General features: G+C 63.9%; 56 protein-coding genes and 1 pseudogene (2 of these 57 cut by a window edge). 21 read left to right on the forward strand and 36 right to left on the reverse strand.

The genetic code is table 11. The annotated features are described in order from the left end of the window. On the reverse strand, positions 1-692 hold the 5' end (the start) of the coding sequence (locus tag C484_RS14470; protein ID WP_006826647.1) for an ABC transporter permease subunit. Its footprint begins 958 nt before the window's first position; only the first 692 of its 1,650 coding nucleotides appear in the window; the start codon lies at positions 690-692; the stop codon falls past the left edge of the window. Next, positions 693-1,568, reverse strand: a complete 876-nt coding sequence (locus tag C484_RS14475) for an ABC transporter ATP-binding protein (RefSeq protein WP_006826648.1) — start codon at positions 1,566-1,568, stop codon at positions 693-695. A 137-nt stretch (positions 1,569-1,705) separates the two neighbouring features. Here C484_RS14475 and C484_RS14480 point away from each other — a divergent pair, with 137 nt between their 5' ends. Further along, complete coding sequence (locus C484_RS14480) at positions 1,706-1,996, forward strand: hypothetical protein (protein WP_006826650.1); 291 nt, start codon at positions 1,706-1,708, stop codon at positions 1,994-1,996. Between the two features lie 6 nt (positions 1,997-2,002). After that, positions 2,003-2,386: a hypothetical protein gene (locus tag C484_RS14485; protein ID WP_006826651.1), complete on the forward strand. Its 384-nt coding sequence runs from the start codon at positions 2,003-2,005 to the stop codon at positions 2,384-2,386. Between the two features lie 134 nt (positions 2,387-2,520). Here the strand turns inward: C484_RS14485 and C484_RS14490 are convergent, their stop codons facing one another. Then, positions 2,521-4,443 (reverse strand): aldehyde ferredoxin oxidoreductase family protein, encoded by a 1,923-nt coding sequence (locus tag C484_RS14490; protein WP_006826652.1) that lies wholly within the window; start codon positions 4,441-4,443, stop codon positions 2,521-2,523. A gap of 164 nt (positions 4,444-4,607) precedes the next feature. Further along, positions 4,608-4,796, reverse strand: a complete 189-nt coding sequence (locus tag C484_RS14495) for a DUF1328 family protein (RefSeq protein ID WP_006110128.1) — start codon at positions 4,794-4,796, stop codon at positions 4,608-4,610. Positions 4,797-5,062: 266 nt separating this feature from the next. On the opposite strand from C484_RS14495, the gene C484_RS14500 reads away from it, so the two are divergent. Both C484_RS14500 and C484_RS14505 read left to right on the forward strand, forming a co-directional pair. Next, positions 5,063-5,254 (forward strand): HVO_0649 family zinc finger protein, encoded by a 192-nt coding sequence (locus C484_RS14500; RefSeq protein WP_006826653.1) that lies wholly within the window; start codon positions 5,063-5,065, stop codon positions 5,252-5,254. Positions 5,255-5,352: 98 nt separating this feature from the next. Then, entirely contained in the window at positions 5,353-6,453 is a 1,101-nt protein-coding gene (locus C484_RS14505) for an archaeosine biosynthesis radical SAM protein RaSEA (protein WP_006826654.1), read from the forward strand. Between the two features lie 9 nt (positions 6,454-6,462). On the opposite strand, the gene purQ is transcribed toward C484_RS14505, so the two are convergent. Then, positions 6,463-7,143 carry a phosphoribosylformylglycinamidine synthase I gene (gene purQ, locus C484_RS14510; protein WP_006826655.1) on the reverse strand — a complete coding sequence of 227 codons (681 nt, stop codon included), beginning with the start codon at positions 7,141-7,143 and terminating at the stop codon, positions 6,463-6,465. Positions 7,144-7,202: 59 nt separating this feature from the next. Then, positions 7,203-7,454 (reverse strand): phosphoribosylformylglycinamidine synthase subunit PurS, encoded by a 252-nt coding sequence (purS, locus tag C484_RS14515; RefSeq protein WP_006826656.1) that lies wholly within the window; start codon positions 7,452-7,454, stop codon positions 7,203-7,205. 184 nt (positions 7,455-7,638) lie between these two features. Here purS and C484_RS14520 point away from each other — a divergent pair, with 184 nt between their 5' ends. The 3 genes from C484_RS14520 to C484_RS23710 all read left to right on the forward strand — a co-directional run bounded on the left by C484_RS14520 (position 7,639) and on the right by C484_RS23710 (position 9,532). Then, complete coding sequence (locus tag C484_RS14520; RefSeq protein ID WP_006826657.1) at positions 7,639-8,127, forward strand: SHOCT domain-containing protein; 489 nt, start codon at positions 7,639-7,641, stop codon at positions 8,125-8,127. Between the two features lie 152 nt (positions 8,128-8,279). Further along, positions 8,280-9,248: a formyltetrahydrofolate deformylase gene (locus C484_RS14525; RefSeq protein ID WP_006826658.1), complete on the forward strand. Its 969-nt coding sequence runs from the start codon at positions 8,280-8,282 to the stop codon at positions 9,246-9,248. Between the two features lie 110 nt (positions 9,249-9,358). Beyond that, entirely contained in the window at positions 9,359-9,532 is a 174-nt protein-coding gene (locus C484_RS23710) for a DUF7556 family protein (protein ID WP_006664586.1), read from the forward strand. A 183-nt stretch (positions 9,533-9,715) separates the two neighbouring features. Here the strand turns inward: C484_RS23710 and C484_RS14530 are convergent, their stop codons facing one another. Together C484_RS14530 and C484_RS14535 are read right to left on the reverse strand one after the other, a co-directional pair. Then, positions 9,716-9,922 carry a hypothetical protein gene (locus tag C484_RS14530; protein ID WP_006664585.1) on the reverse strand — a complete coding sequence of 69 codons (207 nt, stop codon included), beginning with the start codon at positions 9,920-9,922 and terminating at the stop codon, positions 9,716-9,718. A gap of 74 nt (positions 9,923-9,996) precedes the next feature. Beyond that, entirely contained in the window at positions 9,997-11,016 is a 1,020-nt protein-coding gene (locus tag C484_RS14535) for a phosphoribosylaminoimidazolesuccinocarboxamide synthase (protein ID WP_006826660.1), read from the reverse strand. A gap of 210 nt (positions 11,017-11,226) precedes the next feature. Here C484_RS14535 and cofH point away from each other — a divergent pair, with 210 nt between their 5' ends. The 3 genes from cofH to C484_RS14550 all read left to right on the forward strand — a co-directional run bounded on the left by cofH (position 11,227) and on the right by C484_RS14550 (position 14,937). Further along, positions 11,227-12,600 (forward strand): 7,8-didemethyl-8-hydroxy-5-deazariboflavin synthase subunit CofH, encoded by a 1,374-nt coding sequence (gene cofH / locus C484_RS14540; RefSeq protein ID WP_006826661.1) that lies wholly within the window; start codon positions 11,227-11,229, stop codon positions 12,598-12,600. A 304-nt stretch (positions 12,601-12,904) separates the two neighbouring features. Beyond that, positions 12,905-13,906, forward strand: a complete 1,002-nt coding sequence (locus C484_RS14545) for a S49 family peptidase (protein ID WP_006826662.1) — start codon at positions 12,905-12,907, stop codon at positions 13,904-13,906. Beyond that, the gene (locus C484_RS14550; RefSeq protein ID WP_006826663.1) at positions 13,903-14,937 is read left to right on the forward strand and encodes a hypothetical protein; all 1,035 of its coding nucleotides are present in this window, start codon (positions 13,903-13,905) and stop codon (positions 14,935-14,937) included. The genes C484_RS14545 and C484_RS14550 overlap by 4 nt, the downstream gene beginning before the upstream one ends. A gap of 158 nt (positions 14,938-15,095) precedes the next feature. Here the strand turns inward: C484_RS14550 and cofG are convergent, their stop codons facing one another. The 4 genes from cofG to C484_RS14570 all read right to left on the reverse strand — a co-directional run bounded on the left by cofG (position 15,096) and on the right by C484_RS14570 (position 19,594). Continuing rightward, entirely contained in the window at positions 15,096-16,292 is a 1,197-nt protein-coding gene (cofG, locus tag C484_RS14555; RefSeq protein ID WP_006826664.1) for a 7,8-didemethyl-8-hydroxy-5-deazariboflavin synthase subunit CofG, read from the reverse strand. Between the two features lie 102 nt (positions 16,293-16,394). Next, positions 16,395-17,078, reverse strand: coding sequence for a 2-phospho-L-lactate guanylyltransferase (cofC, locus tag C484_RS14560; RefSeq protein ID WP_006826665.1), 684 nt, complete (start codon positions 17,076-17,078; stop codon positions 16,395-16,397). Positions 17,079-17,302: 224 nt separating this feature from the next. Further along, a complete protein-coding gene (locus C484_RS14565; protein WP_006664577.1) occupies positions 17,303-18,481 on the reverse strand; it encodes a tubulin/FtsZ family protein in 1,179 nt (392 codons plus the stop codon). A gap of 183 nt (positions 18,482-18,664) precedes the next feature. Continuing rightward, positions 18,665-19,594, reverse strand: coding sequence for a complex I NDUFA9 subunit family protein (locus C484_RS14570; protein ID WP_006826666.1), 930 nt, complete (start codon positions 19,592-19,594; stop codon positions 18,665-18,667). Positions 19,595-19,796: 202 nt separating this feature from the next. Between C484_RS14570 and tmk the strand changes: the two genes are divergently transcribed. Continuing rightward, positions 19,797-20,390 (forward strand): dTMP kinase, encoded by a 594-nt coding sequence (tmk, locus tag C484_RS14575; RefSeq protein ID WP_006826668.1) that lies wholly within the window; start codon positions 19,797-19,799, stop codon positions 20,388-20,390. 130 nt (positions 20,391-20,520) lie between these two features. Here tmk and C484_RS14580 read toward each other — a convergent pair whose 3' ends face one another. From C484_RS14580 to C484_RS14610, 7 genes are all read right to left on the reverse strand, one after another. Then, entirely contained in the window at positions 20,521-20,763 is a 243-nt protein-coding gene (locus C484_RS14580; protein ID WP_006664574.1) for an Lrp/AsnC family transcriptional regulator, read from the reverse strand. Between the two features lie 66 nt (positions 20,764-20,829). After that, complete coding sequence (locus tag C484_RS14585; RefSeq protein WP_006826670.1) at positions 20,830-22,011, reverse strand: NAD(P)/FAD-dependent oxidoreductase; 1,182 nt, start codon at positions 22,009-22,011, stop codon at positions 20,830-20,832. Continuing rightward, positions 22,008-22,772, reverse strand: coding sequence for a creatininase family protein (locus C484_RS14590; protein ID WP_006826671.1), 765 nt, complete (start codon positions 22,770-22,772; stop codon positions 22,008-22,010). The genes C484_RS14585 and C484_RS14590 overlap by 4 nt, the downstream gene beginning before the upstream one ends. A 63-nt stretch (positions 22,773-22,835) precedes the next feature. After that, the gene (locus C484_RS14595; protein WP_006826672.1) at positions 22,836-23,636 is read right to left on the reverse strand and encodes a DUF7388 family protein; all 801 of its coding nucleotides are present in this window, start codon (positions 23,634-23,636) and stop codon (positions 22,836-22,838) included. A gap of 247 nt (positions 23,637-23,883) precedes the next feature. Further along, positions 23,884-24,459 carry an NUDIX hydrolase gene (locus C484_RS14600; protein ID WP_006826673.1) on the reverse strand — a complete coding sequence of 192 codons (576 nt, stop codon included), beginning with the start codon at positions 24,457-24,459 and terminating at the stop codon, positions 23,884-23,886. Between the two features lies 1 nt (position 24,460). Then, the gene (locus C484_RS14605; protein WP_006826674.1) at positions 24,461-24,952 is read right to left on the reverse strand and encodes a DUF7109 family protein; all 492 of its coding nucleotides are present in this window, start codon (positions 24,950-24,952) and stop codon (positions 24,461-24,463) included. A gap of 98 nt (positions 24,953-25,050) precedes the next feature. Continuing rightward, entirely contained in the window at positions 25,051-26,304 is a 1,254-nt protein-coding gene (locus tag C484_RS14610) for a hypothetical protein (RefSeq protein ID WP_006826675.1), read from the reverse strand. A gap of 173 nt (positions 26,305-26,477) precedes the next feature. Between C484_RS14610 and C484_RS23715 the strand changes: the two genes are divergently transcribed. Together C484_RS23715 and C484_RS14615 are read left to right on the forward strand one after the other, a co-directional pair. Further along, a complete protein-coding gene (locus C484_RS23715; protein WP_006826676.1) occupies positions 26,478-26,648 on the forward strand; it encodes an HVO_0758 family zinc finger protein in 171 nt (56 codons plus the stop codon). A gap of 235 nt (positions 26,649-26,883) precedes the next feature. Beyond that, positions 26,884-27,948 carry a PfkB family carbohydrate kinase gene (locus tag C484_RS14615; RefSeq protein WP_006826677.1) on the forward strand — a complete coding sequence of 355 codons (1,065 nt, stop codon included), beginning with the start codon at positions 26,884-26,886 and terminating at the stop codon, positions 27,946-27,948. A gap of 27 nt (positions 27,949-27,975) precedes the next feature. Here the strand turns inward: C484_RS14615 and C484_RS14620 are convergent, their stop codons facing one another. From C484_RS14620 to C484_RS14630, 3 genes are all read right to left on the reverse strand, one after another. Next, entirely contained in the window at positions 27,976-29,163 is a 1,188-nt protein-coding gene (locus tag C484_RS14620) for a DHH family phosphoesterase (RefSeq protein ID WP_006826678.1), read from the reverse strand. Between the two features lie 183 nt (positions 29,164-29,346). Then, the gene (locus C484_RS14625; protein ID WP_006826679.1) at positions 29,347-30,231 is read right to left on the reverse strand and encodes an SDR family oxidoreductase; all 885 of its coding nucleotides are present in this window, start codon (positions 30,229-30,231) and stop codon (positions 29,347-29,349) included. A 249-nt stretch (positions 30,232-30,480) separates the two neighbouring features. Further along, complete coding sequence (locus tag C484_RS14630; protein WP_006826680.1) at positions 30,481-30,906, reverse strand: DUF5791 family protein; 426 nt, start codon at positions 30,904-30,906, stop codon at positions 30,481-30,483. Positions 30,907-31,054: 148 nt separating this feature from the next. Between C484_RS14630 and C484_RS14635 the strand changes: the two genes are divergently transcribed. From C484_RS14635 to C484_RS14655, 5 genes are all read left to right on the forward strand, one after another. Beyond that, a complete protein-coding gene (locus C484_RS14635; RefSeq protein ID WP_006826681.1) occupies positions 31,055-32,137 on the forward strand; it encodes a tubulin/FtsZ family protein in 1,083 nt (360 codons plus the stop codon). Between the two features lie 336 nt (positions 32,138-32,473). After that, positions 32,474-33,355, forward strand: coding sequence for a coiled-coil protein (locus tag C484_RS14640; protein WP_006110091.1), 882 nt, complete (start codon positions 32,474-32,476; stop codon positions 33,353-33,355). Between the two features lie 241 nt (positions 33,356-33,596). Then, positions 33,597-34,598 carry a signal peptide peptidase SppA gene (gene sppA / locus C484_RS14645; protein WP_006826682.1) on the forward strand — a complete coding sequence of 334 codons (1,002 nt, stop codon included), beginning with the start codon at positions 33,597-33,599 and terminating at the stop codon, positions 34,596-34,598. A 152-nt stretch (positions 34,599-34,750) separates the two neighbouring features. Then, positions 34,751-36,205, forward strand: a complete 1,455-nt coding sequence (locus C484_RS14650) for a DUF373 family protein (RefSeq protein ID WP_006826683.1) — start codon at positions 34,751-34,753, stop codon at positions 36,203-36,205. A 48-nt stretch (positions 36,206-36,253) separates the two neighbouring features. Next, entirely contained in the window at positions 36,254-36,985 is a 732-nt protein-coding gene (locus C484_RS14655; RefSeq protein ID WP_006826684.1) for a diphthine--ammonia ligase, read from the forward strand. A 25-nt stretch (positions 36,986-37,010) separates the two neighbouring features. Here C484_RS14655 and C484_RS14660 read toward each other — a convergent pair whose 3' ends face one another. After that, a complete protein-coding gene (locus C484_RS14660; protein WP_006826685.1) occupies positions 37,011-37,694 on the reverse strand; it encodes a cyclase family protein in 684 nt (227 codons plus the stop codon). After that, a complete protein-coding gene (locus tag C484_RS14665; protein ID WP_006826686.1) occupies positions 37,691-38,539 on the reverse strand; it encodes a hypothetical protein in 849 nt (282 codons plus the stop codon). The genes C484_RS14660 and C484_RS14665 overlap by 4 nt, the downstream gene beginning before the upstream one ends. A gap of 145 nt (positions 38,540-38,684) precedes the next feature. On the opposite strand from C484_RS14665, the gene C484_RS14670 reads away from it, so the two are divergent. Continuing rightward, positions 38,685-39,152 (forward strand): DUF892 family protein, encoded by a 468-nt coding sequence (locus C484_RS14670; protein WP_006826687.1) that lies wholly within the window; start codon positions 38,685-38,687, stop codon positions 39,150-39,152. Positions 39,153-39,178: 26 nt separating this feature from the next. On the opposite strand, the gene C484_RS14675 is transcribed toward C484_RS14670, so the two are convergent. Together C484_RS14675 and pyk are read right to left on the reverse strand one after the other, a co-directional pair. Continuing rightward, complete coding sequence (locus C484_RS14675) at positions 39,179-39,604, reverse strand: DUF7312 domain-containing protein (protein ID WP_006826688.1); 426 nt, start codon at positions 39,602-39,604, stop codon at positions 39,179-39,181. A 138-nt stretch (positions 39,605-39,742) separates the two neighbouring features. Further along, the gene (gene pyk / locus C484_RS14680; RefSeq protein WP_006826689.1) at positions 39,743-41,497 is read right to left on the reverse strand and encodes a pyruvate kinase; all 1,755 of its coding nucleotides are present in this window, start codon (positions 41,495-41,497) and stop codon (positions 39,743-39,745) included. 117 nt (positions 41,498-41,614) lie between these two features. Here pyk and C484_RS14685 point away from each other — a divergent pair. Next, positions 41,615-41,901, forward strand: a pseudogene (locus tag C484_RS14685) (GYD domain-containing protein). Between the two features lie 567 nt (positions 41,902-42,468). On the opposite strand, the gene metG reads toward C484_RS14685, so the two are convergent. The 6 genes from metG to C484_RS14715 all read right to left on the reverse strand — a co-directional run bounded on the left by metG (position 42,469) and on the right by C484_RS14715 (position 52,651). Continuing rightward, on the reverse strand, positions 42,469-44,592 hold the full coding sequence (metG, locus tag C484_RS14690) for a methionine--tRNA ligase (protein ID WP_006826691.1): 2,124 nt from the start codon (positions 44,590-44,592) through the stop codon (positions 42,469-42,471). 347 nt (positions 44,593-44,939) lie between these two features. Next, positions 44,940-46,160: a tyrosine decarboxylase MfnA gene (gene mfnA, locus C484_RS14695; protein WP_006826692.1), complete on the reverse strand. Its 1,221-nt coding sequence runs from the start codon at positions 46,158-46,160 to the stop codon at positions 44,940-44,942. Positions 46,161-46,232: 72 nt separating this feature from the next. Then, positions 46,233-48,584 (reverse strand): phosphoenolpyruvate synthase, encoded by a 2,352-nt coding sequence (gene ppsA / locus C484_RS14700; RefSeq protein WP_006826693.1) that lies wholly within the window; start codon positions 48,582-48,584, stop codon positions 46,233-46,235. 132 nt (positions 48,585-48,716) lie between these two features. After that, entirely contained in the window at positions 48,717-49,646 is a 930-nt protein-coding gene (locus tag C484_RS14705) for a PhzF family phenazine biosynthesis protein (RefSeq protein ID WP_006826694.1), read from the reverse strand. A gap of 69 nt (positions 49,647-49,715) precedes the next feature. Next, positions 49,716-51,161 carry a phosphomethylpyrimidine synthase ThiC gene (gene thiC, locus C484_RS14710; RefSeq protein ID WP_049915479.1) on the reverse strand — a complete coding sequence of 482 codons (1,446 nt, stop codon included), beginning with the start codon at positions 51,159-51,161 and terminating at the stop codon, positions 49,716-49,718. Positions 51,162-51,283: 122 nt separating this feature from the next. Continuing rightward, positions 51,284-52,651: a hypothetical protein gene (locus C484_RS14715; protein WP_006826696.1), complete on the reverse strand. Its 1,368-nt coding sequence runs from the start codon at positions 52,649-52,651 to the stop codon at positions 51,284-51,286. A gap of 135 nt (positions 52,652-52,786) precedes the next feature. On the opposite strand from C484_RS14715, the gene C484_RS14720 reads away from it, so the two are divergent. Further along, entirely contained in the window at positions 52,787-53,488 is a 702-nt protein-coding gene (locus C484_RS14720) for a phosphoribosyltransferase (RefSeq protein WP_006826697.1), read from the forward strand. 101 nt (positions 53,489-53,589) lie between these two features. On the opposite strand, the gene C484_RS14725 is transcribed toward C484_RS14720, so the two are convergent. The 4 genes from C484_RS14725 to C484_RS14740 all read right to left on the reverse strand — a co-directional run. Beyond that, positions 53,590-53,868 (reverse strand): hypothetical protein, encoded by a 279-nt coding sequence (locus tag C484_RS14725; protein ID WP_006826698.1) that lies wholly within the window; start codon positions 53,866-53,868, stop codon positions 53,590-53,592. Positions 53,869-53,893: 25 nt separating this feature from the next. After that, the gene (locus tag C484_RS14730) at positions 53,894-54,868 is read right to left on the reverse strand and encodes a hypothetical protein (RefSeq protein WP_006826699.1); all 975 of its coding nucleotides are present in this window, start codon (positions 54,866-54,868) and stop codon (positions 53,894-53,896) included. Between the two features lie 85 nt (positions 54,869-54,953). Further along, positions 54,954-55,595: an ArsR/SmtB family transcription factor gene (locus tag C484_RS14735; RefSeq protein WP_006826700.1), complete on the reverse strand. Its 642-nt coding sequence runs from the start codon at positions 55,593-55,595 to the stop codon at positions 54,954-54,956. Positions 55,596-55,749: 154 nt separating this feature from the next. Continuing rightward, positions 55,750-55,927, reverse strand: the 3' end of a protein-coding gene (locus C484_RS14740; RefSeq protein ID WP_239640996.1) for an MATE family efflux transporter. Its footprint extends 1,382 nt past the window's final position; 178 of the gene's 1,560 nt are visible here — the last part of the coding sequence; the start codon falls outside the window, past its right edge — the gene reads right to left on this strand; it ends in the stop codon at positions 55,750-55,752.

Below are 55,927 nucleotides of genomic sequence, written 5' to 3' on the forward strand. Positions count from 1 at the left end.
GCGACCAGACCGATCGAGTCGACGGCCCGAATCCAGAGCGAAATCGATCCCGCTCCCCCATCGTCCCCCGCGAAGGCGGCTGCCACGAGGGACAATAGCGTGACCGCGCCGAAGAAGTACGTCACGTTCCCGAGCGTGCCGCGAAGCCAATCGATCGACTGGAAGACGAGCGTCACGCCGGCCACGAAACACCCCATCGGAACGCCGATCAGAAAGACTGCACCGACGATCCAGATCGGGTTGGTTGGACCGACACCGTGGACAGCATGATTGACGAGTGCAGCAGCGGCCAGCGTGGTCAGCATCGCCACGACGACGCCGACGTGGCTGAACCACTTTCCCAGGAGGTACGCGCGGTCGCTCACGGGCGTACTCGCGAGGAGTTCATCGAATCCCGTTGTGCGATCGCGTCTGAGCGAACTCGCGAGCACGTAGTAACCGAAAAACAGCAGGAACAACCCCCCAGTGAGCCCGGTTGTCAGCCCGATGTACGGCGCGGTCGGCTCCCCTCGATAATCGACGGTGGTCCCGCCCACGGTATCCTGATACAACAACTCGAACGTTCCGACGTTCAACTGGTAGCCGATATACGCGATGATCGCTAACACGACCAGAAACCGGCGCGAACGGGTCCGTTGGAGGAAATCGGCGCGCGCAACTCGAACCGCGGTCGAAACCGTTCCGCCGACCATCTACGCCACCTCTCGCGGCCCGATGTGGTCGAGATACGCATCCTCGAGCGTCGGCGTCACCGATTCGGCGTCGGACGCCGGACGCTCGTCGGCGATGAGCCGCACCCGGACGCCGTCGGCCTGTTGGACGGTGCTCGAAACCCGGTATCGCTCGCGCAGTTTTGCGAGGTCCTCGCGCGGGGCGACGAACTCGTAGACCTTGCCGTTGGTGGCCGCGACGAACGACTCGGGGTCGGCGTGAGCCAGTAGTTCGCCGTCGTTCAGGAGGGCGACCCGTTTTGCCGTCGCCTCGACGTCGGGGACGATGTGCGTCGAGAGGAGGACGACCCGATCGCTCGCGACCGACGAGAGCAGGTTGCGAACCTGGACCCGCTTTTCGGGATCGAGGCCGACGGTAGGTTCGTCGACGACCAGCAGGTCGGGATCGTTAAGCAGTGCCTGTGCGATGCCGACGCTCTGGCGCATCCCGCCGGAAAAGGTGCGGAGTTTCCGATCCCGCACCCGCTCGATACCGGTCAGCGCGAGTAGTTCGTCGATACGAGCGTCGGCCGTCTCTCGGTCGATCCCGCGCAACGCGGCCATGTACTCGAGAAACTCCGCGGCAGTCAGATTGGGATAGACGCCGAAATCCTGGGGAAGATAACCCAACACGTCCCGGATCTCGCCGGGCGAGTCGGTGATGTCGGTGCCGTTCCAGGAGACGGTTCCCGTCGTCGGCTCCGCAACCGTCGTGATGATGCGCATCAGCGTCGACTTCCCCGCCCCGTTCGGACCCAGCAGGCCGTGGATCCCCGTCTCTAATTCGAGGGTGATATCACGAACGCCCCAGAGTCCCTCTCCGTAGCGCTTGCCGACGGACTCAAGAGATAGTTCCATTGATACAATCAGCACACTATAACGACAAAAATATATTCATGTAATGACACACCCGCTGTCGGCCACACGCGGGCCAGTGCGGCCCGACAGATGCTCCCGGCACGCGAATTTATCCGTTCGGCTGACGAACACTCGTCATGGAACGGCGCATCGAGCGGTCCTTTCGCGGAATTTCCGAGCGGCTCGCAGTTCGGTATCTCTCGAATCTCGGCGGTGAGCGCGTCCAGGACGGCGACGAAACGACGGTCGAAGCCGACGACTGGACGGCGACGATCACCTCGGAATCGGTCGACATCGGACCGACGCTGACACTTACCGAGGTAACGATAGTTTTCGAACGTGATGAGAACGACGACGCCGACGGGAGCACACAGCTCGACGAACTCGTCGACACCTTCGCTCAAAAGGCCATGCGTGCCGGAGGATGAACGAGCGTGAGCGCCGATCCCATCGACGGCCAGGTTCTCCTGCTCACCGCCGCCAAAGCGAGCGTGTCACCGTCGCGCCTGCCTGAACTCGTCGACGACGCACAGGCACTCCTTTCCCAACGCCTTGCGCACTACCGACACGAGTTCGAACGCATCCACACCGACGAGTTCACCGAGGCGTTTCTCGTCGAGTGGGGTCACTGGGAGGACCTCGGCGCTGAACTCGGGATGAGCGAGCGAGAGATCGCGGCGGTTCGCCGGGCACACGAAGAGCAGGTACTCCGTGCTGGCCGACGGACGGATCGTGAGGATGAGTTCGAGACGGCGTTCGAGATTCGGGAGGCGGTGTGTATCGGAGTGGAGTCCGAGTGCGAGTCAGATCCAGCGTGAGTGGGATGAGGGTGGATTTCGGCTCGTTTTCCCGGGATACAGCGGCGGTCACGATGGTTTTCTAGCCGCGAACTACTGAAGACGAGGCAAAACGGATCGGATTGGAAGCGGACAGCGAGGGTTGGAACCGCGGTTCAGTCGTCGGCCGGAGCCGCCGAATCGTCGGCCGAGATGCCCGTTCCCGGTCCGACATCGATGTCGAGGTCGTCGAGTTTCTCATCGGGGACGACGCCGTCAACCCAGCCGCGGTAGTCGTAGTACTCGTCTTTCATTTCGTCGAGTTCGCAGAACTCGCCTTCGCTTGCGCCCTGACCGCGGATGCCGTCTTCGAGGAAGCGCTCGGGGAGCGAGTCGTCGTCGCCGTCGAAGCCGAGGAGGTTGTTGTAGTAGCGCTCCAGGTTGTAGACCCGTTCGCCGGCCTCCAGCAGTTCGTCCTCGGTGACGTCGCGGCCGGTCATGCCGTTGTACTGGAGGACGTACTCCTCGATGCCCTCCGCGAAGGCGTTGAACTTGCAGATGTCGAAGGAGTCGCTGATGGCGTGGAGATCCTGGAACTGGGCGGTGAGTTCGCCCTTGCCTTCGTATTCGTAGGGGTCGACCTTCTCCGGGATGCCCAGGATTTCGGCGGCCGGCGTGTAGCCGCGCAGGTGGCACGCCCCGCGGTTTGAGGTGGCGTAGCCGATCCCCATGCCTTTCAGGCAGCGCGGGTCGTAGGCGGCGATCGTCTGGCCCTTCACCGCAAGCGAGTTGTCGTGGGCCTCCTTGCGGTCAGCGACGCGGCGTGGACCCTCGGCCAGCAGGTCCGCGAGGTCGTCCTCGCGGCGGGCGATGCGCTCGATCATGTCGACCATGGTCTCGTGGTCACCCCAGTCGAGTCCGCCCTCGTCCTTGAGCTTGCCCTCCTCGGTCATCTCCATGGCCATCGCCATCATGTTCCCCGTGTCGATGGTGTCGACGCCCATGTCGTTACAGCGGTCGATCATGAGCGCGATGGCGTCGCGGTCGGTGTGCCCGGAGTTCGGTCCGAGCGAGTAGGCGGATTCGTACTCGTAGGACTCCATCCGGACGTTCATCTCCTCGCCCTTGTGCATCGCCTGGACTTCGACCTCCTTCTTGCAGGCAACCGGGCAGGAGTGACAGGTCGGTTCGTCGACGAGGATGTTATCGCGGACGTTCTCGCCGGAGACGCGCTCGGCGTCGATGTCGACGCCCTCGGTCTCGCGCATGCTTTCGGTCGACGTATAGCGACCGTTCTTGGTGGGGAGGCCGTCCATCTCCTCGCCGATGTTCATCAGGACGTTCGTCCCATACTGCGAGAGGCCGCCCTCGTTCGGCGCGGTAACTTCGGATTCTGTGATCGCCTGCATGGCCTGCTGGTGGCCCTCGCGGAACGTCTCCTGGTCCGCCGGCTGGGGCATCTTTGTGTTCGACTTGATGACGATCGCTTTGAGGTTTTTCGACCCCATCACACAGCCCGTCCCGCCGCGGCCCGAGGCCCGGTCGTCCTCGTTCATGATGCTCGCGTACTTGACCTCGTTTTCGCCGCCGGGACCGATCGCCATCAGCGAGAGGTTCTTCCCGTAGGAGCCGTCGACTTCCTCCTCAAGTCGGTCGCGGGTCTCGTGAACGCCGTTTCCCCAGAGATGGGAGGCGTCGCGGAGTTCGACCTCGCCGTCGTCGACGTAGGCGTAGACCGGGTCGTCGGCTTGTCCCTCGACGAGCAGGCCGTCGAAGCCGGCCCACTTTAGGCGAGCGCCGGACCAGCCGCCGTGGTGGCTGTCGGTGACCGTGCCGGTCAGCGGCGATTTCGTACAGACGGCGATCCGTCCGCTCATCGTCACCTGCGTGCCCGACAGCGGCCCGTTCATGAACGCAAGCAGGTTGTCCGGTCCGAGCGGATCGACATCCGGTCCTTGGTCGAAGACGTGCTTTACGCCGAGCCCGCGTGCGCCGATATATTTCCGTGCGTCCTCCTCGTCGATCGACTCGTAGTCGATCGTTCCCTCCGACAGATCGATACGAGCGAGCCGGTCCTGGAAACCACCGAGTTCAGTCATGGTAATCCCTCATCGTTTATTAAGGCCGCCAGAGTGTTAGTTGTTCACACCCTCAGGTAACGGGTTTCGGTTACGGCCAGTGATACCAGTGTCTCGAACTGCCCGCCTGCACGATCGAGTTCAGAGTGAGCGCGATTCAATGGGTCCTCGAACGTCGCAGCCAGTCACAACAGGAGTGCAACGATCGCCAGCACGATGAAGACCAGCACGAAAATCCGTGCGATCTCCATCGAGATGCCGGCGACACCCCGAGCACCGACTGCAGCCGCGACGATCGCGAGGACGAAAAAGACGATCGCCCAGTACAGAAAGCCATCACCGGCGAGCTGGAGCGGCGGTGTGAACTCGAACATAGTCCGCCTCCGCTTGCATCTCACATAAACGCCACCGACCGTCTCTCACTGTTTGCCCCGCTAACGACAGGCTACAGCACAGTAAGGACTCCTTCCCGTTTCGTGGTCACACCCTACGCCGCTATCGATCATCGCACACTGTCGTCGATACCCGTTCACCGGCCGGTCACGGCGACCTATCCAGGGCACCGGTGAACTCGTCCGATATATTGACCCTTGGTGTCGCTCCCCAAACGGTTAAGAGTAGCCAAGATGTATGATAACACATGTCTACCTATCGCTCCCCGTTCGACCGGCTGCGGGCGAAGTTCGACGAAACTGAACTCACGTGTCGGCAGTGTGGGTACCACGACGAAAGTGGTGGGTGGCGGGTCAGTTCATCTGGTGATCGCGTGCAGTATCAATTCGTCTGTCCGGCCTGTGGCGCTGTCGAAACGCGTGAAATGCGGCTCAGCTGAGGTGGTGCGGTACCGGTCGTTTTGTGATCGAGTGGAATCGGGGATGCCGGTCAGCCCAGACGAAGGCGCTTTAGGCGCTGGCCCGCTTTGTCCGTCCAATGAGTCAACCCACGCCCGAGGTCTACGAGCAGGGCAAGGGCATGGACGCCCACAACCAGGTAATGCGGGAGATCCGCTCGCGCAAGGAGGCGAGCTACGACCCCCACGAACCGACCCGCGTCTGGCTCGACGAGGACAACACGCCCGACGGCGTCAAACAGAGCCTGACCATCATTCTCAACACCGGCGGCTGCCGCTGGGCGCGTGCCGGCGGCTGTACCATGTGCGGCTACGTCGCCGAGAGCGTCGACGGCGGCAGCGTCAGCCACGAGGCGCTGATGAACCAGATCGATGTCTGTCTCGAGCACGAGCAAGAAAACGGGGACGAACCGGCCCAACTCATCAAGATTTACACCTCCGGATCCTTCCTCGACGAGCGCGAGGTCGGTGCAAAGACGCGCCGCGCCATCGCCGACACCTTCGCCGACCGCGAACGGATCGTCGTCGAATCGCTCCCGGATTTCGTCGACCGGGAGAAGATCGGCGAGTTCACCCAGCACGGCATCGACACCGACGTTGCGATCGGACTCGAGACGGCGACCGACCGCGTGCGCCACGACTGCGTGAACAAGTACTTCGACTTCGCGGACTTCGAGGACGCCTGCGCGGAAGCCGCCCTCGCCGACGAGGACGCAGACGGCAAGGCAGACGCCGGCATCAAAGCCTACCTCCTGATGAAGCCGCCGTTTCTCACCGAATCCGAAGCCGCCGCGGATATGATTTCTTCCATCGAACGCTGCGCCGCCGTCGAGGGCTGTCACACCGTCTCGATGAACCCCTGTAACGTCCAGCGCTACACGATGGTTGACGAACTCTACTTCGACGACGGCTACCGGCCGCCGTGGCTCTGGTCGGTCGCGCACGTGCTCGAGAAAACCGCCGACGTAGACGCCATCGTCGTCTCGGACCCGGTCGGTCACGGCTCCGACCGCGGGCCACACAACTGCCAGGAGTGTGACGACCTCGTACAGAAGGCGATCAAGGACTTCGATCTGCGCCAGGACCCCGCCGTCTTCGAGCAGGTCTCCTGTGAGTGCGAGCGGACGTGGGAGGTCGTGATGGAGCGCGAGCGGAGTTTTAATCAGCCACTGACGCGGTAACGCCGGTTGTTAGGCGGTCTCGAAGCCGCGCAATACGCCCTGTCCGTCCGTCGGGCCGACATCGGGCAACGTCGCGCGCTCCGGATGTGGCATCAAGACGGCGACCGTCTCGCGCTCGCCGAGGATGCCCGCGATGTTGTGCTTCGACCCGTTCGGATTCGCGTCGGCGCTCGGTTCGCCGTTCTCGTCGCAGTACCGAAAGAGCACGCGGCCGTCGTTCTCGAGTTCAGTCAGTCGTTCCTCGCCGATCTCGTAGCGGCCCTCGCCGTGGGCGATGGGGATCTCGATGACCTCGCCTTCGTCGTAGGCGGCGGTCCAGGGGGTGTCGTCGCGTTCGACGCGGAGGTGGACGTGTTCACACTGGAAGCGGGCGCTCTCGTTGGTCGTGAACGCGCCGTCGGTGAGGCCGGTCTCGCAGCCGATCTGTGCACCGTTGCAGACGCCGAGGATGGGCGTGCCGTCGGCGGCGGCCTCGCGGACCGCGGACACGATCGGAGAGCGGGCGGCCATCGCGCCGGCGCGGAGGTAGTCGCCGTAGGAGAAGCCGCCGGGGAGGACGATACCCGACGTGTCCGCAGGGAGACCGTCCTCGTGCCAGACGATTTCGGCGTCGATACCGAGGTGCGTGAGCGCGCGCTCGGCGTCGCGATCGCAGTTCGAACCGCCGAATCGGATGATCGAGACCGTCACAGTTGCCACCCCGAAGTGGTGCGACCGACGGGTTCGAGCAGCGTGATTGGGACGGACATCTACCGGTCGTCGACCTCCACGTCGTAGTCGTGGATGGTCGGGTTCGCGAGTAGTCGTTCCGCCATGTCCTCCGCGCGCTCGCGGGCGGCCGCGGTCGAGTCGGCTTCGAGATCGACTTCGAAGCGGTCGGCCGAGCGCAGCGCTTCGAGTTCGAAACCGAGCCGTTCGAGGGCCTGTTTGGTGGTTTCGGCCTCGGGATCGAGGACGCCGTGTTTGAGTCGAACCGTCACCGTGGCGGTGTAGGCGGTCATCACCTGAAACCCCGTAACCGTGCTCAAAAACGCTTTCGGCTTCGCTACGCAATACACGTTTGTGGATAGGTATTACAGCGAGGGGGCCGAGCAGTCACGGCAAGTCCGGTTTCTGGGATAGAACGAGGGATCGCTATCGTGTTGAAACGCCTATCTTTTTTGTTTGGAAAGGGAAGACAACCGTATGACCACGGATCGGCCGGTGATCCACGTTTCCACGCTCGCGTTCACCCTCGCCTCACTGGTGCTTTCCCTGGGCCTGCTTACACTGGCCGTGATCGACGTCGGCCTCGCGATCGTCGTCATTATCTTTGCGTTCATTTTCGGCGGTAATCTTCTCGGACACATCACGACGGCACTGGCCGACGAGGTGACGAGTTCAGTCGACGAGACGAAACCGAACGACACGGCTGCCGATTCCCTCGAAACGCTGCGAGCGCGGTACGCAAGCGGCGACCTCTCGGACGCCGAATTTGAGCGGAGACTCGAGACCCTCGTCGAGACGGAGACCGAGACCGATGCCGCTCGGTACCTCGCTGATCAGTCCCGGCAAGACGATCGCGGCCGCCCTCCGTTCGATTCTGCGGCCGAACGCGATGGTGGCACTGCCCGGGAGGATGGGGTCGACGCTACTCGCGACCGTGACCCCGACCCCGAGCGGTCGATCGAGTGATGCCGCTAGCGGTCCCGTCCTCGTGAGACCGCAATGGTGGTATCGAATCTCTCGCAGAGACAGCCACGGAAAGCAGGACTTTTAGCCGCCCGTAGACTGAGATGCGTACTGATACTAATGTCCCGACATACGCTCGAGCGGAGGTGGCCACGATGACGACCGACGTGACCGAAATTACGGTGATTGGAGACGACGACACCGGGCTCGTCGCCCGGGTGACGAGCCTTCTGTTCGAGCGCGGGATCAACATCGAAGACCTCGATCAGGCGGTTCGAGACGGCGTCTTCCGGATGTCCCTCGCCGTCGATACGAGCGAGATGGTCTGTACGGAGGAAACGCTTCGCGAGGACCTGCACGAACTCGGCGACGACCTCGGCCTTGACGTGCAGGTTCGCTTCCCCGCGGACCGCGAGACCCAGGAAATCGCCGTTCTCGGGACGAAGGAGAGCCACTGTCTCGAAGCCCTGTTCGAAGCCTGGGCCAACGACGAACTCGGTGCCGACATCGGGGTCGTCATCGGCAACCACGACGATCTCCAGCCGCTCGCCGAGCACTACGGGGTCCCGTTCCACGACATCGGCGACGAGAAGGGCCAGCAAAACGAGGAGCAACTCATCGACCTCCTCGCGGAGTACGACGCCGACCTCATCGTCCTCGCACGCTACATGCGCATCCTGAGTCCGAACGTCGTCTTCCGCTACGAGGACCGGATCATCAACGTCCACCCCTCGTTGCTGCCCGCGTTCCCCGGCGCAGAGGCCTACCGCCAGGCCGTCGAAGAGGGCGTCCGCGTCGCCGGTGTGACCGCCCACTACGTCACGACGGACCTCGATCAGGGTCCGATCATCACCCAGCGCGCCTTCGACGTGCCCGACGACGCCGACATCGAGGAGATGAAACGGCGCGGCCAGCCGCTCGAAGCCGACGCCCTCCTCGAAGCGGTCAAACTCCACCTCAACGGCGATGTCTCCGTCCACCGCGGCCGAACGACGGTCCGCGAAAACGGAACCGGGTACCAGCTGGGCCTGCCATCGAAAATCGACGATGTCACCCCCGACCGCCCCGTCGACGGCATCGGCAGTGCAGTCGCAGACGACCACTCCGGCACCCACGAATCCTGACCGACACGCAGTAGCGGATCGTTCGGTAATTTTGAATTCTAGTTTCCGAATTCGAGTCCGCTCACCTACTTTCCGAAACGTTCATCTACTCGACGGACGGATTTGATACTATGTCTCCCGGAACGGAGCCGGTCGGCCGGCAACGGGCTCTCGATTGCGATGTCGTCGCCGCAATCGACGAGTTCGACGGCGAGCCACACTACATCATCGCCGATATTTCGCGGGATGAAGCCTGGCTCTCGATCGCTGAACCCGACGCCGAACCGCTCGAGGCGTGGCGATAGGGTCATTTGAACGACGACCGACACTCGCTTTGACGCTGCCGGTTCCGGCGTTTGCTGACTGAACTCGAGACCAAAGACAGCGGCTGTGAAACGATTTTACTTATAACTACGACACTATCGACGACAGCGACTGCGACACCGCTAACGAAAAACAACTACCGATACGCCCGGACTCCGAGACGCTCAATCTGCGTCCGTCGGCTCGATGGAGGGTCCGCCCTGTGCGGACGAAACAACTCGATCCGTCCACGAATTGGAGACGACCGGAGCCAACGCGAGGACGACCATGGTCGCGACGAAGACGGTCAGCATAACGCCAGCGACGATAGTGAACCCGATAACAGGGTCAAACGGGACGATACTCGAAACGATACTCGTGGGAACCGTCATGTGAGGTCGTGCTGCACTCGGGACCCGTCGAATATGAGCGTTACTTTCTGTACCGGGATGTTGATCGCAGCAAGTTACAGCCGGCGGACGGCACCGATCGCCGACGAGAGCGGCGGGGCATCGAAGAGTTCCTGTCCAGTGTAGGTGTTTGCGCCTGCACAGTACATGTCCCGGGCAGTTTCGAGAACACCGTCGTCGAGCGATTCCGGCTCACGAGTGCACAGTGCCTTCCAGTCGGCGACACCATCCTGTTTTGCCTCGGCCTTTGCAGTCTCGACGGCCTGCACCCACTCCGGCTGGGTGCGCTTGTGGTACTGGCGGAGCACTTCCTTCGAGAGCTGTGTCCCCTCGTAACTGAACCGGTTCTCGTCGAACGTGCCGACGACGTCTGCAACGCGAATCTCCCCGTCGTAGTAGAGACACTCGATCTTGCCGTCCTGGTGGTCGAGTCCGGCCGAGTCAGCCTGGTCGGTGATGATCCGGTTGACCTCGCGTGCGAGTTCAGCGAGCGCGTCGATGTCGGCGCGGCCGGCGATCGCGTCGGCTTCCGCGCGGTCGAGGTAGCGGTCGCTCTCCTCGTACTTCGTGGAGAACTCGACGATCGGGTCGTCGAGGTCGACGGGGTCGTCGGGCCAGGTGTCGAACGCGAGGCCGTGATCGGCTGGCTCGGTGCGGCTGCGAAGGCTGGAGCCGATCGGGACCTCGTTGCGGAAGACGATCTCGAGCGGAATGAGGTAATTCGTGCCGGCGGCGTCATGGTAGTGGTCGTAGTCGTATTCGCGACCGTCGTTCGGGAGGTCGGGGACCTGGGTGAGGTCGATGGCCATCTGCCAGGGTGGGCGAGAGGCATCCTCGAGCGGGACGACCTCGCCGTTCTCGACAACACCGCGGTAGTGCGTCGGGACGCCCTCGGACTCGAGCAGTTCGAAGTTGAACGCGCCCATCGTACAGAGACTCGCGCCCTTTTCGGGGATTTGATCGGGCATCTTCCCCCAGTCGAAGACGGAGTAGTCGTCGGTGAAGACGAACGACCCGCGGCCGAGTTCGGTATCGGTTGCCGCGTCGTTGATCTGGAACTCTTTAACGCTCGTCACGCTCGCCACCTCGTACGGGCATGGAGCCGGTCACCGTCGTCCATACCTCAGTTGCCGGGACGGTGGGTCAAGAAGGTTTCAATATCGCTTGCCAGCCGTCCGAGGCGAAAAGCGGCGAGAGGTGTCGAGTGACGGAAGAAGGCGGTCAGTTCGGCGGCGGGTTGACCGGTTCCATCACGTTTTTCTCGCTGTGTGCGTATCGTTACCTCGATGGAGCGCCCGGTGACCGAGGCTGATCTCACGTTCGAGCACGTTCCCGAGACCGACCAGGCGTTCGAGAACGCACTCGAGAAGGCACGGACAGGCGAGCGACTGACGGTCGACGACGCGATCGAGTTGCTCACGACAGGGACGGATACCGACGGTATCGACGACGCGCGCAAGGAACAGGTGCTCGAGGCGGCGGATCACCGTCGAGCGGATGTCGTCGGCGAGGAAGTAACCTTCGTCGCGAATCTGAACAACAACGTCACGACGGCCTGTAACGTGGGCTGTCTGTTCTGTAACTTCAAGGACGCCGCACATACGTTCGAACGCGAGACGGCGGTCCAGACGGCGGGCTTTACGAAGACGCCCGAAGAATCTCGGGAGATCGTCGCAGACGCGGTTTCGCGCGGAATCTACGAAGTCACGTCCGTCTCCGGGCTGCACCCGGCGTTCGCGCTCGACGAGGAACACCGCGAGATTCTCGAAGCCCATCCCAATCCAAAGGAGATCAACTATAAGCCCCCCGAGCGCTACGAGACCGATCCCGAAACCTACGCGGCGCAACTCGAGGCGATGAGCGTCGACGGCGTCCACGTCCACTCGATGACGCCGGAAGAGGGATACCACGCCAAGCGCGGCACGGACTGGTCCTACGAGGACGTGTACGGCCGACTCGCCGAGGCCGGCCTCGACACCGTTCCCGGGACCGCCGCCGAAATCCTCGTCGACGAAGTGCGAGACGTGATCTGCCCGGGAAAGATCACCACCGACGGCTGGCTCGAAGCGATGGAGGCCGCGGCGAACGTCGGCCTCGGCCTCACGGCGACGATCATGTACGGCCACGTCGAGAACGAGGCCCACCGGGCGATGCACCTTCAGCGAGTTCGCGAACTCCAGGAGCGCGTCGACGGCGCGATCACGGAGTTCGTCCCGCTCTCGTTTATCCACCAGAATACGCCGCTGTTCGAACACGACGTGGTCGACAGTGGTGCCTCCCAGGCCGAAGACGAACTCATGATCGCCGTCTCGCGTCTCTTCCTCGATAATATCGACCACATCCAGTCCTCGTGGGTCAAGTACGGCGACGAAGCCGGACTCAAGATGCTTCACTGCGGCGCGGACGACTTCATGGGGACCATCCTCTCCGAGGAGATCACGAAGCGGGCCGGCGGCGAGTTCGGCGAGTTCAGATCGGTTGCCGACTACGTCGAGTTGATCTCTTCGATCGGACGGGTGCCGGTCGAGCGGTCGACGGACTACGAGACGCGGCGGGTGGTCGATCCGGCCGCCTCGTCGTTCGGTCCTGAACTCGGGCCGAAGGCCGACGGAACGCCGCTGCTTGCCGCCGGAGAGCAACCGGTTTCGGCGGACGATTGAGTGGTGGATTTCTAACGGACGACTGAGCGGTGGGTTCTGGCAGACGATTGAGTGGTAGGTTTCTGGCGGACGGTCGAACGGTGGAGTTTCAGGGGCGGAAAACGCTCGGCAGGGTCTTTTATACTATCGTTCGACGGACTAGCTGCCAGCGACGACTGGGGGAGTCGGATCGGCAGTCGTGACGAACCGGTGTGGTGACCGTCCGACGGTCACTATCGCCGATAGCATTGCCTCCATCTATAAATTACTGTGTGGAAAACAAGGAATTTTTATATATTCAGTAACGAGAGTCATCCACACTGAAATGACAGGAATACTCACTGCCGTCCGAGAGCTACTCGGGACGATCGCACGGTCGTACGTGACCGTCGTCGTCGCTGCCCTCCTCATCGGTGCTGCAGTCGCGCCGATCGCCTGGGGGGCCACGAGCGGCCCGGATGGCTCCGTTGCGGTCATCGAAGTCGACCAGTCGATTACCGAGGCATCCGCCGACGAAATCGCAGCTGATCTCGAGACGGCCCGTGAGAACAGTTCGATTGATGCGGTTGTTCTCAAGATCGATAGCCCCGGTGGCGGCGTTACCGCGAGCGAACGCCTCTATCTCGCTGTCGAGCGCACCGCCGAAGAAATGCCCGTCATCGCCAGCATCCAGTCGATGGGTGCCTCCGGCGCGTACTACATGAGCGCCCCGACGGACGACATCTACGTCTCCCCGAGTTCGACCGTCGGCAGCATCGGCGTCCGCGCAACCTACACCGATAGCTCGGCCGCGAACGAGATCACAACCGGTCCCGACAAGGGAACCATGAGCGAGACGCAGGTCAAAGAACAGACCGAACTGATGAAACAGACGTTCCTCGGCTCGGTCCTCGAACACCGCGGCGACGACCTCTCGCTTTCCGAAACTGAACTCTCCTACGCGAAGGTCTACACCGGTACCGAGGCCGTCGACAACGGGCTCGCAGACGAAATCGGTGATACCGAAGTCGCAGTGGGCGAGGCCGCGGATCGCGCCGGACTCGGCGACTACGAAACCGTCGAGATGGAACGGAGTTCGTCACTCGGCACCGGAATCCTCTTCGAGGGCGACGACAGCGGCGGCGAAACCGCCGCAACCGGGCCCCACCACCACCCGCAGACGTTCGGCCAGTACGGCGACGTGTCCACACCCGCGTTCCTCGCGCTTTGGGGGAGCGTCGACGGCGAGACTGTCATCGCCGAGACTGGTGGCGAACGCACCGCAGCCACCACGACAGGATCGGCACCATCACTGGGAGCGGCCCCACAGGGAGGTGCCTCGCCATGAGTGCAGGCCCGCTCCGCTCGCGACTCGCGCTGTTCGTGACCGTCGTCCTCCTCACTGTCGCCGCCGTCACCGCCGCCGGCGTCGTGACCGACCAGGGACAGACGGCGAAACCGACCGTCGACCAGCCCCATTTCCAGCCCAACGCGACCACCGTCGATGAACTCGACCAGAGCGGCGAGATCGAGTTCAGTTCGACCGGGTCGAAGACGGTACTAATCGATGTGGCTCACGGAAACGGCGTCTCGGAAGCGGATTTGCAGCCGGTCGTCTCGGCGCTGACTGCGGCCGGTCACACCGTCACGTACCACGAGGGTGCCGGTCAGTTCGCCGACAGCCCGGACGCTGCGCTCAGGAGTGACTTGCAGGATGCGGACGCGTTCATCGTCGCGGAGCCGACGCAGCGATACACGGCAGGCGAGGCCGACGCCGTCACGGAGTTCGCCGACGCCGGCGGCCGCGTCATGTTCGCTGCCGGGCCGAGCGGCGGTGACGTGAGCGATGTTGTCGGCGGCCTGCTCGGCGATGCCAGCGGTGCCGAAGCCGGCCAGGGCGAGTTCGCCGCGGTCACGTCGCCGCTCGGGATCGCCTACGATACCGGCTCCCTCTACGATATGGAGTCCGTCGGCTCGAACTATCGGACGATCGATGTGACGCCGGCGTCGGAGACGGCCTTGACAGACGGAGTCGACCGGGTCGTTCTCGATAGCCCGACGGCGGTCGTCGCCGATGGAGAGACGCTCTTGGCGACGAGCGAGACGGCCGAACACGAAGAGAGTCGCCACTCGGGCGAGTTCGGCGTCGCCGTCCGAAGCGATAACGCGGTCGCGGTCGGCGACACGGGCTTTATGTCCTCGGAGACTGCTACCATCGCGGATAACGACGTCTTCATCGGGAACCTTCTGGAGTTCCTCGTCGGCGGAGAGAAGACGCCCGGTGAGCCGAACGTTCCCGACGACGCGACTGGCGGACAGGGGGCGGCCGGTGGGCAGACCGGAACGGGACAGCCCGGCGGCGCGACGATTATGCCCTAAATACGTCCGGTCTTTGCGTTCTTTTATCCGCAGTCTCTCATAACGCCGGACGATCGTCAGTAAACGCCAGTGAACACTTGATTGCGTCTCACGGATCGTCGGTCGTGGCGACGGCCGTCCGAGTGCGAACGGTGTGGAAATAATTTTGTCCGGTAGAATCAGTCGTCCGTTGCCGTCGAAATCGTCGCCTCACCCCGAAGCACCGACCGATACCGCCGTCCGCCGGCATCGTCCGCCGTCAGCGCCGCCCGAATCTGCGGTGAGAGCCACTCGCGTGTCTCCGATTCAGTGCCGGCCCCATCTACACCGGTTCCCGCTGCTGGCACGCCGCTGAACTCGTCGGTGCGCAGGTCGGCCGGCAGGAATCGCTCGTATATCGGGAGCCGTTCGCAAAGTGGAAGGTCGGCGGCGGCGGCGATGTCCTCGAGTTCTCGGAGTGCCGGCCAGGTGTAGTCGGGGTTGATGTGGTCGTCGGTGACGGGGGAAACGCCGCCGAGGTCGTCGACGCCGCAGTCGACGAGTTCGCGGGCGGCCGTGAGGTTCGGCGGGACTTGCACGGAGATCTCCTCGGGGAGGGCGACCCGCGCCATCGCCGTGACGCGGCGCATCGTTTCGAGGTCGGGGGAGCCGTCACTCCAGCGTTCGTTGCTCACGACGGGTTGGATGATGACCTCCTGAACGTGGTCGTACCGCTCGTGCAGCTCGCGGATGGCGAGCAGACTCTCGGCGCGGTCGTGCCAGTCCTCGCCGATGCCGACGAGGATCCCGGTCGTAAACGCCACGTCGAGTTCACCTGCGTTCGCGATCGTCCGCAGGCGCTGGCCCGGTTCCTTCTGTCGGGGGCCGCCGTGGGCGTCGACGTCGGCGGTCGTCTCGAGCATCACGCCCATACTGGCGTTGACGTCGGCGACCGTCGCCAGCTGCTCGCGGGTCTGGTCGCCGGGATTCGCGTGCGGGAGCAGCCCCTCCTCCAGGGCGACCTCGCAGGCCGCTCGCAGGTAGGTGTGAATCGAGTCGTAGCCCCATGCATCGAGCTGGTCGTGGATCTCGGTGTAGCGGTCGTCGGGATCGTCGCCGAAGGTGAACAGCGCCTCGGTACAGCCGGCGTCGGCTCCCCGTTTGCAGATGTCCCGAACCTCCTCAAGCGAGAGCAGGGAGGCCTGTCCCGGCGGATCGAAGTACGTACAGTAGGTGCAGGTGTACCGACACGCCGTCGTCAGCGGGACGAAGACGTTCCGCGAGAAACTCAGCTCCGACGGCGGTCCGACGTGATCGGGTTCGACAGCCAGCAGGTCGGTGATCGCCGCCTCATCGATCGTGAGTTCGACATCGTACTCCGCCGCCCCGGGAATCATTACCTCGGTGTGTCGTTGCGCCGCCCTAAAGCGTTTCACTTCGAGCGGTATCCTCGTCGATCCGCCTCGGGCAATCCGCAGTCGGTTCCGGTCGATCCGCGGTCAGTTTTCGCAGGAATCGGACGCCGAATCGGCAGCCGAGCGGTCGACACCGACCCGCCCGTCGCTCGTCTCGAGTTCGAATCCCCACTCCCGAAGCGTCGTCGCTGTCCGTCCCCGACCGTGGAGCAATACCTCGGCCAGATCCGCCGGTTCGTCGATATCCGTTCCCAGCCGAAACGAGTCGACCGTCTCGATCGTCGCGCCGACTTCCCGGGCGCGCGCTCGGTGGTCGCGATACGAGGCCCCGTGATAGTCCACTCTGAACTCGGGGTGGCGAACCACGAGCGCGTTCGTTCCGCCGCCCCGTCCGGGCGCGATGACGATATCTCCCGGCGTCTCGACGAAACCCGTAATCGCTTCTGGGGTTGCAAGCGCCAGATCGGCCATGACGATTGCGACCGGCTCCGCCGTCGCTGCAAGGTGGTCGTTCACTGCCTCGGTTAACGGCCGGTCGTCGACTGCGACGGCAGGGCGTGACGCACGGTCGGTGAACTCGTCGCACTCGTCGAGTTCGATCGGTGCCGTCGACAGGATCAGCGGATCGAGTTCCGGATCGGCCTCGATGAGTGCATCGAGAACGTCCGCGAGCATGGCTCTGGCCACACTGCGTCGCTCGGCGGGATCGAGTACCGTACCGAGACGCGTCTTCGGCGTCTCGGAAGCGAACGGGACGACGACCTGCATTTGTCAGTGGTTAGAAACAGGCATCCAAAAACACGTCGAACTCCCGGGTCGGGAACACCCGTGTCACTCGGTTAGTCGGTTCGTTCGTGCCCCCCGACACGAACACCGCGAAGCGACGCGAGGTGGCCGCGACAGCACGTGCATCCGTTCGCGAGTAGTGACCGCAACTGCGACGGACCGCTATCGCGAGTTCAGTTCGGTAGCGCGTCGGTGAACTCGGTCCGTCAGAACAACGGCTCGAGTTCGTCCTCGTCGTCCTCGACGAGTTCTTCGAGATTCTCTTCGCTTTCGGCCTGGATGTCGTCCATGTTGTCCTGGGCCTCGATTGCGACCTGCTGGAGACGTTTGATCCGGGGGACGTTCGTGACGCCCGAGAGCAGGATCGCTGCGGCGACTTCCGGTTTTTCGCGTGGGTAGTCGCCACCGCGGACTTCCATGCTGCCGGTTTCCTCTTCGAGCCACTTGCGCCCGCGCTCGATGCCTTTTCGGTTTAAGTACTCCGAGGGGCCGCCGAGGACGAGCAGCGCGCGTTCGGTGCCTTCGATCTCACAGGGGAGTGTGAGTCGACCGAGGGCGGCCTTGCGGACGAGACTGGTGATCCGGTTGGTCGTGTTTGCGGCGTCGAGTCCCTCGTCGCTGGCTCCGTCGCCGGTGAACCGGGAGAGCAGTCCGCCGCTGGTGTTGAGTTCGACCTCCTCGCTCGCAAAGCCGACGGTAGAGACGCCCCCGCCCGAGAGCGTGTTGATGATCTCGGAGGAGTCGACGACGCTCTCTGCAACTTCTTGGTCGCCGGCGACTTCGCCGGCACCGAAGAGGAGCCCGAACCGGCGGACGATCTCCTCGTTGATCTGTTCGTAGCCGCCTTCGACGGACTCGCCGGTCTGTCGCCAGGAGTCGTTGTCGAAGACGAGCAGGTTGTCGACCTCGCGAACGAACGTCTGGAACGAGCGTGCCGCATTGAGCGTGTAGATCCCGCCCTCGTCCGTGCCGGGAAGAACGCCGAGACCGTAGACGGGAATCGTATAGATCCGCTGGAGATGCTTCGCAAGAACTGGCGCACCGCCAGAGCCGGTCCCACCACCCATGCCGGAGACGATCAGGAACGCGTCGACCTCGTGGGTCGGAATCGAGTCGATCGCGTTTTGCACTTCGTCGATGTCTTCTTCGGCGATTTCCGCGCCGAGTTCGTTGTCCGCTCCAACGCCGTGGCCCTTGACACGGGCCTGACCGATGAGAACGCGATTGTCCTGTGGAATCCGTTCGAGACCCATCAGATCCGCCTTCGCGGAGTTCACAGCGATCGCCGCACGGACGATACCGCTGTTAGTCCGATCGTCGTAATCGAGGAATCGATCGACGATTTTGCCACCGGCCTGTCCAAATCCGATCATCGCCAGCTTCATACTTTGTCAGGGGGCTCCGTTGATTTGGACCAGAGCGATTAGGACCATAAGTCTTTCTATGAAGTGAATTTCTTGCATAATTCTATATCTCCATAAATCGATAGACGGGACCGGGATTGAAGAAACACCTATTCAATAACCAACAGGTATGCATCCATAACTTGAGACGTAGACGGCGGCCGATTATGCGAGCGGTTGGCTCTCCTCGCGCGGTGTTCCATCTCGCACGCCGAGATACGCACCGAGTGTCAACAGATCGGTTGATTCGACGCCGAACACCTGTACGTCGTTCTCCGCGACGGTGTTATCGAACTCGAGCGACCGCGCCTGGTCCGCCCCGAACGGGACGAACGGCAGCGGGTCGGCGGCGGGGAGTCCGAGCTTTGTGAGCGCCATCGGTATCGGGAGGATTGTCACCGGTCGACCGTCCGCCTCATAGACGAGTTCAGTCGCGTCGGCCAGGGTAACGACTTGGGGACCGCCGAGCTCGTACGTGCGTCCGACGTGGAAGTCGTCTACGAGCGCATCGGCGAGAAGCGGTGCGAAGTCGCCGACCCAGATCGGCTGAAAGCGCGTCTTCCCGCCGCCGGGCAGGCCGGTCAGGTACGGTGTCGTGAGTCGTTTTGCGAAGGAGAGGAACTCGCCGCCGTCGCCGAAGACGACTGCGGGACGGACAATCGTCCAACTCAGTGCCGCTTCGCGGACGATCGACTCGGCGCGGCCCTTGGTTCGAATATACGCCGTCGGCCCGTCGGGATCGGCGCTGAGGGCGCTGATCTGGAGGAATCGATCGACGCCGTGTTCCTCGGCCGCTCGAACCAGGTTTTCCGTGCCGCCGAGGTGGACCGTCTCGTGGTCGGTCCCGCCGGGGGGCTGGTAGAGCGGGGAGAGGGCGACGAGATTGACGATGGCATCGTGGCCCGCGACGGCGTCGACGATCGAATCGTAGGCGCTCACGTCGCCCGTCGACAGGTCGACCTCGTCGGGGAGTTCGTCGGCGTCTTCGGCCGTCGGGTTTCGGGACAACGCCGTGACCTCGTGGCCGCGTTCGGCGAGTTCGGTACAGAGGTGCGTGCCGATGAAGCCGGTGCCGCCGGCGACGAGGACCTGCATAGGTGAGACATGCACTCGATTCCCCAAATAAGTAGTTGCCGCGGAGAGTCACCGTGGCCGTCGGTACGAGAAACCTAGCTACTCGTGACAGCAGGTACGGGGCCCATCCACTCGTGACAACAACCACGAACGGCGTCACCGCTCGAGCGGTTGACAACGGCCACTCGACAGATTGTAATACCTCACCCGACGACGTGCGAGCATGCTCGTCACGCTCGAGGGACTCGACGGGAGCGGCAAAACGACGGTCTGGGAGGCTCTGCAGAAATCCTACCCCGACGCCGTCTTCACCCGCGAACCCACCAACGACTCCTGGTACGGCGACGCCGTCTACCGATCGATCGAAGACGACGACGCCGACTCGCTCGCCGAACTCTTCCTCTACACCGCCGATCACGCCGACCATCTCTCCCGGAAGATCGAACCGGCCCTCGAGCGCGGCGAACTCGTCATCTCCGATCGCTACGCCGACTCCCGATTCGCCTATCAGGGGGCGACGCTCGCGGAGACCGAGCGCGTCGAGAACCCGCTCGAGTATGTTATCGACATCCACGACGCGTTCTCGGTCGAACCCGACTTGACACTCTATCTCGACCTCGATCCCGAGACGGCCGCCCGACGCGCCGGTTCAACGAACAAGTTCGAACGCGTCGAGTACCTCACCGCAGTCCGGGAGAACTACGAACGGCTGTGCGAGCGATACGACGACCGCTTCGTCCGCATCGACGCCGCGCAATCACCCGCCGCAGTTCTCGAAGACGTGCGGGACGTACTCGCGGCCACCGTTGACCGCTGAGTGCTGAGCGCTAAGCGCTGAACACTGAACTCGCAACACGACCGGCCGATTCACACCACTCGGACAGCCGGTGTCGAGTTCGGAAACAGAAGCGCGTCGATCGGCAGCCGAGTGCAGCGTCAGGGCAGTGTCACCCGTCGTTCCGGTCCATCGCGATATAGGTCTTCGTGTCGGTCACGCCCTCGAGACCCTGAATATCCGACGAGACGGCCTTGAGAACGTCGTAGACTTCCGGGGCATCGATCTCGACGATGATGTCGTAGTTGCCCGCGACAATGTGGGCGTTCGCGACCGACTCGAGCGCGGTCACCTGCGAGAGCAGCCCCTCCGACTTGCCGGCCGCCGTCTTGACCATGATAAACGCGTGGACCATCGTTCGCCGGTGTGGTACACTCCCGCACGACTAAAGCCTTTGCCTCACCGGAAGGTGACGCGGGCGTCAGTCGAACTCGTCCGGGACGGTCATCCCTTCGACCACGTCGAACGCTTCGTCGCCGTCAAATCGGGTTGGGTCGAAGGTATCAATGCCGTCGCCGCCGAGCACCTGCCGGGCGAGCCGCTGACCGATCGCCGGCGCGCGCATAAAGCCGTGGCCCTGGAAGCCGGTTGCGACGTACAGTCCGTCCGTTAGTTGCCCGACCAGCGGATCGCGGTCCGGCGTCGCCGTACAGAGTCCGGCCCAGGCCCGCTCGAGTTCAACGTCGGCGGTGGGCAACCGATGGCGCACGCGCTCGAGCAGGTCCGACGCGAACTCTGGGTTTGCGTCTCGATCGTAGTCGTCCGGGTCGGCCTCCCACTCCTCGGTGCCGTCGCCCGCGAGCAGCCCTTCCGGGTGCGGGCGAAGGTAGAACCCGTCGCTGGCGTCGTAACACGTCGGTTCCGGGTGGTCACAGTTCGCGACGAGCGCCTGGACGCGGTAGGGTTTCATGGCGATCGAGATGCCGGCGTCCGCGAGGAGTCGCTTCGTGTGTGCGCCGGCGGTCACGAGGACCGCGTCGAACTCGTTGACGGTCCCGTCTTCGCGGACGATTTGGGATGGATCAGTTCGGACGCTGACGGGCGTGTCGGTCTCGAGCGTCGCGCCCGCCCCCGTTGCTGCGGTGGCGAGGCAGGCGGTGTACTGGCCGGGATCCGTGTACCCCGCGCCGCCGGCGACGCCCGCGACGGCCACGTCGTCCGCCCGCACGGTCGGGAACCGGTCCGCGAGTTCATCGCCGTCCATCGTGACGGCGACGACGCCCTGCGCTTGCATTCGTTCGACCTGGTCGCGGATGGCGTCGGCACGCTCGTCGTCTCCCTCGCGGGCGAGCCAGACGTAGGGACACTCGACGAAGGGGAACGTGTCGTCGCCCGATAGCGCCCGGAAGCGTTCGATCGCATCGCCCGCGAGTTCGGCGTCGAGCGAGTCCGCGAAGGCGTCGTAACAGATGCCGGCTGCGCGACCGCTCGAGCCGTGTGCGACGCTGCCGCGGTCGTACAGCGTCACGTCCACGCCCTCGCGGGCCAGATCGTAGGCTGCGGTCGCGCCGACGGCTCCCGCACCGACGACGGCGACCGAAAGCCCCGCACCCCGGTCGGTGAAGGCATCGGCACCGACGGCAAGTTCGGCGTCGTCGCTCATTTGTGATCACGCGGCCAGCAATCCGCGAGCGGTCGCGCCGCGAGCCAGTCGAGCAGCGCGTCGAGGTGGTCGCGCCCGGCCTCGAACAACGCCGCGCCCTTCTCGGGGTCGGCCTGGGTCGGCCGGCCGACCGCCCCGCTCTCCGAGAAGTCGATCGTATCGAACCCGATCGGCGCGCCGTGGCTGAACTCGCCCCAGGAGTCGCTCGCCCCCGCTTCGGCGGCGGCGAACTCGTCCGGCCGAACGAGGTCCTCGCGGAGGTGCCAGAGCAGGCTCGACTCCATCGCGTCGGCGTGACCGCCGTCCTCGTCGAACAGGTCGGCCGCGAGGTCGTCGACGCTGTCCCACCAGTTCCAGGGGGGCGTGAACGCCGTTTCCTCGTTTCGCAGGGTCCGTGCGGCCCGTCGGAGCGCGTCCGTGTTGCCGCCGTGGCCGTTGACGACGACCGTTTTGCGGACCCCGTGGTCGGCGAGGCTCGCGATCGTTTCCTCGACGTAGCGTTCGAACGTCGCCGCGGAGACGTACAACGTGCCGTCGAACTGCCGGTGGTGGCCGCTGACGCCGACCGGAATCGTCGGGAGGACTACGGTATCCTCGCGGTCGGTTGCAGTATGAGCGAACGCCTCGGCCGCCATGAAGTCCATCCCGAGCGGTAACGCCGGTCCGTGCTGTTCGGTGCTCCCAGTCGGTAGCACGGCGACCTCGGCCGCCTCGAGTTCGTCGGCAGCGTCGGTCGTCGTGCGTTCGGCGAGCAGTGTCATGCCGTCCTCTGGTTGCCGGAGTGACTTATATCGTCTGCCGTTCGTTTCGAAGAAATAGCGGTCCTACTCGAGGAAGGCCTCGAGTTCGCGAGCGGGGTAGCCGACGACGGTCGTTGCGCCGGCCTCGCGGAGCGCGTCGGTCCGTTCGCGGACCGCGGCTTCGGTGCCGACGAGCGTGTAGTCCTCGGCGGCGGCGAGCAGGATTTCACGAGTTCGGCCCGTCGCGCGCGAATCGGTGACGGTTCTGTCTCCGTCTTCGTCTCTGTCGTCCGGGAGCGCCGCGGCGACCGGTCGCCGGCGAGCGACGTAGTCCCCGACGGCGTCGAGGATCGCGTCTTCGTCGGCCGTTAGCACTGTCGGTGCGTAGACTGCGATGTCGCCGTCGAAGGTCGCAGCACGAAGCGCCCGCAACTCGCGCATCGTCGTTCGCGAGAGCAGGTCGTACTGTGTTGCGCCCGTCGCCATCGCGATTCGTTCGACGCTCTCGGTGCCGACCCAGGAGTCGGGGTCCGTTTCGAGTGCCGCACCCAGCCGGGGCGCGACGGCGCGGTCCTGCTCGTCGTCGGTGAGGTAGGCGGGGTGGCCGGCGACGAGGATGCGCTCGACGCCCGACGGGAGTTCGGCGGCGAGCGAATCGTCTCCGAGCGGGTCGAATCCGTCGGCACGAACGGGGGTCGTCAGCCGAACTGTCACGTCGGCCGAAAGCGCTTCTATCGTCTGCCGGTCCGGGACGTGATCGTGTCCCTCGTAATCGATCGCGATCGTCTCGACCGGGAGCGACGTCGCTCGCTCGACATCACACTCGGCCGGTTTGAGCGCGACCGCATCCAGGCCGGCGCGGGCAACTGTACTCGTTGTTAGCATCGACGGACACCTCGCATGGAGTTGGTAGTGGGTACTTCGCCTCGGAAACGGCAAGAACAGTACAACTGAACGCGATCGGATCGAAATCGAGTCAGGTGACGGCGGCGATGACGACTGCCTGTGGAACCGGTGTCGTTATCGCCCGTGCGGAACTCGACCCATCGTCTGTGCGACCATAGGACTGCTGGGTCCGGCGCGTGCAAAAACCTGACGCTCGATGCGGATTTTTCGAGAACCGGTGAGCCGCTCAGGTGTCCGCTGGTGCTTCGAACGGCGTTGCCAACTCGAGTAGCTGGACGAGAATCCGGCCTGTGGCTCCCCAGACGGTGTAGCCATCGACGTGGAAGTAGTGCACCACGATATCGCCGTAGTAGGGGTGATCGCGCCGATCGAACTCGTAGTTATCCGGTTCGAGCAGGTCGGACAGCGACAGGAGCACGATTTCGGCGACTTCGTTGTCGTCGCGTTCGTACTCCCGATCCGGAACGCGGGCGACGAACGGCGTGACCGCGTACTCGCTGACCGTGCGGATGTCGTCGAGTTGGCCGACGAGTTCGGCTTCGGTCGGGTCGAGGCCGATCTCTTCGTTGGCTTCGCGGAGTGCGGTATCGAGGATGGAGTCGTCGATCGGCTCGGCTCCGCCGCCGGGGAAGCTCATCTGTCCGGGGTGATCGCCGAGGTGGTCGGCGCGGCGGGTGAACAGGAGGTGGTCCTCATCGTTGCGATCGACAATCGGCGCGAGTACCGCGGCGTCGAACTGCTGGTCGTCGATCCCGACGGGTTCGTGAGCGGCGATCGGATCGAGGGTGAGCCGCCGACACATCTCACTCGAGCGCCCCCGAGATGGTCCGGCGCGCGGGCGCTAAATCGAGCGGTGCCCAGGCTTCGAGATCGTAGCTCACGTCGAGCAGGTGTGACAGTCGCTCCTCGTCGGATGATTCGGTGGCTTCCTCGACTGCATCGGCGAACCGTTCGCGGGCGCTCTCGCCGAGTGCAGTTCGGTCGAGTTCTCGTCGCTCGACGTCGAGGATGTGGGGAACGTCCTCGGCGTGGTCCGGAACGGTTGGAAACGCCGTCGGGCCGGCGACCAGGAGGGGTGCCGTCGGTTCCGAGGGAGCGGTGACGGCGGTCGGCGGGGAGCGAACGAGTGCGAACGACGCGAGTGCGCCGTCGATCGTCTCCTCGAGTGCCGTCTCGTTGACGGACTGGCCGTCCGCACGGAAGGCGGCCTCCGAGAGGGCGCGGTCGAGTTCTGTCCTCGTCAACCCGCCGAAGAGGTCGACGACGCCGGCCAGTTCGTCGGCGGTCGCATCCATACGCGGTGTAACGAGCGGTTCGCTGATAAAGATTGATAGCCGCCAGTCGCTCACAGCGCGGCGTCTGAGTCGCTCGTGATCGATTGTGATTGATCGCCCTAATCGTCTGCGCTCGTCTCGAGCCGCGTCGCGTCGTCGAGCCAGGGCCGGGACGCGGCGAGAACGGATGCCGGTTCGATCGGTGCGTTCGTCCACTCCGGCAGTCGGTGGTCGGGACCTGGCGGCGTGATCGAGCCGGCGTAGCGCTCGAGTTGGTCCCGTTCGGCCGCCGGATCGTACGCGAGTTCATTGAACGCGGCGTCGGCGCGGTACTGGTCGATCAGTTGCCGGCCGGCTGCCAGGTAGCGTTCGGGAAGCGTCTCGTAGTTCAGTTCGACGCCACCCTCCTCGAGGACGCGACAGAGCGTCGCCGCGACCTCGCGGCTCATCCCCTCGAGTCCGGTATCGCCCGCGACTGCGCGGTGATCGTGGACGTGTCGCCCGAGGTCGACCTGTGCGCTCCCCTCGAAGCCGGCGTGTTCGAACGCGTCACCGAGAATACCGACCTCGAGTCCCCACGCCTGCGGCGCACGGATACGACGCGCAAGGGAATCAGTCATGGCGAACTCGCCGGCCAGCGCGTACCGGAACGAGTCGAGGTACGCCAGGAGAGCCGCATCGTGATCGTCGCCCACTGCGCGAAGTAACGGGCGATAAAACAGTCGAAACAGTCGCCCGTAGAGGCGATTCTGCTCGATGCGCGCGTAGTAGCCCTTGGTGAACTCGAACTCCTGGCCCATCGCCAGCGGCGCGACCAGTCGGCGGACGTGATCCGCCTCGTAGCTCCGGGCATCAGCGTCGTGGACCACGATGAACTCCGCGGCTTCGGCCGCGGGTCCGAGTGCGAGCCACACGTCGCGGCCCTTGCCCGTTCCCTCGCCGTTCGGGAGGCCGGCGTCGGCGAGCACGGCTTCGACGGCGGGGGCGTTACACCAGAGAACCCGAATCGGCAGCGAAAACGAGGCGAGCCACTCGCGAAACGGCTCGATCCGATCGGGGTCGGCACGGACGGGCACGAAGACGGCGGCGGGCGCGGGGTCGAGACGCTCGAGTTCGGCCAGGACGCGGGCGGCGGCAGGGCTGTCGTGTTCGCGCCCGGCCATGGGGACGACGATGGCGGTATCGCGCAGGTGGTCGTCGAACTCGAGTTGCCGGTCGTGTTCGCGCTTGTACTCGCGCTCACCAGCGGGAGCGGGCTCCGCAGACTCGCGCGCTGTCTCCGCACGCTGTCCCCTGCGGGTGCGCTGGGTCCGTTGGGTGGGTTGGGTGCGGAAATCGTGGAGCGTCGCGATCCGCTCCTGGACGTACTCCATCGGTAGGGTGTTCGGCCGAATCGATAAAACGTCCACGACTCTCGCTGAGACCTGCTCTCAGCAATCATGTCCTCGGGTCTACAGAAACCCGGGGTCAATACCCCACTCACGGCGTTCGAGAAGGCCCCGTGAAGCCCTGGTCTTTTTCTTCTAGACCTTCCTACGTAGTGAACATGAAATCTGTCCGGAAGGCGCTGCGCGAGGGTGAACTCGACAAAGACACGTATGATCGGCTCGTCTGTGCCGATTGCGAGAAACCGTTGAAGACCGAGAACGATCCGGATCAGATCAAGACGGTTCGAATCTGTCCAGATTGTGACGTGGAGTGGAAGGAAATTCGGTAGCTGCCGGATCGGTTCGACCGCAGTTCGGGGTGTTCGGTGCAGTCTCGTTAGAGTTAGTTTCGGTTCCAGGCTCGATCCCGGATTAGGTTCGGTGTCGCTGTGGAGTCCAATTTCGATCCCGGCTCTCTCGACTTCCAGCGAGTTCAGTTCGTCGTTGTAGCGGTGATCGCGCGCGAGCGACTGCCGGGAAACCGCTTTTAGGGCCGTTCGTCGTCAACGGTGGTGTGGATGTAGCATGAGCTACGATGCGCTCTCCGAGCGACTCCCAGTCGCCTTCGACACCGAGGACGCCGGTGGAGAGAGCGACGAGAGCGGCGTCCGCGTCGTTTCGCTCCCCGATGGCAGCGTCGACTACTTCTACAGCGTCGAGGACTCGCAGGGAAGACGACTCGACACGCCCGCCGCGTTCGGTCGGCGGCTCACCGACGGCGAGACGACGTTCCCGCTCACGCCGACCGATACCCGACCCGGCGGCCAGGCGACCAACGCAGCGATGCAAATCCACGAACTCGGCGAGCGGGCGACGCTCGTCGGCCACCTCGATCATCCCGTCTTCGACGACCTCGGATTCGAAACGTACTCGATGGGAACGCCGGCGACGATCAACGTTCTCGAGTTCGGCGACGGCGACGTGCTGCTTCCGGAGCCGGGACCGACGGCTGGCTGGACGATAGCCGCTCTCGACGCCGTCGTCGACTGGTCCGACCTGATTCGCGCCGACGCGTTCTGTTGTGTCAACTGGGTCTCCGTCCGCGGCCTCACTGATGTCTTCGACCGACTCGCGTCGACCCCGCCCGCGACCGATTCCTTCCCGATCGTCGTCGATCCCGGCGCGATCGGCGTCCCCGACGAGACGGCCGTTACAGCGTTCTTTCGAACGCTCTCGGAGACGGACGCGGTCGACCCGCTCGATGTCGTTTGCAGCGTCAATCCGGCAGAGTTCGACCGCGTTGCTGCGGTTCTCGATGTCGACGACGACTGGTCACATCTCGATCGACTCGCCGCGGCGCGAACTGCACTCGGCGTTCACAGCGTTGTCATCCACGGCCCCGAGGCAGCCCGTGCGGCGACACCGGACGGCGTCGTCTCTGTCGATATGCTCGAGACGGCGACGACGAAACGGACGACCGGCGCAGGCGACCGCTTCTCCGGCGCACTGGCCTGTGCGCTGGCGCGCAGCTGGTCGACTGAACTCGCGCTTGCACTCGCCAACGCCTGCGCTGCACACTTCGTGGCGACTGCAGAAACGGCGACGCCGGGGGCGCTCCGTGCGTTTCTCGCGGACCACAGGGGACGGTGATCGGTTGTCTGTGCCTGCGAGCGCGAACTACCGCTCGCCGGCCAGCGCCGAAAAGAGCTGTTCCTCGAATTCGGTTTTGTCGACGCCGTCAGCGGGGCCGAGCCCGCGCATGTGCTCGACCGAGAGCTGGCCGCCGCCCATCCGCGCGTGGCCGCCCGCGTTCGCCATCGGAATGTCGCTGACCGCGTAGCGCAACGTCTCACCCATGTGAACGCGGTCGTCCCGCGATCTCCCTGAGAGGTGGATCGTCCCGTCGTTCTCGCCGTAGACGACGACGGCAGTAACCCCTTCGAGTTGCATGAGTTCGTCCGCCGCCTGCGGGATCGCGTCGGTGTTCGAGACCGCTCCGACATCGCAGATCGCAAACGAACCCTCGACGCGCTTTTCGGTGATCGCCGTCGCCTTGATCTGTAACACGTCGTCGCTCACCTGCGGGTTCGCGATCCGTTCGAGCAGATCCTCGTCGAGTTCACCGAACAGGGTGCCACAGGCCTCGAACTCGGCCCGCGAACAGCCGTTTGTCAGGTGGTCCGTATCGGACTGGATGCCGTAGAGGAGTCCGGTCGCGAGTTCGGCCGAGAAGTCGGGATCGGTGTCGTTGTCCGTGCCAGCGCCGAGATCGTCAAGATACTCGACCAGCAGGGTCGCAGCGGCACCGTAGTCCGTTCGAACGTCGGTAAAATCCGTTCCGGTCCCGTTGCCGGGGTGGTGATCGACGACGGCGACCGGTTCGACCGTTTGTGCACCCGTAAAGCCACGCGCCGTGTTGTGATCGACGAGGACGACCGCCTCGCTCGCGAGCGCCGAACTCGAGGCGATCTGATCGAGATCGAGGCCGAGAACGGTTCGGAACGCGCGGTTTTCCTGATGGCGGATCTCCCCGGGGAACTGCAACGTCGTGTCCGTGTCGACCGCGTCGGCGATGGCATCGACGGCCATCGCACACGCCATCGCGTCCGGGTCGGGGTTCGGGTGCATCAGGACGGTTACGTCGTCGTACTCCGCGAGGACGGACTGGAACCGAACGCCCGGTGGACGGCGAACCCAGCGGACGACCCACCAGCCACCGAGGACGAGTCCGACGGCTGCGAGAACGACGAGCGAGAGAACGAGCGGGTCGAGCGCCTGTGCCGAGTCGATGGCGCGCTCGACGGCCGCAACCAGTGGCTCCGCCTCGACGAACGCCACGTCTGTCGAGGCGTTCTGGAAGTCCATATCGGACACTCAAATTCAACAACCAAGAAATTTCCCCCATTCGTGACGGTTCTCGGCTCGCGTACAGCCGCAGGGATCGCAACTGACCGGTCAACGGCCCCAACACTCGAGTCGGCCAGTCAACGGCTCCAACACTCGGACCCGCCGTCTCACGCCGGTTGATCGGCCTCGCCAGCACGTTGCCTAGCGAATCGCCTCGACCGCCTCCCGGTACCCCTCTCGGAACGTCGGATAGCTGAACTCGTACCCCAGCTCTCGTAGCCGGTCGTTTCCGCAGCGCTTGCTCGTCAGAATCCGACGACGCGCCGGTTCCGAGAGGTTGCCCGCCTCAAGGCGCTCCGCTTTCGTCCGCTTCGGCGGGTGCTCTCGATCGCACGCGTCGGCCAGCCAGTCGGCGAACGTCCACTTGTCGACGGGTTCGTCGTCGACAACTTGGACGACCTTGCCGCGGGCGAGATCCGCGTCGAGGAGAACGCGAACCGCACCAGCGGCATCGTCCCGATGAACCATATTCAGGTACCCCGCCGTAACCGGCCCTTCGAGATACCGCTCGAGACGGTACCGGTCGGGCCCGTACAGACCCGCATAGCGAACGACCGTCCCGTCGATACCGAACTCGGCGGGATACTCGAGTGCGAGTTGCTCTGCCTCGGCGAGCACCTCGGTCTTCGGCGTCGTCGGCTCGATCGGCGTGTCCGAGCCGACCCAGTCCCCGTCGTGATCGCCGTGAACACCCGTCGAGGAGGTGTAGACGAGTCGATCCGGCGGCGTCTCACGCTCCCCGAAGGCTTCGATCGCCGTCCGAAGCCCGTCGACGTAGATTTCGCGCGCCGCGTCGGCCCCCCGACCTCCGCTACTCGCCGCGAAGACGATCGCATCAACCTCCGGGACCGCCTCGAGTTCAGCGCGGTCGGTCACGTCCGCCTGGACGGCCTCGAAGCCGGCGGCCTCGATGGCGTCGAGTCCCGCGTCGGAGCGTCGCACGCCGATCACGTCGTGGCCGCTGGCCGCGAGTTGTCGGCCGAGTTCGAGCCCGACGTAGCCACAGCCAAGCAGTGCAACACGCATTGCGGTCATGCGATGAACTCGCGGGTGCGGAGATATAATGACTGTGACTGGGGCTGTGTTTGTGATCGTGATTGCGACTGTGACTGAGGTTGTGTCTGTGATCGCGATCGTGATCGTGACTATGACTGCACTCGATGCGAGTCACCGCGGGAGCAGGACTCAGCCGGTCTGCTGTCCCGAGTTTCCGGCACAGCCGTGACGCCGCAGAACGGTCGCGGCTGTGCCGGCACTGACTGACAGCGGTCCGTATCAGGGGGCAGCGTCCACGATCACGAACTGAAGGTGAACGTACTCCTCGAACGACATCGGCGCACGCCGTTCGAGTTTCTGTTGGATCTCCTTTGCATCTAACTCGAGTTCGAGTTCGCTCTCGACGGCGTCCACGTCGAGGACGGCGGTGGACATGCCGAGCAGCAGGTGTTCGCAGGCCATCGTGACGATGGTATCGGCGTCGGGAGCGGATTCAGCGCGGGCCTGGATCTCGGCGGCGTCCTCGAGTGAGAGGGTACCGACCGTCTCGTGACCGAGATTCGCGAGCGTATCGCGGTCGAGAGCCGTCCCGTCGGCGAGTTCGTCCACGCCGTGTCGGTCGACGATCGAGGCGAGATCGGCGGCGTACTCGGCGCGCAGATCGGCGGGCGTGTCGGGGACCGTCATCCGCTGTTCGTGGAACATACCGGGTGTGACTGTGGGCTGGCACAAGTGGATTGCCATTCGAGCGTTCTGCGGCGACCGTCGTGAGCGGCGGCGCTGAACGGCACTGGGCCTGTAAACAGGTACGGACACCGGAACGTTCAACACGGTGCACTTATACGATATCTGTATGAAAGTTGCCCTGATCGGAGTCGGTCAGGCCGGTGGGAAGGTCACGGAACGGCTCGCTCGATTCGATGCGGACATGGGCTTTGGTGCCGTCCGTGGTGCACTGGCAGTCAACTCCGCGAAACCCGACCTCCAGTCCCTCCAGGTCGTCGACACGCAACTGATCGGTGCAGACCGCGTCAACGGCCACGGCGTCGGTGGCGATAACGAACTCGGAACCGAGATCATGCAGTCGGACATCCAGCAGGTACTCGGGTCCTTGGACGGCCGCGTGACCTCGAGCGCCGAGGGTATCTTCGTCGTCGCCGGACTCGGTGGCGGAACCGGTAGCGGCGGAGCACCGGTCTTGGTCCATCACCTCCAGCAAGTCTACGACGTCCCGGTGTACGCCCTCGGCGTCCTGCCGGGGCGCAACGAAGGCGCGCTCTACCAGGCCAACGCCGGCCGCTCACTAAAGACCATCGTGCGCGAAGCCGACGCGACGCTCCTGATCGACAACGACGCCTGGCACGAGCAGGGCGAAAGCGTCGAGGGTGCCTTCGAGACGATCAACGAGAAGATCGCCCGCCGAGTCGGCCTGCTGTTCGCCTCCGGCGAGGCCGTCGAAGGCGTCGGCGAGAGTGTCGTCGACTCGAGCGAGGTCATCAACACGCTCCGAAGCGGCGGCATCGCGACCCTCGGATACGCGAGCGAAATCGCGAGCGACGATAGCGCCGAGAACATCAGAACGGCGATGACGGTCTCGCGCCAGGCGCTGTTGACCGGAACGAGTCTCCCGGACGCGACAACGGCCGACTCTGCACTGCTCGTCATCGCCGGCGATCCCGAGAAGATCCCGCGGAAAGGCGTCGAGAAGTCACGGCGCTGGCTCGAGGACGAAACCGGCAGTATGCAGGTTCGAGGCGGGGACTTCCCGCTCGAAAGCGACCGCCTCGGCGCGCTCGTCCTCCTCGGCGGGGCCGAACGCTCCGCTCGCATCCAAGAGTTCATGGAGCGCGCACGCGAGGCAAAGCGCGAACAGGAACGCGAGGAAACCGACCACGTCGAGCAGTTCTCCGACGATCGGCTCGAGAACCTCTTTTAACTCCGCCGCCAACCTGCGGACTCGGCGGCCATTTATAGCCGCGCCGATCGCGAAACACGAACGAGCGCGGGCGGAATACGACCCCTGATAACGGTTTTCACGGGGGCTACGACCGGTACATTTAAATTGCAAGCACCAGTAGACACCGTTACCAGAACGCCACCGGGGCGCGTATCGCTCGACGATCGATGACAGGAAATCTTATTCACCGGGATTTCGCAGATTGTGAGCGATTGCTGTATACAGGACTACGATCGGAGCCGTGGCGACACACTGTCACCTCGCTCCGACCGTCGCTACCCCGGTGCGGGTATGGCACAGAGGTTTGACTAACACATGGTAGACGAATCGAAAAACATCGAACTGACAGACGACGACCTCGAAAACAACTCCAAAGGACAGCTCATCAAGATGGCCGGCCAGCTTCGAGACCGGCGAAACGATCTGAACCAGATGGCCTCCGAACGGGCTTCCAGCCGCGACGACTTAAACGCCAAGACGCGCGAAAAGGTCGACGAAGCCCAGGAACACCGCGAAAAACGCGACGAACTGAACGAGAAGGTTCAGGAACACAAGGAGAGCCGCAACGAACTCAACGCCGAGGCCAACGAACTCTTCGACAAGGTCGAGAAGCTCAAGTCGGACATGGAACTCGACGAGGGCAAGGACCTCGAAGAACTCGAAGAAGAAATCGAGCAACTCGAGTTCAAACAGCAGACCGAAGTCCTCTCGAGCGAGGAAGAGCAGGAACTCATCGAGAAGATCGAGAACAAGCGCGAGGAGTACGAAGAGCGCAAGGGAAAGCTCGAGCAGAACGAGGATCTCGAAGAACTCGTCGAGGAAGCCGAGGAAGTTCGCTCTGAGGCCTCCCAGCACCACCAGAAGGTCACGGAGCTTGCGGACAAGGCTCAGGAACATCACAACCAGATGATCGAGGCCTACCGCGAGGCCGACGACATCCGTGATGAAGCCGACGAGATGCACGAGAAGTTCGTCGAGGCCCAGGAAGCGGCCGACCAGCACCACGAGGACTTCGTTCGCGTCCAGAAGCGCCTGCGCGAACTCGACAAACAGGAAGAAGAAGAGCGCAAGTCCGAACGCGACAAGAAGAAAGAGGAAGCCAAAGAGGAAGCCGAGGAAATCTATCAGAAGTTCAAGGAAGGCGAAACCCTCGATACCGAGGACCTGATGAAGCTCCAGAAGACGGGGCTGCTCTAAGGTCGTCTGCGCTCGCTCGATTCGTCTCACGGTCGAGTATGGCATGTTTTGCGTTTCGTATTTCGCGTTTCACGTCCCGCGTCCACGCTTCGCGTTCTGCGTTCGACCGTGGTCTCGGCTGCGAGCGTCGCTTGCGTGCAGTTACCTAGAGCACCCTAGACACAGCACGAGCGTCGCCTGTGGACGGCAACGATTAACAGGACAGCACACAGACAGAGCAGTATGAACCGAGGTGGAGCCGTTGGTCGAGGCGCAGCGAGCTAATCGACTCGCCGTCATCGCTGCAGGGACCGTCGTCGTTGCAATCGCCAGTCTGTGGCTATTCCTCGTCTATCCGAGCACGCTCACCGAACTCTTCGGTATCGTGATCGCACTCGGCGTGATCCTCGTCGGGATCCGGTTTGCGGGGACGATCGCAGCATCGCTGTTTCCCGACTACGACGTCGCCGAGGTTGCGATCGACGGGCCGATCACCCGCGACGGCGGTGGCGGACCGCTCCCGTCACGCCCGCAGTCGACGCCGGCCGACGACATCGTCGATCAGATCGACCGAGCCGACGAGGACGACCACGTCGATGCACTCCTCCTGAAGCTGAACACGCCCGGCGGCGAGGTCGTTCCAAGCGAGGACATTCGCCTCGCAGCCGAGCGCTTCGACGGCCCGACCATCGCCTACACGACTGACGTCTGTGCAAGCGGCGGCTACTGGATCGCAAGCGGCTGCGACGAACTCTGGGCGCGCGACGGCTCGATCGTCGGCTCGATCGGCGTCATCGGCTCGCGGGTCAACGCCAGCGAGTTCGCCGAGAAGGTCGGCCTCTCCTACGAGCGCTTTGCCGCCGGCGAGTTCAAGGACGCCGGCACGCCGCTGAAAGAACTCGACGAGGACGAACGCGACTACCTCCAGGGGCTGATCGACGACTACTACGAGACGTTCGTCGACCGGGTCAGCGACGGCCGCGATCTGGAACCCGAGTTCATCCGCGAGACGGAGGCCCGGATCTACCTCGGCGAGCAGGCCCACGAACTGGGGCTCGTCGATACGCTCGGGACGCGACGCGAACTCGAAGACGAGTTGGCGGAGCGACTTCGGACGGACGAGGTGACGGTCGAAGAGTTCGAGCCGGAACGGCCGTTGATGACACGCCTCGGAGCGGGAGCACAGCGGGTTGCATACGCGTTTGGGGCCGGAGTTGCTGGGATTGCAGACGATCACGAGTTCCGGCTTCGGTTGCGAAACTGAGTCGGTGCTTGCTGCTCGCCACTCGGTGTGGTGCCCACTGCGTGGTACTTGCGTGATGTATAGTACTGCGGCAGACGGGGGTATGCCCGCGAGCAGCCCGCAGGCACGTTGCGATAAGTGGTTTTATCGTCGTACGGAATGCACGGATAACCGTGACAACGCTGGTCGTCTGTCTCGACCGGACCGACGATGTCGGCCGGAAAACTGGGCTTCAGTCGCCGATCGTCGGCTGGGAGGCTGTTCGGGCTCTCGTTACCGATATCGGACTTGCTGACCCGGAGGACTCGGGAGTCAATACGCTCCTCGAGACGCTGCGGGTCGGCCAGAACCTTCGTGACGAGAACGAGGAGGCGATCGTCGCGGTCGTCTCCGGTGACCGAGAGTCGATGGTCTCGGCGGACAGGGCAGTTGCCCGACAGCTCGACGACCTCATTGCACAGCACGACCCCGATTCGGCGGTCGTCGTCATCGACAGCGGCGAGGACGAACGGCTGGTTCCGATCGTCGAGAGTCGCGTTCAGGTCGACTCGGTCGATCGGGTCGTCGTTCGGCAGGCCCGGGATATCGAGTCGACGTACTATCTGCTCAAGCAATTTCTCGCCGACGAAGAACTCCGACAGACGATTCTGGTTCCGCTTGGACTGACGTTGCTCGTCTTCCCGATTCTTGCGATGGTCGTCGCTCCGGCCGAGGGGGCCGCCGCGATTACGACCGTTATCGGCCTGTTCTTGCTCTACAAGGGATTCAGCATCGACGAAATCATAACCGGGTTCGCACACCAGGTGCGCGAGTCGCTTTACTCCGGACAGGTCTCGGTCGTCACCTACGTCGTTGCGGCGGGACTCACGCTTGTTGGCTTCTTCGTCGGCGCACTCGGCGTTTCGAATCTCGATGGTTCCACCGGAATCGGCATTCCTGCGGTCCAGTTCGCGTTCGACAGCGTTCCCTGGTTGACGATGGCCGGCCTTACCGCGAGCGCCGGACGACTGTTAGACGAGATCATCGGCGAAGACCCGGTTCGGCGATCCTACCTCAACCTGCCGTTTATCGCCGTCGCCGTCGGTCTCGTCATCCGCGGGTTCTCCGCGTACTTCCTCGAACAACAGCAGTTACTCTCCTCGATTGCGGTCGTAGAGACCGAACTCGGGCCGCTGACCGTCGAGGGATTCTCGCTTGCGCCGGGCGAACGGCTCGCCGTCTTCGTCATCAGCGCGATTCTGGTGAGCCTGATCGGAGCCTGGATCGCAACCGCAGTGAGCAGTTCGGACGACGACTCGACCCCGGGATCAGGATCAGGACCAGGAACCGGTGACGGGAACCCGGGCACCCGTCCTCAATCAGAACTCACGGACGGCGGACCGGGATCAAACCAACTCGCGTCGACGACACCGCCGTCAGCCGACGTCGAGGTTGTAACCGACGCCGACAGCACCGAGTTCAGCAACGGTGAAACCGAAACTGGACAGCACGCCGGGTCTGGCAGTTCGGATACCCGTGCTGATTCGAACACCGACTCGGAACTCGAGTCCGAGGGCGGGGGAGAATCTGACGACGGCCGCGAGCACACTCAGACAGCCGCGTCCGAACACGAGGCCGAAGACCGCTAACCGCCGGCGACTCGTCACGCATTTACTCCCCCGTTCCCACCCTCTGCTATGAGCGACAGCGACGCAGACGGCGCGTGGGTGAGCCTCTTTTCCGGCGGGAAGGACTCGTCGTGGGCGCTGTACCGAGCCCTCGAAACCGGCCTCGATGTCCAACGACTCGTCACGGTCCACCCCTCCGAAGAGTCCTACATGTACCACGTCCCCGCGACCGATCTCACCGCACTGGCGTCCGAGAGCATCGGCATCGACCTCGTCGATGTCGACCCCACAGATCTCGAAGCCGACACTGCCCGCGACTCGAGCGCCCAGGGCGACGCCGAACTCGAACCGCTCGAAGCGGCCCTCGAAGAACTGGACGCGGACCTCGACGGGGGAATCGCGGGCGTCACGGCGGGGGCGGTCGAGAGCGAGTTCCAGACGAACCGTATCGAAGCGATGTGCGACCGACTCGACTGTGAACTGTTCGCACCGCTGTGGCAGGAAGACCCGCGAGCGCTCGCCGAGGCGATGCTCGACGCCGGCTTCGAGATCAAGATCATTCAAACCGCGGCCTACGGACTCGACGAGTCGTGGCTCGGGCGTACGCTCGACCGCGAAGCCATCGCCGAACTCGAGACGCTCAACGAGGAGTACGGCGTCCACATTCTCGGCGAGGGCGGCGAGTTCGAAACGCTCGTCGTCGACGGGCCGCATATGGATCAGCGGATCGACCTCGAGTACGAGACCGACTGGGACGGCACGCGCGGAACGATACAGATCACGACCGCTGAACTCGCGTAGTCTATTCTGGGTTTCTGCGGTGTCGTCAGAACGGATCGCCATCCCCTGGGACGTCCGAATCGATCGCAACGGCTCGAACTGGCGCGCCGTCGGCGTCCGCGATCGGGAGAGGAAAGGCGGCGAGCGTGACGGTCGAGTTCGCTGCTGGTACCCGTTCGAGGCCCGTCAGGTTCTCGATAACGAACAATCCGTTCCCGAGCAGCGTGTGATGGGCTTGAAACCCCGTCGGTTCCGAACCCGTCGCGTTCTCGGTCGGCGTCGGGTCCGGATTGAGCGTGTCCAGACCGACGCTCCAGCCCGCTTCACGACAGTGTTCGGCGGCCCCCGGCGTCAGGTACGGGTGATCGAAGTACCGATCCGTGCCCCAGTACTCGTCCCAGCCGGTGTGACAGAGCAGGAGGTCCGCAGTGCCGTCCTCGGTGGGTAATTCGGCCGCCTCGATCGGTTCCCGTGGCGATTTGCCAGTGCAGTCGACGAGTCGGGCGTCGAAGACGAACTCGTCGACGGCGATCGAGTCGAGTTCAGATCCGTCGCGGAAGACGTGGCTCGGCGCGTCGATATGCGTCCCGGTGTGGCTGCCACAGTGGAGTGCGGCAACGTGATAGCCGTCATCTTCGACTGTTGCCGTCGGCGTGATGTCGACCGGCGGATCGCCGGGAAAGACGGGCATACCGGACCGAATCGAGTGGCTAAGGTCGTAGTAGGTCATGGGTCGCTGTCGCTCAGTTCGCTTTCTCTCTCGCCCTCTCTTTCGCTCTCGAACGACTGTGTTTCGGCTTCGAGTGCAGCCCGCGCGTCGTCGACCCACGCCGGTTTTTCGAGTTCGATGTCGTCGCCGCGGGTGAACTCGCCGACGGTCGTTCGTGTCTGCTGGTTGCCGTCAACTGTCCATTGACGGCTGATCTCGTAGGTTTCGATAGCCCCGGATGGTGTAACGGTAATATCGAACTCGATGAACGTCCTATCGATCTCCATGTACGTCCCATCGGATAGATTTCCGGCTCCTGTGAGTCGGTAGCGCTCGGCCCCTCCGGCGGTCTGTTCGATGGCAACCGAGTGCTCGACTTCGTCGAATCTGTGGATCGATACCGGAAGACTCGGCGAGTCGGGTCCGGCTGTCTGAGAGAGTACGTGTGTCTCCCCAGTTGCGTCGATGACGCGACCGAGTTCGTCGTCGGCTGAGCGCCACTCTTGGCGGCGGATGGGTTGCTGTGTTTCGTTCGCTTCGAGATAGTCGGGATCGTTCTCTCGGACGGAGTACGCTGCGTCGTCGGTGACGGTCTGTGTCGTGTTCGCGACGTTGCTGATGGTATCGGTTTCGTCGTACCAATATGTCGTCTGTGTCCGCTCGAAGGTGGCGCTCTCGAGTTCACTGAGATGAGCGTTCGAAAGCGCAACAGTGTCGGTGATCCCGCTCTCGCTAAGGCCGGGGACGAGTTCATCGTCGACGGTGAGTGGCTCCCGTTCCTCGGTGTCCGGCGACGATTCGAACGCGCTACAGCCCGCAGCCGTTACGAGCAAAGCGACGAGGAGGGCGGTGACGAGGCGACGCATTGGTGTCGTCACCTCGACAGTCACGCTGTGATCACATAGGCGTTCGGTAGACTAACTGAGATGACCGGCGTCCCGGCGTGACCGCAAGCGCCGGGTTTCACACGACGGCCCAATCTCTTTGCGATTCGGCACTGCCATCTCTGGTATGATCGAGAACGAACACGATCTGTTCATCCGGACGCTGCGCGAGTTCTATCACATCGAACGCGAACTCGAGGACCTCCAGTCGGAACTGGCCGACGCCGCCACCGACGAAGAACTCGAGGAGTTCTACATGGCCCACAGCGAGACGACGACGGAGCAACTCGGACGCATCGAGCCGATCTTCGACGCGATCGAGGCCGACCCGGGTGTCATCGAGAGTGATGCCCTCGACGCGCTCCGGAGCGAGCGCGACGACCTGGTCGGAGACATCGAGGACCCGGTCCTCGGCGACCTCGTCGACGCTGAACTCGGGCGGTCGATCGAGCGACTCGAGATCACGAAGCTAGAGACGCTGCTCGCACTCGCGGATCGAATGAATTTGCCGGACGAGGTCGTCGAGCCGCTCGAAACGACGAAAGCGGAGGCGACGACGGGTCTCGAACGAGCGCAGGAACGCACGGAAGTATAGGGTGCCCAGAGCCCGGACGGCGGGCACTAGAACGTAACCAACACGACGCGAGCGAGAACGAGAATCGTCGCCACCGCACCGAGCGCGACGAAGATGATGTGTTCGAGGGACGGATCACCGGATTCGACCGGCGCTGAACTCGGTTCGGGTGCGTACGGGTCGTCCGAATCGTCACCGGTGTGGCGCTCGTCATCTCGGTTCTCCGCGTCGGTCCCACTTGCGGAGAGGTCGATCGGAATCCGTTCGGTGGGTGATTCCGTTTCGGCACCACTCCGTTCCCCGTCACGGGCCCGGTCAGCCCCAGCGGTTGTCCCCCACTCGTCCGCCTCCCCGTGCTCGCCATCGGTCGGCTCGTCGGCCGCTCCCTTCGATCCGTCCGACCCAGTTACACCCGTCTCCGTCGTGCTCCAGTCGTCTTCGCGGCTGTCGGGTCCGGACGTTTCATCTGCCATACAGTGCCGTACTTGCCGTGGCGTCAAAAATCCGCCGTCCCGACCACAGGTGATCCGGGTACACCCTGGCGTTCTTCGCCCCGAGGGTACGGTCAGCGGCCAGGATCGACCGCTCGAGCGGGTTCCCGTTCTCGCGCCCTACCGATCCGTTCGATCCCGAATGTCACCCTCGTAGACGACCCCTCGTTCTGCGTCGATGGTAACGACCGTTCCCGCCTCAATCTCGGAAATCGCCGCACCGCTTACCATCGGCACGTCCATCTCTCGTGCTACCAGCGCCGGATATCCCGTCATCCCTCGCCGAGCGTTGACGATGCCGCCGATTTTCGAGACATCACCTGTAAACTCCGCGTCGAACTCCGTCGGCAACGCGAGGATCGCCCCCTCCGGTACGTCGGTGAGATCGCCATCCTGAACTCGGGCCAGCGGCCCGGTCGCACGGCCCTCGACGACGACGCGGCCCGTCGTCAGCGCCTCCGCCGCGACGTGGACCTTCAACATGTTCGTCGTATTCGCGCCCTCGAGTTCAGTCATCATGCCACAGAGGACGACGACGGTATCGCCGCTCTCGGCGACGCCGGCTTCCAGAGCGGCCTGGACGGCTTTCTCGACGACGGCGTCGGCTCCCTGATCGGAGACTTCGGCGTACAGCGGTGTGACGCCCCACGAGAGGGCGAGCCGGCGGCGGACGCGGTGGCTCGGCGTCGAGGCGACGACCGGGACGCCGGGACGGTACTTTGCGGTTTTCAGCGCCGTGTAGCCGGATTCGGTCGCCGCGACGATGGCGTCGGCACCGATGTCGCGGGCGAGAAAGCGCGCCGAGCGTGCCAGGGCGTCCGTTCGAGCCTCGCCGGCGGCGGGAACGCGCTGTTCGAGGAGTTCGGCGTACTCCTCGGAGTGTTCGACCTCGCGGACGATGCTGTCCATCGCGTCGACGACCGCGACGGGGTGGTCGCCGATCGCGGTCTCCGCGGAGAGCATGACGCCGTCGGTGCCGTCGAGGACGGCGTTTGCCACGTCCGAAGCCTCCGCTCGGGTCGGTCGGCGAGCGTGGACCATCGAATCGAGCATCTCCGTCGCCGTGATAACCGGGAGACCGGCCTCGCGACACCGGCGGATGATGCGTTTCTGGATCATCGGTACGTCCTCCATCGGACATTCGACGCCCAGGTCGCCGCGGGCGACCATGATCCCGTCCGAGGCGTCGATAATGTCGTCTAGGTTGTCGACGGCACCGGCGCGTTCTATCTTCGAGATGATCGGAATTTCCGCACCGGCGTCCTCGATGACCTCGTTGACCTCGTAGACGTCCGCTGTGTCCCGGACGAAACTCGCCGCCACGAAGTCGACTTCCTTCTCGGCGGCGAGTTCGAGATCCTTGCGGTCGGACTCGGTGACGACGTCGAGATCCAGGTCGACGCCGGGGACGTTGACGCCCTTTCGGCCGCCCAGTTCGCCGCCCGTATCGACGTGTGCCACCACGGCGTCGCCGTCGCGTTCGCGAACGGTCGTCTCGATCAGTCCGTCGTCGAGCAGAATTCGATCGCCCGGTTCGACGGCACCAACCGGGAGCGAGAGGCCGACGGTTTCGGGTGTTGCATCGTCCCCTTCGACGAACCTGATCTCCGAGTCGGTTTCGAGCGTGACGGTCTCTCCCTCGGGGAGCGGCGCAGTCCGGATTTCCGGCCCCTGCATGTCCAGCATGACGGAGACGGGTTTCTCTCGTTCCTCGTCGACCGAGCGAACGCGGTCGATGAGTGCGGCACGATCCTCTCGAGTTCCGTGACTCGCGTTCAGCCGAGCAACCGACATGCCGGCGTCCGCGAGGTCCCGGATCGTCCGGCGATCGCTCGAGGCAGGGCCGAGCGTACAGACGATCTTTGCGTTTCTCATGCCTTGTGCTATCGCGAGCACGGGCAAAAAGATAGGTGACTTACTCGGGGCCGAGTGTATCCTTTCCCATTATGTGCCACGGCAACCGTGTTCAGTATTTACGCGCAGTGGCGTGGTATGCCAACTCATGCCTCGATCATCGAACTAGAGAACCGGGACGTACAACACGCGCGGGAACTCGCATCGATTTGGGACGAGGTGAGAGCCGAGTTCGACCAGCACGGCGCTGCGTTACGCAATGCGTACACGGTCCTGGGCGAGCAGGATTTTCTGCGATTTTCGAGACCGGAGACAGAGGGGCCGCGTTCAAATCGGCGCTGACGCTTCGTTGCCACGGATTGAACGCGCAGACGATGGTGCTCATCGATACGTCGCAGTTCTCGCAGTTAGTGGATGAGGTGTGATCGGGGATCAGAGTGGGGATTGAGGGATCGAAAAGCAGAAGCACCCGCTGCTCACCTAGCACGGTGATGGCGATTACCGGGACGCAAAACAGGCGAAAATCTCAATCGACTCTATTTTCTAACCGGTGTCGACGACGATCTCGGCGTCGGCCTCAAAACTGCTATCAAAGATATTGAAGCCACGTTCAGCGGTTGAATCGCATTATTTCCCCCGTCTTATGTAGTCTCTTCCATTGGTATCGTCCGTTCTAGAAGAGTGACTAACACATATATACAGACAATTGACATTGTTATTTCTGCTATGGTGTTTGTTACATTCATTAGCGAGTGTATTATGTTAGATACACTCATGCCAATAGCGAATCCCAATATACGCGCTACTGTTCTCCTTGACCAAAATTTTCCTATATTAGTCCCCATGTCACTCTTATATTCATGCTGGGTCCGGTAACCAAGGATCGGTACTGCTGGCGTCGCTTCCGTTATCGCCGCTAGGTCGTCTCGAAAGCGAGCGTGAGCAATTGCGATCACAGAAGCGAAATCGAGACCGTGAACTCGAACGGCCGTCTACTGCACCTTTTCGCCGATGACGGCGGCGTCGTGGGTCGTCAGCAGATCCGCCTCGTCACCTGCAGCGAGGATCATACCGTTGGATTCGACGCCGAATAGCTCAGCGGGTTCCATGTTCGCGAGCAGGATGCACTTCTCGCCGGGGAGTTCGCCGAGGTCGTGGAGTTGCTTGATTCCAGCGACGATCTGGCGGGTTTCGAAGCCGATGTCGACTTCGAGTTTCGCGAGGTCGTCCGCGCCGTCGATTCCCTCGGCCGACTCGATACGCCCGACGCGAATGTCGAGTTCTTGGAAGTCTTCGAAGCCGATGCGGTCCTCGAGTAGCGGTTCGAGGGCGTCGGTGTCTGCCATGGCAGTCGATTCGTCCGTGGTGGTGTCGTCGGTTTCGGTTTCCGTCTCTTCGCCTTCACCTTCGTCTTCATCGCCGCCCGCCGCCGCGACGCGTTCTGCGAGTTTCTCGTTGAGTTCGTCGACGCGGTCGTCTTCGATCTTCGCGAAGAGTTCACCGGGTTCGTCGAAGGTTCGGGGCGGTGCCTCGAGTGCGTCTTCGAGGTGAGCGTCCGCAACGTCGCCGGTCTCGCCCAGTTGTTCCCAGAGGTGTTGGGCCTTTTCGGGAGCGATGGGTTCGAGGAGGACGCCGACGGCTTTCGCGATCTGGACGCAGTCGCGAATGACCTGTGCGGCCCGTTCGGGGTCGTCGTCGGTGAGCTTCCAGGGTTCGTTGCGCTGGATGTACTCGTTGCCGAACTGGGCGAGCTGGGTCGCGGCCTGCCCGATGTCCCGGAGCGAGTAGTCGTTGACGGCCTCGCGGGTGTCGCCGATCGCGCCTTCGATGCGCTCTGACACCTCTTCGGAGACGTCCGTCTCGGGAGTGCCCTCGTAGTTACGGTAGGCAAAGAGCAGCGAGCGGTACCAGAAGTTGCCCACGGTGCCCACTAACTCGCCGTTGACCTTCTCCTGGAAGGCGTCCCAGGAGAAGTCCACGTCCTGCTGGAGGCCGCCGGTGGTCGTCAGGTAGTACCGCAGCAGATCGGGGTGAAAGTCCTCGTCAAGGTATTCGTTCGCCCAGATTGCACGGTTGCGACTCGTCGAGAGGCCCTTGCCGTTGATCGTGATGAAGCCGGTCGCGGCGACGGCGCGGGGCGTGTTGTAGTCGGCACCCTCGAGCATCGCGGGCCAGAAGATGGTGTGGTGCTGGATGATGTCGCGGCCGATGATGTGGACGATCTCGCCGTCGTCCTCCCAGACGCGCCGCCAGTCGTACTCGTCGGTCCCGACGCGCTCTGCGTACTGCTTCGTCGAGGAGATGTACTCGACCGGCGCGTCGACCCAGACGTAGAGGACGATGTCCTCTGTCGTCTCATTGTCGCCGTTCGGGTAATCGATCCCCCACTCCATGTCGCGGGTGAGACACCAGTCTTGCAGCCCCTCTTCGATCCACTGTCGGGGCTGGTTGCGCGCGTTCGAGGTCCCTTCCAGTCCGTCGAGGAACTCAGTCAGGAAGTCCGCGAATTCGGAAACCTCGAAGAACTTGTGCGTGCGCCCGCGGTACTCCGCCGGGTTCCCGGTGACCGTACTCTTCGGATCCTCGACTTCGCCCGGTTCGAGGTGGCGCTGACAGCCCTCGTCGCACTCGTCGCCGCGGGCCTTCGCGCCGCAGTAGGGACAGGTTCCCTCGACGTACCGATCCGGGAGATACTGGTCGGCATCCGGATCGTACGCGACCTGGATCTCCTTCTCGTAGATGTACCCCTCCTCGTCCAGCGTCCGGACGATCTCCCGGGTCAGTTCCGTGTTCGTCTCGTCGTGGGTGTGGCCGTAGTTATCGAACTCGACGTTGAATTTCGGGAACGTTTCGGCGTACTGTTCGTGCCACTCGAGGGCGAAATCCTCGGGATCGACCCCTTCCTGCTCGGCGTTGACGGCGATCGGGGTGCCGTGCATGTCCGACCCGGAGACGTAGGCTGTCTCCTGGCCGAGCGTTTCGAGCGCACGGCTGAACGCGTCAGCGCCGATGTATCCCCGCAGGTGACCGATGTGCAGGTCGCCGTTCGCGTAGGGCAACCCGCAGGTCACGACCGCGGGACGGTCCGTCGGAAAGTCGTCGTTGGTAGTGCTCATATGCGTGGTCAGTCGGTCGCGGGCGTAAAACCCGCCGGTTTCGATTTCTCGCCGGGGCGCGTTTCTTGTCACTCACAAGCAGCGAACACAGCCGGCGAACAGCTGAACTCGGGTACCCGGGTTTCGACGCCGCGAGAAGCCTGTATTCCGTATGACCGGTCGCGTTCGCGGCACTCCACCCGGAGACGGCGCTGTCGCTACATCCGCATGGGACGAGAACAGTCAGCGTCGACAGCACGCGTCGTCATTCGTACGCACACGTACGCAGTCGCGCTCTATAACGTTGACGTGTGCCGGACCGGTTCGATTCAGTATTCGGCCGTCTCCCGCCGCTCTCGTCACGACGGTCAGTCGCTACTCGAGTCGCCGGCACTGCCCGGTGTCGATCCGTTCCGGCAGGTCCGTGACTGGTCCGTCTCGGAGCCGCCGCTGTGGGGAGTCGAGTTCAGGTTCGCCCCTGCCGGTCCGGACTCCGCCGGGCGGGGGCTGGTTTCGGTTCCGGCTGTCCCTGGTTGGCCGCCGAGGTCGTCGAGGTCGGCGACGAACGCCTCGAGCATCTTGCGGGTCACGTGTGGCATGCAGACGATGCGGAGGTCGTCGGTGCCGGTTCGGGAGATGCGCCAGCCCGCGTCGCGAAGCGCCTCGAAGGTCGCGGCGGGAACGTCGGCCGCAACGAGTGGGAGTTCGGGGGTGACGACGTCGTAGCCTCGCGCCGTCAGCGCGTCGGCGAGCCACTCGGCGTTGGCCTGCGAGCGGGTATACTGCTCGCGATAGCCGGCGGGCCAGAGTTCGTCCATCGCGGCGACGGCGCTCGCAACGCCGGCTCCGGACCGCGTTCCTGTGAGCGTCGCCTGCGATGTCGATTCGAGGTAGGGCGTGTCGACGGCGAGTTCGTCGAGGAGAGTATCCTCCTGGACGAGCAGGCCGCCGGCGGGAACCGCGGCCTGGCCCATCTTGTGGGGGTCGATCGCCATGGTGTCGACGGATGCGTGGTCGAAGTTCCAGTCGTGGTCGGTAAACGGCAGGACGAACCCGCCCCAGGCGGCGTCGACGTGGAGCATGGCGTCGACGGACTGCGCTATGTCGCCGAGTTCGGGAATCGGATCGACGCGGCCGTACTCGGTGGTGCCGGCGACGCCGACGAGCAGGGCGGTGTCGTCGTCGGCGCAGGCGCGGACGGCGTCGAGGTCGGCCCGGTGATCGTCGTCGGTGGGGACGAGTTGGAGGTCGACCCCGAGCAGGGTGGCCGCCTTCTGAAAGCTAAAGTGGCCCGATTCTGGCATGACGACGGTGGGTGTCGCCATCTCGGCGCGTTCGCGGGCGATTCGGACGGCCTGGATGTTTGCTTCGGTCCCGCCGCTCGTGACGTATCCGGCTGGATCCGCGAGACCGGCGATTTCGCCAAGTCGCTCGATAGCCTCGTCTTCGAGCGCCGAAATAGCGGGGTACGTCCCGGGATCGCCGGGGTTCGTCGCGAGAAATCGTTCGGCCGCCTCGCGTGCGACCGGGTGGGGCTCCGTACACATCGACGAGAGCACCCGGTCGAACGCTTGGGGCTCGATTTGCATATCACGTACGTCGGCTGTCGGCGGTTTAGTAGTTGCGTTGTCGGATTTCGAACCCGTTCCGGGTCCGGGCGGTTATCGAACCGAATCCAGCAACAACTTCTGCTCGACGCGTTTGACCTCGTGCTGGACGTCGCGGACGGCGTCGATGTTCGCCGAGACCGAGTTGATGCCCTCGTTGACGAGGAACTGGACCATCTCGGGCTTGGAGCCGGCTTGCCCGCAGATGCTCGTATCGACATCGTGTTCGCGACACGTCTCGATCACGTCGCCGATCAGGCGCAGGACCGAGGGGTGGAGTTCATCGAAGCGATCGGCGACGTGTTCGTTGTTGCGGTCGACCGCGAGCGTGTACTGGGTGAGGTCGTTGGTGCCAAAGGAGGCGAAATCGATGCCCGCGTCGGCCATCTCCTCGACCGCCAGCGCGGACGCCGGCGTCTCGATCATCACGCCCCACTTGCGCTTCTCGGGATCAATGCCGGCCTTGGTCATGAGCCGCTTGGTCCGGTAGACGTCCTCGGCGTCGTTGACCAGCGGAAACATGATTTCGACGTTGTCGTAGCCCATCTCGTAGAGCCGACGGAACGCCTCGAGTTCGTGAGCGAACACGTCGGGGCGATCGAGCGAGCGCCGGATGCCCCGGTAGCCGAGCATCGGATTGTGTTCCTCGGGTTCGTCCGCGCCGCCCTCGAGCTGGCGGAACTCGTCGGTCGGCGCGTCGAGGGTTCGCACGCGAACCGGCCGCGGATAGAACTCGTCGGCGACGCCGCGGATGCCCTCGACGAGTTCAGTAATGTAGTCGTCCTCGCCGTGTTCCTCGATGAACTTCGCGGGCGTCTGGTTCAGCGAGAGGATCATGTGCTCCATGCGCAGGAGGCCGACGCCGTCGGCGCCGGTCGCGGCGGCGCGTTCGGCGGCTTCGGGGATGGAGACGTTGACCTTTACCTCGGTCGCGGTCATTGGTTTGACCGGTGATTGTGGCCGGACTTCCTCGACGGGTTCGGTCTCCTCTTCGGGTTCGACTTCCTGGCCTTCGAGAATCGCGCCCTTGTCGCCGTCTAAGGTGATGACGCGGCCGTCCTCGAGGACGGTCGTGGCGTTGGTCGTGCCGACGACGGCGGGGACGCCGAGTTCGCGCGAGACGATGGCGGCGTGGCTGGTCATGCCGCCCTCGTCGGTGACGATTCCTGCGGCGCGTTTCATCGCGGGGACCATGTCGGGCATGGTCATCTCGGTGACGATGATGTCGCCGTCGCTGACCTTGTCCAGGTCGTCGAGTTTCGTGACGATGCGAGCGGCTCCGCTGACCGTGCCGGGGCTCGATCCGAGGCCGTCGACGATGACGTCGCCGGTGCCAGCGTCCGCGGTCGAGTCGTCAGCGTCGCTGCCGCTGGCCGCCTGCACGCCGCCGCTGCCGTCGGTGAGACCCTGTGCTGCGTCGCTGCCGCCGGCACCCGAGCCCGTGGCGGCGTCGGCCGCGCTCTCGTCGTCGATCGTCGTGATCGGGCGCGACTGGAGCATGAAGACCTCGCCGTCGGCGATCGCCCACTCGACGTCCTGCGGATCGTCGTAGTGGTTCTCGACGCGTTCGCCGAGGTCGACGAGGGTATCGATCTCCGCATCGTCGATGACGCGGGCGTTTCGTTCGTCCTGGGGAACCTCCCGCTCGACGGTTTCGCCGGTTGCCTCGTCCTTGACGTGCATCACCTTCTTCTCGGCGACGGTGTAATCGACCGAGCGGTCGTCGCGGCTGACGATGTAGTTGTCCGGAGAGACAGCCCCGGAGACGACCGCCTCGCCGAGCCCCCAGGCGGCCTCGATGATCATCGTCGGATCGCCGGTCGAGGGGTGGCTGGTGAACATCACGCCGGACTTCTCGGCGTCGACCATCTGCTGGACGACGACCGCGATGTTGACCGCGGAATGGTCGAAGCCCTGCTCCTGGCGGTAGTAGATCGCCCGTTGCGTAAAGAGGGAGGCCCAACACTCCCGAACTCGTTCGAGCAGCGCCTCCTCGGTGACGTTGAGGAACGTCTCCTGCTGGCCCGCAAAGGAGGCGTCCGGAAGGTCTTCCGCCGTCGCGGAGGAGCGAACGGCGACGAAGGCGTCCCCGTCGCCGACCTCGTGGTAGGACTCGAGGATCTCCTCGCGCAGGTCCTCGGGGAACGGCGTCTCGAGGATGAGTTCCTGCGCGCGGTCGGCGGCGTCCGCGAGCGCGGCCGAATCCTCGACGTCGACATCGACCGCCGCGAACAGTTCCTCGTCGATGCCGGCCGCTTCGATGAACGACCGGTAGGTCCCGGCGGTGACGACGAAGCCCGGCGGTACGGGGAGCCCGGCTCCGGTAAGCTCGCCCAGAGAGGCGCCTTTGCCGCCGACCTTCTCGAGATCGCCGGCGTTGATTTCGTCCAGCCAGAGTACAGCCATCTGTAGTTGTGTGGACAGGGGACCCGATAAAGAAGGTTGCGAACGATCCGCACGATTCGCTACTCAGAACCGAATAAACACTTCCGCAGAGCGGCGAAATTCGCCGCGGCTTCCGTCAGCAAAGCGGACGGTTCAGGCCTCGAGAATCTCATCCTCGTCGTCGTCAGGAACGACAATCGAACCGTCGAGTACCGTTACACCTCGACCACCAACCCGGACTGTCGATCCGTCGAGTTCAGCGCGGACGTAGCCGGGGCGGTCGACGTAGTGACCTTGCTCGAGTCGGAGTTCCGCGGGCAGGTCGTCGTCGAACGCGCCGAAGCGATCGAGGTAGGCAGTGACAGCGCCGCTGGCCGTGCCGGTAACCGGGTCTTCGGGGACGCCGGCCCCGGGTGCGAACATTCGTCCGTGCAGCGTCGAGTCGGCGTCGAGCGCGTCGAAGGTGAAGAGATAGATGCCGGCCGCGCTGAACTCATCGGCGAGGTCTTCGATTGCGCCCATATCGGGCGTCGCGTTGCCGAGGTCCGAGAGGTACGTGATCGGGACGATCAGGAAGGGGAGGCCGGTCGAGGAGACGGCGAGCGGGATGTCGTCGCGCGCACCTTCGAGCGCGGCCTGTTCGACGCCGAGGGCGTCGGCGACGCGGTCGTATCCGGCGTCGACCTCGCGGATCTGGGGCGCATCCTGGGTCATCCAGACCGTCCCGTCGGCGTCGATGTCGATGTCGAGCACGCCGACGTTGGTTTCGAGCGTCGTCGTGCCGGACTCGAGGCCCTCGTCGTGGAGGTGAGCGAAACTGCCGATCGTGGCGTGCCCGCAGAGGTCGACCTCCTGGGTCGGCGTGAAGTACTGCACGCCGTAGTCGGCCTCGTCGCTTTCCTGTAGGAAGGCTGTTTCGCTGAGGGCCATCTCGTCCGCGATGGCCTGCATCTGGGCCGTCGAGAGGTCGTCCGCATCCGGCACGACGCCGGCGGGGTTGCCGGCCAGCGGTTCGTCGGTGAAGGCGTCGACCTGCAGGACGCGAGTCGTCCGCGCGCTCCCGGCGGAAGAATCGGTGGGCATATCCCGACATACGCTCGGGGAGTCTTCGATCTTTTGACTCGTCGTGCCGATATCGTCCTCGTCGTCCGTTCAGTCGCTCTCCGACGGTTCGACCTCCGAGTGAGGCGCGCTCGAATCGAGTTCAGTCGCCGACGCCTCGCTGCCGGCGTGGGTCCCGACCGGCGGCAGGTTAACTTCGGCCGCCAGGGAGGCGTCGAGATCCGTCTCGGTCTCGAGGTCGCTCATTTCGCCGGCTTCGCGCGCATCCTGATCGATGCGCATCGAACAGAACTCGACGCCGCACATCGAGCAAAAGCGCGCCTCCTTGTAGTTGTCGCCCGGCAGCGTTTGGTCGTGGTAGTCGCGCGCGCGGTCGGGATCGAGCGCGAGGCGGAACTGCTCGCGCCAGTCGAACTCGTACCGAGCCGTCGAGAGCGCATCGTCCCAGTCGCGAGCGCCCTCCCGACCGGTGCCGATATCGCCCGCGTGGGCGGCGATCCGGTACGCCGCCAGTCCCTCGCGAACGTCTTCCTCCTCGGGCAGCCCGAGGTGTTCTTTCGGCGTCACGTAACAGAGCATCGCCGCCCCGGCCTGGGCAGCCATCGCCGCGCCGATCGAACTCGTGATGTGGTCGTAGCCGGGGGCGATGTCGGTCACCAGCGGCCCGAGGACGTAGAAGGGCGCGCCGTCGCAGACCTCCTGCTGGCGCTCGACGTTCTCGGCGACCTTGTGCATCGGGATGTGGCCCGGTCCTTCGACCATCACCTGCACATCGTATTCCCAGGCGCGCCGGGTCAGGTCGCCGAGCGTGTCGAGTTCAGCGTACTGGGCCTCGTCGCAGGCGTCGGCGATACTGCCGGGGCGGAGGCTGTCTCCGAGGCTGAACGTCACGTCGTGTTCGGCGAAAATCTCGCAGATGTCGTCGTAGACCTGAAAGAGCGGGTTCTGCTCGCCGCGCTCTTCCATCCACTTCGCCATGATCGACCCGCCGCGGGAGACGATCCCGGTCGTGCGGCCGTCCGTCAGCGGCAGGTGTTCCGCCAGAATCCCGGCGTGGATCGTCATGTAATCGACGCCCTGTTTCGCCTGTTTTTCGATGACGTCGAGCAGCAACTCCGTCGTGATGTCTTCGGGGCTTCCGGCCCGCTTGACGGCCTCGTACAGCGGCACCGTCCCGATCGGGACCGGCGAGTGCTCGATTTGCATCTCCCGAATCTCGTCCAGATCGGTGCCCGTGCTGAGGTCCATCACCGTATCCGCGCCGTAGTGGACCGCCGTGTGGAGCTTCTCGAGTTCGGTGTCGCGGTCGCTCGTCGTCTCGCTGTTGCCGATGTTGGCGTTGACCTTCGTGGCGAACTCGCGGCCGATCGTCATCGGGTCGAGCGCGTCGTGGTGTCGGTTGGACGGGATCACGGCCTGTCCCTCGGCGACCTGCTGGCGGACGAACTCGGGATCGCGGTTCTCGCGGTCGGCGACGCGTTCCATCTCGTCGGTAATCGTTCCCTCACGGGCGGCTGCTAGCTGGGTGGATGGCATCGATAACTAGGTTGTACTATCGAGTTATAAATAACTGTCCCTCTCATCTGTCTGGTCGGTAGAGGATCTCTCTAGCAGATGTGTGTGATAATGGCGCGTCGAAACGTAAACGAGACAACCGACTAGTCGAGCGAGCCAACCGGACCGCCCCGAACGCGAAGCGACAGCGAGTCGTCGGTCTCGTCGGGTATCGAAACCGTGACCGTCGCCGCTGCTGTCCTCGTTTCGTTTTCCGCCTCGCGCTCCGTTTCTGGAACCGTCACTGTCGTTCGTTCTCCATCGATCGCGAGCCAGTAGGTTCCCGGCGCGGCGGTGATCGTGGCAGTCACGTCGACGGAGTCACCCGACCGGATTTTGCCGTCGAACGAGAGGGAGTCGAGCGTCGGCGACGGCGTCTCGACCGCCAGATCCACGTCGATGGTGTGGTCCATCGTCGTCGTGTAGACCGGCACGGACGCCGTCGGCTCCGGGCCAGTGCCGCTCTCGGATTCTTCGTCCGGTTCGGCGGTCAGCACCTCGACGCCGAGTTCAGTTTCGACGGCCGCGATCCGATTACAGATCGTCTGTTGGCTCGAGCCGGCAAAGAGCAGGCCGACGAGCGCGCCGTCGTCGAGGAAGACCGGCGAGCCGCTGTCGCCGGGTTCGGACAGCGGCCCGGCGACGAGTTGTTCGCGGAACAACGCGGGCTCTTGATCGCCGATATCCACGCGGACGCTCGCGCTCGTGGCTTCGAGTTCGGCGCTCGTGACGCCCGACGTGCGGCCCGTTTTCGTTACCGTTTCGCCCCGGAGATCGGCGTAGTCGTCCCGGTAGACGCCGGTCGGCCACGACTCGTCGAGTTCGTAGTACGTCGCCGTCTCCTGTGTCGGGTCGACCGAGCGGGCGGCGACGTCGACGCGCCCGTCGTCTTCGATCGGGACGTAGCCGACGAGTTCGCCGACCGCGTCGTCGTCGGCGGTGCCGCCGTCCTGCGGCGAGGGTTGGAGGATTAGCTCGCCGAATTCGGCTGCGTTCGAGCGGGCGTAGGTGTGGTTGTTCGCCAACCGGACGAGGTCGCCCGCGGCCACGTCTTCGCGCCAGCGCGCGGCCGACGCCTCCGGGTCGTCGACGCGGGCCGGATACGGCCCGGCGGTGGCGGCCGTCGAATTGGCGTTGATTTCGCTGACGCCACCGGGGACGGGCCGGTGGCGGTCCTGCCGACCAGGCGCGGCTTCGGGGACCGCTTCGATCGGTCCCGTCTCCGTCTCGGTGTTCGCGTCCATTGCGTCGAACCCTTCGCGCGTCTCGTCGTAGCCCGCGTCGACGACGGTCACGTCCACGTCGTCCCCGGCATCGGCCAGGCGGGTTTCCACGTCGTCCGCGGCGTCGAGCGCCGATTTCGGCCGCTTCTGCGAGACGAACACCGTGAGTTGCTCTGCGTCCTCGTCGTAGTCGACGCCGATCACGTTCTCACACTCGAGTAAGAACTCGTAGTCTGGTGTCGAGGGCATCGGTCATGTAACCGTTCGTGATACCGTTAGATATAGCTGGATATTATTACACAATTATCTAAGGCGGATAAACGAGGCGTCTTTCAGCCCACTTATAATGGTCGCCCCATTCTGTCCCGAGTAGGTGGCCACCAGATGTCCGATCTACCGGACGATTTCGACTGTACGATTACGAACTGGGAGTACATTTACAGCCTCTGTCGCGACGTCAGCGACGACGTTCGCCGCGACGAGTTCGAGCCGGATGTCATCGTCGCCCTCGCACGCGGTGGCTGGTTCGCGGGACGGTGTCTGTGCGACTTCCTCGGCCTGAACGACCTGACGAGCCTGAAGATGGAACACTACGTCGGGACGGCGGAGAAGTCGGGCGAGCCGACCGTCCGGTATCCGATGCCGGAAGGAAGCGTCGAAGGCAAGGACGTGTTGATCATCGACGATATCGCCGACACCGGCGGCTCGATCAAACGCGCATACGAGTACGTCGAGGACCGAAACGCCGGCGAGGTCCGCACTGCAACCCTGCAACTGCTCGGCACGAGCGAGTTCGAGCCGGACTACGTCGGCGAACAGCTCGAGACCTGGACCTGGGTCGTCTACCCCTGGAACTTCATCGAGGACATGATCGACCTGATCTCGAGTGCGATGGAGCAGGCCGACCAGGAGACGTTCTCGCAGGAGGAACTGCGCCACTATCTCACCGAGTTCCACGGGATCGAACGGATCGAGATGGAAATCGCCCAGCCGAACCGTCTCACGGAGGTTCTCTCGGAGATGGAACGTCGCGAACTGCTCGAAATGCGCGACCACGGGCAGTGGGCGCTTTGTAGCGATTCGTAGGGATTCGCCGACCGCCTCGATGTCTCCGATTGCAGTCACCAGCCCGGTGAGCCACACTCACGCTATCCGTACTGCAGTCCACTGACGGATACGCACTCACGTCAACGGATGGACGAGACGTGTCGTCCGCGACCGGGCGTGTGTTCGTGGCCGAGAACCACGCAGCTACCGTGTATCGCGATCAATATGACCAGCGCGAAGAACGGATCGAGCGGTACAGCCGCCGGAGAAAACGGAAACAGCAGGGTAGACAGCACCGGCAGGTACGCGACCGGCAGCACGACCGCGATCCAGAACGCAATCGCACGCACACCGGCGACGGCAGTTTCCTGCAGCCGCTTCCCGACGGAACGGTCCGTTGATTCGACGAGAGTCGACATCGATTACCACCTACCCAGGGTCACGCTACTCGCTGAACTCGCCGTCAGGGCACGCCATTCGCGTCGATATCGTCGCGAGTTCAATCGATCCCGTCGCGTCGAGTTCAGCTTGCGTCGTCGAGGTGTTACAATCGAAGTACGTCGCGCCGATGTGTTCGTGTTCGGTCGCGTCCGTTTCGAGGACGGTCACGTCGAGACTGTACTCGCCGCTCTCCGCGAGTTCGATCTCGGCGGTCGCACCCGGTTCGAGCGTGTACACGCCGTCGAAGGTCGGATCGGACGACTCGTCGAGCAGAATGTGCGTCGTCCAGGTCTGTGCTGTCGGGTTGTGAACGACGATTCCGTGTCGGGCGTCGGCCGATTCCTGGTCACCAGCGCCCGGCATGGCTCCGACGGTCGTCGAGTTCGTCTCGTCGCGTTCGATGGTCGTCGTTACGACTCCCTGGCAGGCCATGAGCGTGGAGACGACGGACGACTCGAGCGTGCCGTCGTCCTGCACGGCGACGGTCGCCGTCGTCGCGTTGCAGTCGAACTGATCGTGTCCGACGGTGACCGTTTCAGCCTGGTCGGCGTCCGGGAGGGTCGCGCGAACGGTGAACTCGTCGAGATCGGAGAGCGAGACGTGAACCGCCGCGTCCGCGCCGAGTTCAAACGATTCCTCGAGAACGGTCGTTCCGTTTCGCTCGATGACGAGCGCGGGCGTGTGCGTCTCGCTCGCTCGGTTCGTGAGGGCGACTTGCACCGGCTTCCGAAGGCCGCTGTCCGCGAGCGTCTCGTCACCGATGAGCCGATCCGCGGTCGCCCCGCTCTCGACGGTGGTGGGCGCGGACTCCGCCTGCGTCGCCAGCGACCGGGGGTCGTCTTCAGGTGTTGATTCCGATTCCGGGTTCGATTCCGACTCGGATCCCGGATCGGCCGTCGCGTCCGTTTCAGAGAGACAGCCAGCCGCTGCAGTCGTCATTCCGATACCGATCGATGCCAGAACGGTTCGTCGTTCCATACAGTCCCGTTCGGTGGGAGGTCCTTCCCACTATCCCAAACTCAAAGCCGTCTTTGAGTCCCGTTCGTCGCTCGAATTCTTCCGGTCACTCGCCGACAGCGGCTTGTCGCCGCGTCGCCGGTCGATACCGCATCCAGTACCAGTAGCCAACCCAACACCCGATCGCGAACAGTCCGGCCGCGAGCACGAACCCGCCGGGCCCGGTTGCGAACTCGAGAAGCGACTCGCGAAGCGTCGGCTCGGGTGGCTGTGCGGTACTGAGCAGCCTCGGCTGTGCCGGCCGGGGCGCGTTCCACCGCGTATGAACGAGCGCACTCACGAGACCCACGAACACGCTCGCACCGAGCACTCGCTGCAGTGCACCCGAAAGCGACGGCGTCGTCTGCTCGGCCCCAGTATACAGAACCAGCGGACCGTTCGCCGGCGCATAGACATCCATCTCCCGTCCCTGGCTCGAGTACCACGTCCCGGCAACGACGATCAGATCCGCTTCGACAAGCCGCTCGAGATGATAGCTGACGTTCTGCACCGAGGCGTCCATGCGATCGGCGATATCCGACGCCGTCTGTGGCTCCTCGTAGAGCATCGCGAGAATCGTCCGCGCCGTCGTCGACGAGACGGATGACAGTATGTGCTCGGCTTCCGTCTCGGTGAACTCGACGAGTTTCGGCTCGGTTTCGCGGTCGTCCAATGCCGATGATGGTTTCAGCGGAAAGAGAGAGCTCATCGTACCTACAGTCTCGTTTCCACCGGGGTGATATATTCGTACGTGAAACTCAAAGATTCCTTTGAGTTTGTGAACTCCAGCCAGTGCGACGGTTTCGATCGCCGAAGACGATCCGAATATGAACTCTCTGTCCAGTGCTGGGCGACACTCTCACCTATTCCGCGAACGATTCGGAATCCGGCGTGGGGTCGGGTTCTGCGTCCGTTTCCGCTGCTGTTCCCGCTTTCGATTCCGTCCCCGTTTCCGCTTCGCGTTCCGGGCCGACCGTCCCCGCCTCGCCTGCAGTCGCTGACGCGGCGTCCGTGGAGTCAGTTTCGCTCGTTTCGTCGACG

The sequence above is a fragment of the Natrialba taiwanensis DSM 12281 genome, assembly GCF_000337595.1.
Lineage (GTDB): Archaea > Halobacteriota > Halobacteria > Halobacteriales > Natrialbaceae > Natrialba > Natrialba taiwanensis.

What these genes read in the sequence shown, in the direction of transcription:
- C484_RS14520 (WP_006826657.1), top strand. Translation starts at nt 7,639, where the DNA reads ATGACCACGGATCGGCCGGTGATCCACGTTTCCACGCTCGCGTTCACC.
- C484_RS14620 (WP_006826678.1), bottom strand. Translation starts at nt 29,163, where the DNA reads ATGGACTTCCAGAACGCCTCGACAGACGTGGCGTTCGTCGAGGCGGAG.
- C484_RS14615 (WP_006826677.1), top strand. Translation starts at nt 26,884, where the DNA reads ATGAGCTACGATGCGCTCTCCGAGCGACTCCCAGTCGCCTTCGACACC.
- purS (WP_006826656.1), bottom strand. Translation starts at nt 7,454, where the DNA reads ATGACCGCCTACACCGCCACGGTGACGGTTCGACTCAAACACGGCGTC.
- C484_RS14670 (WP_006826687.1), top strand. Translation starts at nt 38,685, where the DNA reads ATGATCGAGAACGAACACGATCTGTTCATCCGGACGCTGCGCGAGTTC.
- C484_RS14625 (WP_006826679.1), bottom strand. Translation starts at nt 30,231, where the DNA reads ATGCGTGTTGCACTGCTTGGCTGTGGCTACGTCGGGCTCGAACTCGGC.
- C484_RS14490 (WP_006826652.1), bottom strand. Translation starts at nt 4,443, where the DNA reads ATGACTGAACTCGGTGGTTTCCAGGACCGGCTCGCTCGTATCGATCTG.
- cofC (WP_006826665.1), bottom strand. Translation starts at nt 17,078, where the DNA reads ATGCAGGTCGTCGTCCCGTTCGCTTCCGAGACGCCGAAGACGCGTCTC.
- mfnA (WP_006826692.1), bottom strand. Translation starts at nt 46,160, where the DNA reads ATGCAAATCGAGCCCCAAGCGTTCGACCGGGTGCTCTCGTCGATGTGT.
- C484_RS14500 (WP_006826653.1), top strand. Translation starts at nt 5,063, where the DNA reads ATGTCTACCTATCGCTCCCCGTTCGACCGGCTGCGGGCGAAGTTCGAC.
- C484_RS14570 (WP_006826666.1), bottom strand. Translation starts at nt 19,594, where the DNA reads ATGCAGGTCCTCGTCGCCGGCGGCACCGGCTTCATCGGCACGCACCTC.
- C484_RS14720 (WP_006826697.1), top strand. Translation starts at nt 52,787, where the DNA reads ATGTCCGATCTACCGGACGATTTCGACTGTACGATTACGAACTGGGAG.
- C484_RS14545 (WP_006826662.1), top strand. Translation starts at nt 12,905, where the DNA reads ATGACAGGAATACTCACTGCCGTCCGAGAGCTACTCGGGACGATCGCA.
- C484_RS14590 (WP_006826671.1), bottom strand. Translation starts at nt 22,772, where the DNA reads ATGACACTGCTCGCCGAACGCACGACGACCGACGCTGCCGACGAACTC.
- C484_RS14730 (WP_006826699.1), bottom strand. Translation starts at nt 54,868, where the DNA reads ATGGAACGACGAACCGTTCTGGCATCGATCGGTATCGGAATGACGACT.
- ppsA (WP_006826693.1), bottom strand. Translation starts at nt 48,584, where the DNA reads ATGGCTGTACTCTGGCTGGACGAAATCAACGCCGGCGATCTCGAGAAG.
- C484_RS14630 (WP_006826680.1), bottom strand. Translation starts at nt 30,906, where the DNA reads ATGTTCCACGAACAGCGGATGACGGTCCCCGACACGCCCGCCGATCTG.
- C484_RS14665 (WP_006826686.1), bottom strand. Translation starts at nt 38,539, where the DNA reads ATGCGTCGCCTCGTCACCGCCCTCCTCGTCGCTTTGCTCGTAACGGCT.
- C484_RS14610 (WP_006826675.1), bottom strand. Translation starts at nt 26,304, where the DNA reads ATGGAGTACGTCCAGGAGCGGATCGCGACGCTCCACGATTTCCGCACC.
- pyk (WP_006826689.1), bottom strand. Translation starts at nt 41,497, where the DNA reads ATGAGAAACGCAAAGATCGTCTGTACGCTCGGCCCTGCCTCGAGCGAT.
- thiC (WP_049915479.1), bottom strand. Translation starts at nt 51,161, where the DNA reads ATGCCATCCACCCAGCTAGCAGCCGCCCGTGAGGGAACGATTACCGAC.
- C484_RS14735 (WP_006826700.1), bottom strand. Translation starts at nt 55,595, where the DNA reads ATGAGCTCTCTCTTTCCGCTGAAACCATCATCGGCATTGGACGACCGC.
- C484_RS14585 (WP_006826670.1), bottom strand. Translation starts at nt 22,011, where the DNA reads ATGAGCGACGACGCCGAACTTGCCGTCGGTGCCGATGCCTTCACCGAC.
- C484_RS14635 (WP_006826681.1), top strand. Translation starts at nt 31,055, where the DNA reads ATGAAAGTTGCCCTGATCGGAGTCGGTCAGGCCGGTGGGAAGGTCACG.
- C484_RS14565 (WP_006664577.1), bottom strand. Translation starts at nt 18,481, where the DNA reads ATGAAGCTGGCGATGATCGGATTTGGACAGGCCGGTGGCAAAATCGTC.
- C484_RS14640 (WP_006110091.1), top strand. Translation starts at nt 32,474, where the DNA reads ATGGTAGACGAATCGAAAAACATCGAACTGACAGACGACGACCTCGAA.
- C484_RS14595 (WP_006826672.1), bottom strand. Translation starts at nt 23,636, where the DNA reads ATGCTAACAACGAGTACAGTTGCCCGCGCCGGCCTGGATGCGGTCGCG.
- metG (WP_006826691.1), bottom strand. Translation starts at nt 44,592, where the DNA reads ATGAGCACTACCAACGACGACTTTCCGACGGACCGTCCCGCGGTCGTG.
- C484_RS14655 (WP_006826684.1), top strand. Translation starts at nt 36,254, where the DNA reads ATGAGCGACAGCGACGCAGACGGCGCGTGGGTGAGCCTCTTTTCCGGC.
- C484_RS14550 (WP_006826663.1), top strand. Translation starts at nt 13,903, where the DNA reads ATGAGTGCAGGCCCGCTCCGCTCGCGACTCGCGCTGTTCGTGACCGTC.
- cofH (WP_006826661.1), top strand. Translation starts at nt 11,227, where the DNA reads ATGGAGCGCCCGGTGACCGAGGCTGATCTCACGTTCGAGCACGTTCCC.
- tmk (WP_006826668.1), top strand. Translation starts at nt 19,797, where the DNA reads ATGCTCGTCACGCTCGAGGGACTCGACGGGAGCGGCAAAACGACGGTC.
- C484_RS14715 (WP_006826696.1), bottom strand. Translation starts at nt 52,651, where the DNA reads ATGCCCTCGACACCAGACTACGAGTTCTTACTCGAGTGTGAGAACGTG.
- C484_RS14480 (WP_006826650.1), top strand. Translation starts at nt 1,706, where the DNA reads ATGGAACGGCGCATCGAGCGGTCCTTTCGCGGAATTTCCGAGCGGCTC.
- C484_RS14580 (WP_006664574.1), bottom strand. Translation starts at nt 20,763, where the DNA reads ATGGTCCACGCGTTTATCATGGTCAAGACGGCGGCCGGCAAGTCGGAG.
- C484_RS14725 (WP_006826698.1), bottom strand. Translation starts at nt 53,868, where the DNA reads ATGTCGACTCTCGTCGAATCAACGGACCGTTCCGTCGGGAAGCGGCTG.
- C484_RS14525 (WP_006826658.1), top strand. Translation starts at nt 8,280, where the DNA reads ATGACGACCGACGTGACCGAAATTACGGTGATTGGAGACGACGACACC.
- C484_RS14505 (WP_006826654.1), top strand. Translation starts at nt 5,353, where the DNA reads ATGAGTCAACCCACGCCCGAGGTCTACGAGCAGGGCAAGGGCATGGAC.
- C484_RS14675 (WP_006826688.1), bottom strand. Translation starts at nt 39,604, where the DNA reads ATGGCAGATGAAACGTCCGGACCCGACAGCCGCGAAGACGACTGGAGC.
- cofG (WP_006826664.1), bottom strand. Translation starts at nt 16,292, where the DNA reads ATGATTCCCGGGGCGGCGGAGTACGATGTCGAACTCACGATCGATGAG.
- C484_RS14475 (WP_006826648.1), bottom strand. Translation starts at nt 1,568, where the DNA reads ATGGAACTATCTCTTGAGTCCGTCGGCAAGCGCTACGGAGAGGGACTC.
- C484_RS14495 (WP_006110128.1), bottom strand. Translation starts at nt 4,796, where the DNA reads ATGTTCGAGTTCACACCGCCGCTCCAGCTCGCCGGTGATGGCTTTCTG.
- C484_RS23715 (WP_006826676.1), top strand. Translation starts at nt 26,478, where the DNA reads ATGAAATCTGTCCGGAAGGCGCTGCGCGAGGGTGAACTCGACAAAGAC.
- C484_RS23710 (WP_006664586.1), top strand. Translation starts at nt 9,359, where the DNA reads ATGTCTCCCGGAACGGAGCCGGTCGGCCGGCAACGGGCTCTCGATTGC.
- C484_RS14605 (WP_006826674.1), bottom strand. Translation starts at nt 24,952, where the DNA reads ATGGATGCGACCGCCGACGAACTGGCCGGCGTCGTCGACCTCTTCGGC.
- C484_RS14600 (WP_006826673.1), bottom strand. Translation starts at nt 24,459, where the DNA reads ATGTGTCGGCGGCTCACCCTCGATCCGATCGCCGCTCACGAACCCGTC.
- C484_RS14660 (WP_006826685.1), bottom strand. Translation starts at nt 37,694, where the DNA reads ATGACCTACTACGACCTTAGCCACTCGATTCGGTCCGGTATGCCCGTC.
- C484_RS14705 (WP_006826694.1), bottom strand. Translation starts at nt 49,646, where the DNA reads ATGCCCACCGATTCTTCCGCCGGGAGCGCGCGGACGACTCGCGTCCTG.
- C484_RS14530 (WP_006664585.1), bottom strand. Translation starts at nt 9,922, where the DNA reads ATGACGGTTCCCACGAGTATCGTTTCGAGTATCGTCCCGTTTGACCCT.